This is a genomic window from Amaricoccus tamworthensis, assembly GCF_049800875.1.
GTDB lineage: Bacteria > Pseudomonadota > Alphaproteobacteria > Rhodobacterales > Rhodobacteraceae > Amaricoccus > Amaricoccus tamworthensis.
In genome coordinates this window covers 54402-112072 of sequence record NZ_JBNAFV010000005.1, presented here as the reverse complement: position 1 = coordinate 112072, position 57671 = coordinate 54402, and the positions used below count along the sequence as shown (strand labels likewise).

The window sequence follows — 57671 nt, the reverse complement described above, 5'->3', positions numbered from 1 at the left end:
ATCACTACGGCTGGTTCGAGCGGGAGGCGCGGGGGATTTACGCGTTGACGCCGAAGGGGCGCGAGGGGCTGGAAAGCTTCGCTGACGTGCTGGCGGAGCTGGAACCGCCGAAACCGGCCGACGGAGATGTTTGACAGGCTCTTCGGCCTGTGTGACAGAGACATGGCGACAGGGGCGCGCGGCATCGGCCGGGCTGAGAAGGACCCTTTGAACCTGAACCGGATCATACCGGCGGAGGAAGTTGCATGGCGCGGGATCAGAGGACCGGATTGACGCCAGGCGCCCCTCCGTCACAGCGAGGGAGAGACATGAACACACCAGCGGAACACCTGAACCGGATGCGCGACCGCACACCGCTCGTCCAGAACATCACCAACTATGTTGCCATGAATGTCATGGCCAACATCATGCTGGCCGCCGGAGCCTCGCCCGCAATGGTTCATGCCAGCGAGGAGGGCCCGGAATTTGCCGCAATCGCGAGTGCGGTCAGTATCAATATCGGTACGATTGACGCGGACTGGGCCGAGGCGATGGCGGCGACGGCTGAGGGTGCGCAGAAGGCCGGCACACCCTGGGTGCTGGACCCGGTTGCGGTGGGCGCAACGGCGTTTCGGCAGGAGCAGGGTGCCCGGCTGCTGGGGTTTAAGCCAACCGTCATCCGGGGCAATGCGTCCGAGATTCTGGCGCTGGGCGGAACGGCTGCTGCGGGTCGTGGCGCTGACGCGGCAGATCCGGTTGCGGCCGCGGAGGCTGTCGCGCGGGACCTGGCCAAACGGACCGGTGCGGTCGTCGCCGTGACCGGTGAGGTGGATTACGTGACCGATGGCGAGCGCGCGGCGCGCGTCTCGAACGGTCACAGCCTGATGCCGCTCGTGACCGCGCTGGGCTGTTCACTGACCGGCTACGTTGCGGCCTTTATTGTGGATGAGGACCCGTTTGATGCGACCGTGGCGGCTCTGGCGTGTTTTGCGGTGGCCGGTGAGATTGCCGCGGATGGGGCAACCGGGCCAGGAAGCTTCCAGGTGCGGTTCATTGACGCTCTGCACAGCCTGACCGCGGACGTGGTCGCGGAGCGTGCCAGGGTGTCGGCCGCGTGATCCCGCCGCTGTGTTTTGTCACCGACGCGGACGCGCCTCTGTCCATCGTGGAGCAGGCCGAGGCGGCGGCGCGCGGGGGCGCGGGCTGGATCCAGCTGCGCCACAAAACCCTGCCGGACGCGGATTTCGCCGGGCTGGCGCGGGAGGTCATGGCCGCTATCGGAGGGTTTGGTGCGTCGCTGATCATCAATGATCGGGTCGACGTGGCCAGGTCGGTGAATGCCGCCGGTCTGCATGTGGGGCAGTCGGACGGGGATGTCGGCAAAATCCGCGAGGCGATTGGGCCCGACATGGTGCTGGGCCTGTCGATTGAGGCGGAGGATCAGCTTGCCGCCATTCCGCCCGGCGCGGTGACCTATCTTGGCGTTGGCCCGGTGCGTGCGACCGCGTCGAAGCCGGATCACGCGCAACCCATCGGGTTCGATGGCCTCGCCAGGATCGCGGCCGCCGCGAAGGAGCCATGCATGGCAATCGGCGGTCTGGATGCCGATGACATGGTGGAGGTGCGGCGCGCCGGTTGCGTCTCCGTCGCTGTGGTCTCCGCAATTTCGCGGGCTGAGGACCCGCAGGCCGCCACGCGGCGCATCGTTACGGAATGGAGCAGGACATGATCCCGAACGTGCTTTCCATTGCTGGTTCCGATCCTTCGGGCGGGGCCGGTATTCAGGCGGATATCAAGTCGATTTCGGCCAATGGTGGCTACGCCATGGCGGTGCTCACCGGCCTGACGGCGCAGAACACTGATGGCGTGAAGGGCGTGAGCCTCGTTGATCCGGCCTTTGTGACCGCACAGATCAGGGCCATTCGCGACGACATCCGGATCGATGCCATTAAGATCGGAATGCTCGGCGATGCCACGGTGATCGAGGCGGTCGCGGGGGCTTTGGAAGGTGTGGACGCGCCCATAGTTCTTGATCCCGTGATGGTTGCGCGGAGCGGTGACCGGCTGCTGGCCGACAGGGCGGTGTCGGCATTGCGGGACCTGCTCGTGCCTCGCGCGACGGTGATCACGCCTAACCTGCCGGAGGCCGCCGATCTGCTTGGGGTTCCTGAGGCCGCGGATGTGGACGGCATGCGGCACCAGGCGCGGGCTCTGCTGGAGCTTGGCTGCGGTGCGGTTCTGATCAAGGGTGGTCATCTGGGGCAGGGGGATGCCACGGATCTTCTGCTCTCCGGTGGTGACGAGACGGTGCTTTCCGCACCGCGCAGCGGGACGCGCAACACCCATGGCACCGGCTGCACGCTGTCCTCCGCTCTGGCGACACGGATCGCGCTGGGCGCGGAGCTCGCGCAGGCGGTGCGCGAGGCGAAATCCTACATCTCAGCGGCCATCGCGGCGGCGGACACGCTGTCGGTTGGTGGTGGGCATGGCCCGGTGCATCATTTCCACAGCCTGTGGGGTGGGGGCGCATAAACCCTTTGGGTTGTGAAACCTTTCGCCTGAGGGTTAGAGTGCCCTGAAAACATATCCGGGGGATGGAATGAGAATTCTATCGCGTATTGCGGCCTGCACTTTTACCGCCCTGTTTGCGGTCTCCGTGCAGGCGGAGGAGTTCGTCTACGAAACGCGCGGCGCGAACCTGTTCAGTTTCGATGTGCCGGATGGCTGGGAGGTTCTGGAAGGCGTCGAGGTGCCCGAAGCCCAGGCCGCCGACGGTACGCCGCTCAGCCCGAAGGTCGTGTCCATCCGTCCGCCGGATGAGGAGGGTGTAATGTGGACCGGGTTCTGGTCGCCGGTCAGGCTGTCGAGTATTTCCGGGGCCAAATCCTGGATGGAACGGGTGATCCCCTATCTCCTGGCCGAGCCGGAAAACCTCTACTACGACCGGCGTACCGTTGGTGGTAAACCCACGCGGTTTTACAGCGGTCAGGGTGTGCGCGACGGTCGCGATTTCGACTATGCCTTCGCCATCATCCAGATCTCACCGGATCACGTGGCCGTGGCCGCTTTCATCGGCGAGCCGGATGCCTATGACCGGCATGAGCAGGAACTGATCGGGGTACTCCGGTCCATTGCCGCGACGGAGGCGATGTGATGTGGAAGCCATATCTTGCGTGTGGGCTGGCCGGAACCATGCTGTTGGCGTCCTGCGATTCGACCTATTACGGGGCGAGTGTCGGGTACAATGTCGATCCGTATTACGGTTTTGACTACGGGTTCCGCTATGGCATCTATGACCACCATTACGACGTGGATATAGATATCGACCGGCCGGACCGTCCTGAGAGACCCGACCGCCCGGACAGGCCCAACCGTCCCGACAGACCCAAGCCTCCGTCGGGGCATCCTGATCGCCCCCCCGGAGGCTTCCACCCACCGGCTGGTGGACGCCCGGGCGGCGGTGGCGGGAGACGCGGTGGCGGCGGCCGGAGAATGCGGTAAGCCTGACCGGGATCAGGTGTGCGGCTGTTTCCGCCGCGTTCGAAGCCAGGCGATCATGCAGCCCATGACGGCAAGGGAGCCAAGCCCGGCGCCCACGTCTATTTCAGGCACATTGGCGGAAGCCGAGGCTTCCGTCACGGAAATCGCGTTGATGTCGAACCCATCGCCAGACCGGTTGGAAGACGTGTCCACAAACAGAAGATGCGTGAACGGCCCGCCCGCGACGTGGAAATCCGATCTGTCTTCGGCGTTGTCGACCGTACTCCAGGACGCGCCATAGTTCGCGGTATCGAAGAGGTCATCGGGCAGACCGCTGCTGAAGTCGCCGGCATGAATGGTGGCTGATTCAGGATACCGGCTGCGGTCACCCCAGGTCACCTCAAATACCGACGCTTCGCCCTGAAACGGCGTGCCAAATGTAAACCACGCGCGCCCGCCAAGCCCGAGGCTGAAGAACGCCTCATGCCGCCACGGAGGCGTGGCCGAGGGCGAACCAAACGCCGACGCAATATTGTCCCGCCCCGCCCAACGCCAGGTGTCATCCGCACCGCCGTCCGACGCCCAGGTGACGGCCGAGGCAATGCCAGTGGTCGCAAACACGATTCCGGTGGCAAGGCTGAGGGACAGGATTGATTTGGGCACGAGAAATTCCTTTCAGTCTGAGGCGGGAATTTTTGCGAAAACGGTAAACATACGGTTTCGGACTCCGGTTTGGGGTTGTGGCTTCGAGGGTTTTTGCCGGATTTCCGGATTTTGGCTGCGTTTCTGTCATCCCCGCGCCACGCCGCCGAAAATACCTCCGTCCCTTCCACACAGGTATTTGCAACCGTGGTAACCTGCCGGTAATGCTCATGCGTCAGGGAAGAGAGGTGATTGTCGTGGCGGTTGTTTTGGTAATTCTCGATGGCTGGGGGCTTGATCCGAACACGGAGGCGAATGCCGTGGCTCTGGGCAATACCCCGAATTTTGACCGGATCTGGGCCAAAGGCCCGCGAAGCCAACTGGCCGCGCATGGTCAGGATGTCGGCCTGCCGGACGGGCAGATGGGCAATTCCGAGGTCGGTCATACGAATATTGGCGCGGGACGTGTGGTGTGGATGGACCTGCCGCGCATCGACCGGGCGATTGAGGACGGCAGTTTTGCGACCAATGACGAGCTGCAGGGTTTTATCGACAGTCTGAAGAAATCCGGCGGTACCGCGCATCTGGCGGGGCTCGCTTCTCCGGGTGGGGTTCATTCGCATCAGAGGCATCTGGTCGCGATGGCGAAGGCCGTAACGGATGCCGGGGTCCCGGTTGTCATGCACCTGTTCCTTGACGGACGTGACGTGGCGCCCAAATCAGCGCAGGCCCAGGTGGCTGAGCTGGAGGCGAACCTGCCGGACGCGGCCCGGGTCGGCACGGTTTCGGGGAGGTTTTACGCCATGGACCGTGACAACCGCTGGGAGAGGGTCGGTCAGGCGGTCGATGCGATCCTCAATGCAAAGGGCGAAAAGGCCGCGACGGCGGGGGATGCGATTGCGACGGCCTACGCCCGTGAGGAGACGGATGAATTTGCCACGCCAACGGTAATTGGCGATTATGCCGGTGCGAACGATGGCGACGGTCTGTTCTTCGCCAACTTCCGGGCGGATCGGGCACGACAAATTCTCGAGGCCCTGGTGAATCCGGACTTTGACGGTTACGAGGTGGGGCCGCGCCCCGACTGGGCCGGCAAGCTCGGCATGGTGGAGTATTCCGACAGCCTCAACCGTTTCATGCCGGCGGTTTTTCCATCCCAGGATATCCCCAACACCCTTGGCGCATGGGTGTCGCAGAAGGGCTTCAAGCAGTTCCGCATCGCGGAGACCGAGAAGTACCCGCATGTGACATTCTTCCTCAATGGTGGTGTCGAAACCCCGGCGGAGGGCGAGGAGCGTTACATGGCGCCGAGCCCGAAGGTCCGGACCTATGACATGCAGCCGGAGATGTCGGCGGCGGAAGTGGCCGAGAACCTCGCGGCGGCTATCCGGTCCAGTGAATATGGTCTGATCGTGTGCAACTTCGCGAACCCCGATATGGTCGGGCATACCGGCGATCTCAATGCGGCGATCAAGGCGGTCGAGGCCGTTGATGCGGGGCTGGGCCAGGCGCTCGACGCGGTAGAGGAAACCGGGAGCGCCATGCTCGTCACCGCCGATCATGGCAACTGCGAGATCATGGTTGACCCGGAAAGCGGCGGGCCGCATACGGCGCATACACTCAACCCCGTGCCCCTGGTCCTCGTGGGTGGTCCGGATGGGGCTAAATTGCGGGACGGGGGACGGCTTGCCGACCTCGCGCCCAGTCTCCTTTACCTGATGGATATTGAAAAACCGGAAGAGATGACCGGAGAGAACCTGATCGTTAGCTGATGACCCGTTCCGCCAGAATTTTGGCCCCCGGCGCGTTTGCCGTGACCCTGGGCGTGGGGCTTGCCGTTGCCTCCACCGATCTCGACACCGATCCTGGTGCGTCCGCAGCCCTGACGGAGGCGGCTGCCGATAACGCGGCGCCCGAACGCGGGCTGGCTCCCCGGATTGACGGTATCCGGTTTCAGGAGCGTGAAGTGGCGCGGCTGCGTACCGAGGCGGTCACGGCGGCCAACCGGGCGCGGGATCTGTCCTGGGAGCTGGTTCGGGACGGTGATGAAATTTCCGATTTTCTGACGGCGGCCCAGACCCTGGGCGCGTCGAAGGCGGATCATTCGGTGATGCATCCGGACGGTCCGCTGGCGGCGGTACGGGCGGCGGCGATGGTTCGGGCCCTGCGTGCGGAAGCGGAGAGCCGCGCGGATCGTCTGACGGCCCGCATGGCGGCGATCCACGCGGCGGAGCGCAAGCGGGATGAATTGCTGGAACGGCTGGCCGAGGGGCTGGAGAGGCTCGATCATGACAGGCGTGAACTGGCTGGTGAGATGCGGTTCGTGAGTGGTGCCGCACCCGCCCCGGACCGGGTTCTGTCGGAGGCGCTGGCGACGGCCGGAACCATTGATGAACTGATCTCGGAAATTGCCCGGCGCGGCAACGCAAGCTGGTCCGAAACGGCCACCAACCAAAATTTGATCTGGCCCGCACCGGCCAGTGTTGTTCAGGATTTTGGCACCTCCGTGATGGGCGGGGCGCATCGCCATGGGATTGAGTTGAGCGCCTGGCCGATGTCCCCGGTGGTCTCGCCGGCAAAGGGCGGGGTTCGCTATGCCGGGCCATTTCTCGATTACGGAAATATCGTGATCATTGAGGATGATAGCGGTTTGATGGCCGTGCTGGCCGGCCTCAGCCGTGTGACGGTTGAAAACGGGACGGAGATTGCGCAGGGCGATGTGATCGGTATACTCGGCGGACGATCGCCCGAAGTTCAGGATTATGTGAGATATAGGGATCAGGAAACCGTTTCGGGACTTCGCGAGACACTGTACATGGAAATCAGGCATGGACAGAGACCCGTTGATCCGGTTCCATTGCTCTCTGGCGAAAACGGATAGGAAGACGCCCAATGAAAAATGTATGGCTGGCAGGAATCGCGGGAGCGGCCGCAGGGCTTGTGTTCAGCACCCAGTTCGCGGGACCGCTGGTGGCCCAGGAAGCCTCCGGAGAGCGTGATGTCTACGAGCAGCTCGACCTGTTTGGTGACATTTTCGAACGCATCCGGTCCACCTATGTTGAGGAGGTGGATGAAAAGGAACTGATCCAGAGTGCCATCAACGGCATGCTGTCCTCCCTTGATCCCCATTCCAGCTATCTGCCGCCCGATGATTTCGACGACATGCGCGTACAGACCCGCGGCGAGTTTGGCGGTCTCGGCATCGAGGTCACCCAGGAAGACGGTTTCGTCAAGGTGGTCTCGCCCATGGACGACACGCCTGCGGATCGCGCCGGCATTCAGCCAGGTGATCTGATTTCCCATGTGGATGGCGACAGCATTCTGGGCCTCAATCTCAATGAGGCCGTGGACCTTATGCGTGGTCTGGTGGGCTCAGACATCACCATTACCCTGATCCGGGAAGGTGAGGCCGAGCCGTTTGACGTGACCCTGACCAGGGAAACCATCACAATTTCCGCCGTTCGGTCCCGGCTTGAGGACGGTGTCGTCGTTCTTCGTGTCACGACCTTCAACGAGCAGACCTATCCCAATCTTGAGGAACAGCTGAAGGAAAAGGTCGAGGAAGCCGGCGGCATGGATGCCGTGACGGGTTTTGTCATCGACCTGCGCAACAACCCTGGTGGCCTGCTTAATCAGGCGATTTCGGTTGTGGATGCCTTCATCGACTCCGGTGAGATCGTCTCAACCCGTGGCCGCGATCCCCGCGACAGCGAGCGTTACAACGCGAAGCAGGGTGACCTGGCCGAGGGCAAGCCCATTGTGGTCGTGATCAACGGCGGTTCGGCCAGTGCGTCGGAGATTGTGGCCGGTGCCCTGAAGGACCACCGTCGCGCGGTCATCGTGGGAACCCAGAGCTTTGGCAAGGGCTCGGTCCAGACCATCATGCCGGTCCAGGGCGATGGCGCGATGCGCCTGACCACCGCGCGCTACTACACTCCGTCGGGCCGTTCGATCCAGGCGCTAGGCGTTGCCCCCGACATCATCGTCGAGCAGCAGCCGCCCGCCGAGGAAGAGGAGGATGGCGAGGAGCAGACCGGTTTCCGCACCGAGGCCGATCTGCGCGGATCGCTGGAAAACGACAGCCTGACCGAGGATGAGCAGAAAATTCTCGAGGAGGACCGTGCCCGCAAGGAGGAAACGGCCCGCCTGCGCAATGAGGATTACCAGCTGTCCTATGCCATCGACATCCTTCGTGGCCTGTCCGTTCTGGGATCCGACGGATGACGCCTGAGGAGATTGCGAAACTGCCCTACCGGCCCTGTGTCGGCGTGGTTTTGATGAACCGCGAGGGGCTGGTTTTTGCCGGGCAGCGCATCGACAACCCCGGTAACGCCTGGCAGATGCCCCAGGGGGGCATCGACCCGGACGAGAAGCCGCGCAAGGCGGCTTTTCGCGAGCTGAAAGAGGAAACCGGCGTTCCCCGGAAAGCCGTCGAGCTGGTCACGAAAACAAAGGGCTGGCTGAAATACGACCTGCCCCATGAGCTTGTGCCGAACCTCTGGAAGGGAAAATACCGGGGCCAGAAACAGCGCTGGTTCCTGATGCGCTTTACCGGTGACGACAGCAAGGTGAACATCGCCACCGAAATCCCGGAATTTAGCACATGGGCCTGGAAATCCCCGGACGAGCTCATCGACCTGATCGTGCCGTTCAAGCGTGAGATCTACGCGGCCGTGTTCAGGGATTTTTCGGAGCATTTGGCGAAGGCCTGACCGACTGCGACGCCGCGGTGCGGTCAGTTTTGCTTCACGTCCCCTGCCAGCAGACTGTCGATAAGGACACTGAGAAGCTCGCCGCGATTGCGAGTGTCGGATTTACGGTAAATTGCGTTTAAATGGGCTTTTACCGTTCCTTCCGCACATCCCCGTACCCATGCGATTTCCGGGATGCCAAGGCCCTTGACGAGGAAGGTCGCGACCTCGGTTTCGGACGGCGAGAGTTTCCAGTCTGCGAAATGGGCGTCAATCACCTCGTGCACCGCGGTGCGCGCGACCTCCAGGCTTTTTTCGAGCTGTGCCTTGCGGCGAACAAGGCTGATCAGATACCGGGCCTCGAAAATAATGGCCGCAACCAGGCTGATGGTCGCGACGCTCTCAAAGCTGATGTGAAACGGAAACCCGGCCCCAGGCGGCTGTTCCCGATAGTCCACGAATACATCCGTGATAAAGAAAACGACGCAGAAAAACTGCACCGTCATGACGGTGAGGAGGCCCGCCGGAAGCCTTGTATCTTGTTTCAGGGACATGTTCATTTCCCGGTTTTACTAGCGGTCCGGGATCTCCTTGTAACCCCCAATCATGGCCCGGGGCAGATTGACGCCCGTTCTCCTGCTCTCATGGATCACTGCGGCAATGTGAAGCAGGACCGAAACTTCCGTCCAGCTCACCGCCGTCTCATGCACCGTTTCGGGCCATTCCACGCCCCAGAACATGTCCGTGGTCATAAGGTGTCCCGAAAGCCCAACGATCAGCAGGGCCGCCAGAAGGTTGTAGATCATCAGTGCGCCAAGAGGCGTGTGGCCGACATGGATCCGGTTGCGGTGGGTCGCGATGTCAATGATCTGCTCACGGGAACCGTTCACGCTCGGTGGAAAGCTTGAGAACCGGGCATATCCACGGCCAATAAAGCCCCAAAGGATGCGAACCGCGACGAGCGCAACGACTACGTAACCAATCCATTGATGGAGTTTTCCGTCATCATCAATGACAAGTGCGTTGGCTCCGAACGCCAGCACCAGGGACCAGTGAAACGTCCGGACCAGTGGGTCCCAGACCCTAACCTTTGTCATGTCGGTTTTCCTGAAAGTGGGTGTGATACCGGGGCGGACCACGGTCCGCCCCGGTAGGGTCTTCGGTCAGTCGTCCATCTCGGTGCGGACGACGGCAAAATCGCCATCAAGGAACACCTCGTATTTGTGCCCATCCTTGCGGGCGTACGCCTCGTAAAGCCCATCCTCGATCTTGATTTTGCCGACCTCATAGCCCTGGTCCGTCAGCATTTCCCGAATTCGGCCCGTGTTTTCGTCATTAAGCTCCACCGGTCCGGCGGCCAGTGCGATGGCTGATACGGAAGCCAGAAGGGTGGCAGCGACAAACATGTTTTTGGTCATTTTGATAATCCTGAGATTAGGTTTCAGAAAGGCGTGGTTCTGACGCCGTACGAAGCCTCATTTCAGGATTTTTTACCGTTCGGGAATTGACCCAGGGTTGCAGTTCCACGTCTTCCGACCCCGAGCCAGGGGGGCTCCAACTCCGGTTTAGGCCAATTAACCGCTCAGGCCTTTTGGATGGCTCAACACATTCACCAGCCGACCCGCCGGGTCGCGGAGGTAGAAGCGGCGTACGCCCCAGGGCTCGTCGGTTGGTTGGTATTCCACGGTCACACCCATGCCTTTGGCCCGTTGGTACACCGCGTCCACGTCATCGACCTCAATGGACAGGTCCGGCACCGGACTGCCGGAGCCGCCTTCGCTTGCGAAGCTGATCTGGGCCGGTGCGGCCTCACTGGAGGCTAGGGTTGCGATCCAGCCGTGGTCCATGACGGTGTCGAGGTCGAAGAGGCGGGCATAAAATCCCCGGACCTCATCCACACTGTCCGTAGCGATATTGGCGACGATCCGTCTGACCGTCACCATTCTCAGCGGTCCTGAAGTTCGGGCAGGTCGGCCGCCGGGATGAAGGGGAAGAACACGCCGCCCGACCAGATCCCGAACTGCGCGTCGCCATCGACCACATGTTCGGTGGCAATTTCAACCAGGCGGTAAAAACTCTTGCGGTCGATCAGGGCTTCGAGGCCGGCGCGTACCATAACGTAGGGCGCGGGCTCACCGGTTTCCGCGTCCATCGTGACGCGTAGGGGATGGTCCGGCCCGGCGGTGACCTCATCGTCCACATGGGTGATGAGGGTCACGGACTGGTCTGATCCAGGGTTGTCCACATGGAAGTCGATGGCCACGAAGGGTGCGTCCTCCACCGTGATGCCGCATTTTTCCACCGGTGTGACGAGGAAATAGTCGTCGCCCTCCCGTTTGAGGATCGACGAAAACAGTTTGACCAGCGGTTTCCGACCGATGGGGGAGCCAAGGTAAAACCATGTTCCATCCCGCGCGATCCGCATGTCCAGATCACCACTGAAGGGCGGATTCCACAAATGCACGGGCGGAGGGCCTTTTTTTGAGGCAGTCCGCGCCGCGGCGGCCAGCCGGTCGGCACCCGGGGGTGAACTGTCTTTAATGTGATCGTCTTTGCCCATTGTCCCAGGCGTCCTGCCGGTTATGCTCAGTGTGACAGTATTGTTTTGTGCGCCGTTGGGCAACGTCGGCATGGCGGAAGGAAATCCGGATATGAGTGGCACTGATGACTTGATGGGTGAGATCGACGAGACCGGCAAACGCCTGGTCGCCGCCCGCGAGATGATCGCAAGGCGAATAGTCGGTCAGGCGGATGTGGTGGAACAGACGCTCACAGCCATCCTCTGCGGCGGTCACGCACTGCTCGTCGGTGCGCCAGGCCTTGCAAAAACCCGTCTGGTCGAGACGCTCGGAACGGTTCTGGGTTTGGGTGCGAACCGCATTCAGTTCACGCCGGACCTGATGCCCGCCGATATTCTGGGAGCCGAGGTTCTGGAAACCGGCGCCGATGGCACGCGGGAGTTTCGTTTTATTGACGGCCCGATTTTCTGCCAGCTTCTGATGGCCGATGAGATCAACCGCGCATCGCCACGCACCCAGTCCGCACTTCTTCAGGCCATGCAGGAGAAAGAGGTCTCGGTAGCGGGCCAGCGCCGCGGTCTGCCCGAGCCGTTTCACGTTCTGGCGACGCAAAACCCGATCGAGCAGGAGGGTACCTATCCGTTGCCCGAGGCGCAGCTGGACAGGTTTCTTCTTCAGGTTGATCTGAGCTATCCCAGCCGCGACAACGAACGCGAAATCGTTCTGTCTACGACCGGCGTGAGTGATACGGAGATCGAGTCGGTTTTTGACGCCCAAAGCCTGATGGCCGCACAGCAGCTGATCCGCCGTCTTCCCGTCGGCGAGGCGGTTGTGGAGCGCATCCTCGACCTCGTCCGCGCCGCGAGACCGGACACGGAGGAGGCCCATCCGCTGGTCAACTCCTCCGTCAGCTGGGGGCCGGGGCCGCGCGCCGCACAGGCCCTGATGCTGGCCGTTCGTGCGCGGGCGCTGATCCAGGGGCGGCTGGTGCCGGATACGGGCGACGTGGCCGCTCTGGCCCATCCGGTCCTGGTGCATCGCATGGCGCTCGGTTTTGCGGCCCGCGCCGAGGGTCGCACGCTGGGTGGCCTGATCGAAACGCTGGTCGGGGATGTCCTGAAAACGGAGGCTGCGGCGTGATGATGGCCGCGCCCTGCCAGTCGGGAAGCGCTTCGGTGCATGCGCATGGCTGACGCCGCGCCTCTTCGCGGCCCGGACAAGCCCCAGGGTCCGGTCGGTCTGCGCCGGGATGCCGAGAAAATCGGCGGGGCGCTCCCGCCTTTGCTGGCGGAGGCGGAGATCCTCGCGGCATCGGTAGCCATGGGGGAACATGGTCGCAGACGCGCGGGTCCAGGCGAAAACTTCTGGCAGTACCGGCAGGCCGTGCCAGGTGATCCGCGCTCCGGCGTTGACTGGCGCCGCTCCGGCCGTTCCGATTACCAGTTTATCCGCGAAATGGAGTGGGAGACCTCCCAGACCGTCAGCCTCTGGGTAGATCATGCCCGTTCCATGGATTTCCGCTCGGACAACAGCCCACGCACGAAATGGCAGCGGGCGGCTCTGCTGGCACTGGCACTCGTTGTGCTGCTGACCAAAGCCGGTGAGCGCACGTCCCTGATGGGGACCGAAGCAACCCAGCCCCGGTCCGGTACAAAACAGCTCAACCGCGTTGCAATGGCTCTTGGCGAGGACCCGAGTGGGGACCGGCCTGAATATGGCACGCCGCCCTCCGACCGCATGGTGCGGGGCAGCCGCGCGGTGTTTTTCTCCGATTTTCTTGGCGATCCGGAGCCCATGGTGCCCGTGCTGGCCCATGCCGCCGACCGGGGCGTGAAGGGCTGCTTCGTGCAGGTGCTCGACGATATTGAGGAAACCTTCCCCTTCGACGGGCGTCTGATTTTCGAGAGCATGGGCGGCGGAACCGAATTTGAGACTCTGCGTGCCCGCTCTCTGCAACAGGATTACCGCGAGAAACTGGCAGAACGGCGGGCGCGCCTCGATGAACTGGCGCGACAACTGGGCTGGCTCGTGCTGCATCACCGCACCGGTCAAAGCCCGCGGGCCGCACTCCTTTGGCTCTATATGGCGACGGGGGCGCGGCAGTTGTGACGATTGGGCCCATCGCCTTTCTGGTTCCCTGGATTTTGGCGGCGCTGGTCGTTTTGCCGGTCCTGTGGTGGCTCCTGCGGGCCATTCCCCCGTCGCCGCTGCGCCGGGTGTTTCCAGGCGTGCGTCTGCTGCTTGGTCTCCAGCAGAAGGAGGTCATGCCGGCCCGCACGCCATGGTGGCTGCTCGCCCTGCGGATCGGGGCGCTGGCCGCGGCGATTCTTGCGTTTGCCCAGCCGGTGCTGAATCCACGGGAGGAGACCGGGTCCGGGCCGCTTCTGGTGCTGCTCGACGGTGGCTGGGGCGACGCGCCCGACTGGTCGGCACGCATGTCGCATGTGGCCGGTGCGCTAAACCTTGCGCGTCAGGATTCGCGTCCGGCAGCACTCCTGCAGCTTTCCGACACCCCGCCCGCTGAGCCGGTTCTGGAAATGCGCAGCGCCGCGGACTGGGCGGACCGGCTGCAGGGCCTGACGCCCGCACCATGGGGACCCGACCGGGAAAGCTGGGCCGCGTGGTTCGAGGAGCTCGATGCCGGTTTCGAAACCCTGTGGCTGACGGACGGCGTTTCCGACGATGGGGAGGCGCGTCTTGCCGACGCGCTGCTGTCCCACGGGCCCGTTACGGTTGTGCCGCCCGCCGGTGGGGTTCGGGCCCTGACACCGCCGAGGCTGGAGGAAGGCGTCTTGCGCGTGTCGGCCCTCCAGGCGGAAGCCCTGCCTGGTCCGGTGTCGGTGGCTGCGATTGGCCCGGATCCAAACGGCATTGAACGGGTCCTGGGCCGGGGTGAATCCGAATTTGCGAGCGGGTCCAACCGCGTGGACATTTCGATCCCGATGCCCGTGGAGCTGCGCAACCGTGTCAGCCGCATTCAGCTTGAGACCGGACTTTCCGCCGCGGGCGTCGTGCTGGCCGATGATGCCGTACGTCGCCGCAAGGTGGGGCTCCTGTCCGGTCAGGCAAGCAATGAGGCGCAGGACCTGACCGACCCGCTGAACTATCTGCGCAAGGCTCTGGAGCCGTTTGCGGAGGTGGTTGAGGCCCCGCTGAACGACATGCTCAACACCGCGCCGGATGTGCTGATCCTGGCTGATGTGGGCAGTGTCAGCGCCCAGGAGGAGCAGGACCTGCTCGACTGGCTTGGCGAGGGCGGTGTTCTGATCCGCTTCGCCGGTCCGCGGCTGGCCCGGTCGGGAGAGGGCCAGCTTGAACGCGATCCGCTGCTGCCCGTACGTCTGCGCGCCGGTGGCCGCTCCGTGGGGGGTGCGATGTCATGGGGTGCGCCGCGCAAGCTGCGCCCCTTCCCGGAGGACGGTGTTTTCGCGGGCCTGCCCATTCCAGGTGACGTGGATATTTCCGCCCAGGTCATGGCCCAGCCCGACCCGGACCTGTCACAGCGGGTGCTGGCCGCACTTGAGGACGGAACGCCGCTCGTCACCGGGCGCGAGGAAGGAGATGGGCTCGTGGTTCTGTTTCACGTCACCGCAAGTGCCGACTGGTCAAACCTTCCGCTGTCGGGGCTTTTCGTTCAGATGCTCGAGCGCCTGACCCAAAGCGCGGGCAGCCGCAGCATTGACGAGGGCGCGGTCGAGGGGCTCACATGGACCCCCGCCCAGGTTCTGGACGGCTTTGGCCGCCTGCAACAGCCGACCCTTGTTGCTGGTGTGCCCGGTGAGGACCTGATCGGGCGAAACCTGTCTGCTGAGGTGCCTCCCGGCATTTACGCCAGCGGCGACCAGCGCGTTGTTTTGAATGTGATGGGTCCGGACGCCGAACTGGCACCGCTTGCCGGTCTTCCCGATGGCGTGACCTTTGCCGCGATGGAGCAGGAGGGGGAAACCCGTCTGGCGCCGTGGTTCCTCGCGGCGGCCGTGCTGATGCTTGCGATTGATGTTTTGGCGACGCTGATGGTTTCGGGTCGTTTCCGAAACGTCCTGCGCACCGGTCGCCGTGCGGCGGCGGGTATTGCCGTTCTGGCGCTGTTGGCCGTGTCCGTGCCTGCCGAGGCGCAGGAGGTCCTGAAGGATCCCGCACCCACCGATCCGGAGGTGCTGTACGCGGCCAATGAGACCGTCCTGGCCTATGTTCTGACCGGAAATGACCGCATCGACCGCATCAGCGAGGCCGGTTTGCGTGGGCTGTCGCGCGCGCTTTTCACGCGCACCGCCATTGAGCCGGCCGATCCCGTTGGTGTGGATCTTGAGACAAGTGAACTCTCCGTTCTGCCCATGCTCTACTGGCCGGTGACCGAGTATCAGCCGGACCTGTCCGACGAAGCCTATGTCAAACTCAACGACTACCTGCGCTATGGCGGGCTGATCCTCTTTGACACGATGGACAGCGACCTAGCCCGCAACTTCAATGGAGAGACACCAAATGGCCGCGCGCTTCAGCGCATCGCGCTGAAACTCGACATTCCGCCGCTGGCGCCCATCCCGGAGGATCACGTCCTGACCCGGACATTCTATCTGATCCAGGATTTCCCTGGCCGCTGGTACAACACACCGGTCTGGGCCGAGGCCGCGCATGACGTGTCCGAGGTCGAGGGGCTGCCCTTCCGGAATCTGAACGACGGCGTAACGCCGGTGGTCATCGGCGGCAACGACTGGGCGTCGGCCTGGGCCGAGGCGGAGGACGGGCGGCCGCTCTTTCCCATCGGGCGTGGCACCAGCGGCGCGCGCCAGCGTGAGATGGCGATGCGCTTTGGCGTGAACCTGGTCATGCATGTGATGACCGGCAACTACAAATCCGACCAGGTGCATGTTCCCGCCCTGCTCGACCGGCTGGGGCAGTAATCCATGCAGACAATGGTGTTCGAGCCGCTATTGCCCATTGCCCTGATTGCGGGGTTGGGTGTTATTGCGGCGCTGGCCGTGGCTCTTGCGATCTTTCGCGGACTGAAAGGCTGGTGGCTGCGTGCGCTTGCCGCGATGGTTCTGATCCTGGGGCTTCTGGGACCGTCCATCCGCGAGGAGGACCGCGAACCCATTGCCAACATCGCCCTCGTGATCATCGATGAGAGCGCCAGCAACCGCATCGATGGTCGCGACGCGCAGCTGGATGCGGCCCTTGAGGATCTTGAGGCCGGGCTGGCGGATGCCCGTGCCGAGGGCCGCCTGGAGGTCATCGAACGCCGTGTGACTGATACGGGCGATGAGGGCACCAATCTTCTGACAGCATTGACCGAGGCCGCGGCCGAGGTGCCGGCCGACCGCATTGCCGGCGCGATCCTCGTCACCGACGGGCAGGTGCATGACGCCGATATGCTCGACGCGTTCCCGGCACCGGTACAGGTGCTTCTGACGGGCAGCGCCGCCGACTGGGATCGCCGTGTCCGGATCGAGACCGCCCCGGCCTTTGCGATTGTGGGGGAGCCGGTCAGCATTGTGCTCGAGGTCGAGGACATGGGCGCGGCCCCGGATGCTCCGGCAAGCGTGCCGCTGGTAATTTCACTCGATGGCAACGAGCCAATCCCGTTCGACGTACCCCTGAACGAGCCCGTGACCCTGCCGGTGACGCTCCAGGCCGGTGGAATCAACGTGCTTCAGATCAGCACGCCCGCCGTCGAAGGCGAACTGACCGACCGCAACAATGCCGCCGTGGTGTCGATTAATGGCGTGCGCGACCGTTTGCGTGTGCTTCTGGTCTCCGGCGAGCCCTATCCGGGCGAGCGCACCTGGCGGAACCTGCTGAAATCCGACAGTTCCGTGGATCTCGTCCACTTCACCATCCTGCGCCCGCCCAACAAGCAGGATTTTGTGCCGGTTAACGAGCTTTCCCTGATCGCGTTCCCCACCCAGGAACTGTTCATGGAGAAGATCGACGAGTTCGACCTCATCATCTTCGACCGCTACCGCAGGCGCGGCATCCTGCCCAATCTCTATTTTGAGAACATTGCCCGCTACGTGCGCGACGGGGGGGCTCTGCTGGTGGCGACGGGATCGGATTTTGCGGGCGCTGAAAGCCTCTACCGGTCATCCCTAGCCGATGTTCTTCCGGTTGCGCCGACGGCCCGCGTGATGGAGGAGGGCTTTGTCCCGCGCATCTCGGAAGTGGGTGAGCGTCATCCGGTGACCGCCGGTCTGCTGGCCTCGACGCCCGTTGCGGCCGATGGCGGAGTGACGCCGGACTGGGGCCGGTGGTTCCGGCATGTGGATGTGGATGCGACGGCCGGGGAAACCGTGATGACCGGCGTCAACGACCGCCCGCTTCTGGTGCTGGACCGTCAGGGGCGGGGGCGTATCGCCGTGATGGCTTCCGACCAGGCCTGGCTCTGGAGTCGGGGCTATGAGGGCGGGGGGCCGCAGATGGAACTGCTCCGTCGCCTTGCGCACTGGATGATGCGCGAGCCGGAACTGGAGGAGGAGGTGCTGCGAGGCACCGGCGACAACGGCCGCGTCAGCATCCTGCGCCGTACACTGTCGGACAGCGTACCGCCCGTCACCGTCACCAGCCCGTCCGCTGAGGCGTCGGAGATCGAGTTGACCCGCACCGCCCCTGGCGTCTGGGAGGGAGACGTGGAAGCGGCCGAAAATGGCGTCTGGAAGCTTGAAAACGGCGACCTGTCGTCCGTGGCCGTGGTTGGCCCATCCTCGCCACGTGAATTCTCAAACGCCGTTTCCACCGGCGATCTGCTTGGCCCGCTGTCTACGGCAACACTTGGCGGGGTCAAACGCCTCGAGGACGGTACGCCGGAGATCCGTTTCGTCCGCACGGACCGGGTGGCGTCCGGGCGCGGATGGATTGGACTGGTGGACAGGGAAGCCTACCGTCTGCGCGACATTCGCCAGCGGGAGTTTCCACCGGGATGGCTGCTCATGCTCGCGGCCGGCATTTTCTCCTTTGTCGCGTGGCGTGTAGAAGGGCGGTAAAAAGGTATTCGGGATCGAGGGGGAAGCTCCAGCCACAAGCTGACGGCCATTTTCTTCGCCCCTTTCCCGCAGTATAATCCGTTGCAACAAGAAACACAGGGGAGCCGAAACGATGCGGATGCCGGAACCCGATGCGGCCATAATTGCCCGTAAGGATCAGATCGTGGCGCGGCTTTCGGCCGTGCTGCCCGATGAGGCGGTAATCTTCGACGAGACCGAACTACGGGCGTATGAATGCGATGCGCTTACCGCCTATCGCTGTCCGCCGCTCTGCGCCGTCCTTCCGGCCTCCACGGAGGAGGTCGTGGAGATCCTGAAAATCTGCCATGCAGAGGGCGTCCCCGTGGTCCCGCGCGGATCCGGCACCAGCCTCGCGGGCGGAGCGCTGCCTACGGCGGACTGCGTCATACTCGGCGTTGCGCGCATGAACCAGGTTCTGGAGACCGACTACGACAACCGCATCATCCGGGTGCAGACCGGACGAACCAATCTCAGCGTGACCGGAGAGGTCGAGGGCGATGGGTTCTTCTACGCCCCGGACCCGTCAAGCCAGCTTGCCTGTGCCATTGCGGGCAACATCGCCATGAACTCCGGCGGCGCGCACTGCCTGAAATACGGCGTGACCACGAACAATCTGCTCGGCGTCAAAATGGTGCTGATGGATGGCACGGTGGTCGAGCTTGGCGGCGCGCATCTGGACGCGCCGGGCTACGACCTGCTGGGGCTCATCTGCGGCTCCGAGGGACAGCTCGGTGTCGTCACCGAGGCCACCCTGCGCATCCTGAAAAAACCCGAGGGCGCACGCCCCGTGCTGATCGGATACGACAGCAACGAGGTCGCGGGTGCCTGCGTGAGCGACATCATCCGCGCGGGGGTTCTGCCTGTCGCCATTGAGTTCATGGACCGTCCCTGCATCCGTGCCTGCGAGTCCTTCGCCAAAGCGGGATACCCGGATGTTGAGGCGCTTCTGATCGTAGAAGTCGAGGGCTCCGAGGCGGAAATCCAGGAACAGCTCGAAAAGATCGTCGGGATTGCCCAGCGTCACAATCCGGTCGAACTGCGAGAGAGCAGCTCGGAAATGGAATCCGCCCTGATCTGGAAGGGCCGCAAGGCCGCGTTCGGCGCCATGGGTCAGATTGCCGACTACATTTGCCTCGACGGAACCATCCCGGTCAACGAACTGCCCCATGTGCTGAAACGCATCACGGAGCTGACCAATTCCTACGGCCTGCGCGTTGCGAACGTGTTCCACGCGGGTGACGGCAACATGCACCCGCTGATCCTCTACAATGCCAACGAACCCGGCGAACTTGAGAAAGCGGAATCCCTCGGCGCCGACATCCTGCGCCTGTGTGTCGAGGTTGGCGGCTGCCTGACCGGAGAGCACGGCGTCGGGGTGGAAAAGCGCGACCTCATGCACGATCAGTACGGTCCCAATGACCTCGAGGCACAGATCGACGTGAAAGACGTGTTCGACCCGTCCTGGCTCCTGAACCCGGCCAAGGTGTTCCCGCTTAACGTTTCCGAGAACAGGCGGGTTGCCTGATGGCCGTGTTTGAGCCCAACGACGAGAATGCCGTTGCCGAAGTGATCCGCACGGCCCAGGCGGAGGCCCGTCCTCTTGCCATTCGCGGCGGCGGCACTCGTGTCGTTGGCGGAGAGGGCGACGGCGACGTACTGACCACCCGCAACCTCACCGGTATCACGCTCTATGAGCCAGGCGCGCTAACCATCGTGGCGCGCGCCGGCACTCCGCTGGACGAGATCCGCAGAACGCTGGCGGCTGAAGGCCAGCACCTGGCGTTCGAGCCCATGGACGCCCGCGGCCTGACCGGGCGCGACGGCACACCCACCGTGGGCGGCATGGTCGCCGCCAATGTCTCCGGCCCGCGCCGTCTTCAGGCCGGTGCCTGCCGCGACTGCATGATCGGGGTGCGCTTTGTCGATGGCACGGGTCGCGTGATCCGCAACGGTGGCCGCGTGATGAAAAATGTTACCGGCCTCGACCTCGTCCGCATGATGGCCGGAAGCCACGGCACGCTCGGCGTCATCACCGAGGTCGGTTTCAAGGTCCTGCCGGCACCCGCCGCCACCGCCACGGTTCAGCTCACCGGACTTGATGTCACCACGGCGGTTGCCGCCATGACCGCTGCCATGGGCACACCGTTTGACGTGACCGGTGCCGCACATCAGCCAGGCGGTGCAACCATGCTGCGCCTTGAGGGTTTTGAGGGCTCCGTCGTCTACCGCGCCGGCGCTCTCGCCAAATCGCTCAAAAAATTTGGTCAGGCGGAAATCATCGATGGCGCGGATGCCTGGACTGACATCCGTGACGTGACCGCTTTTGCCGGGAAAGACGGCGCGGTCTGGCGCATCTCCGTCAAGCCGACCGACGGCCCCCGCGTCGTGGAAGCCCTGGGCGGTGCCGACTGCCTGCTCGACTGGTCCGGTGGTCTGGTCTGGGCGCTCACCGACCCTGATTTCGATCTGCGGGCGGCTCTGACCGGGATACCCGGCCATGCGACCCTGATGCGCGCGCCGGTCGATGCCGCACCCAAATGGCCGGTCTTCCATCCCGAGCCCGCGCCGGTCGCAGCACTGTCCCGCGGGCTAAAGGCAAAATTTGACCCGAAGGGCATTCTCAATCCGGGCCTGATGGACCGGCCGGTGCCGGAACCGGCCTGATACGGAGCTTACATGCAGACGAATTTCACTCCCGAGCAGCTCCAGGACCCCGGTATCCAGCGTTCCAACGAGATCCTGCGCTCCTGCGTGCATTGCGGGTTCTGCACGGCCACCTGCCCAACCTACCAGGTTCTGGGCGATGAGTTGGACAGTCCGCGGGGACGGATCTACCTGATCAAGGACATGCTGGAAAATGATCGCCCGGCGGATGAGAAGACGGTCAAGCATATCGACCGGTGTCTGTCCTGCCTCGCGTGCATGTCCACGTGTCCCTCGGGTGTGCACTACATGCATCTGGTCGACCATGCCCGCGAACATATCGAGAAGACGTATAAACGCCCCGCTTTCGACCGGTTCATGCGCTGGACCCTGTCAAAGATCCTGCCCTATCCCAACCGGTTCCGGCTGGCGATTTTCGGTGCCTGGATGGGCAAACCGTTTGCGCGGTTCATGCCTGGCCTGATCCGTGAGATGATCGCCTTCGCCCCGTCCAGTCTGCCATCCCCCAGCCGCTACGACGACCCGCAGGTAGTGCCTGCCACGGCTGGCGCAAAAACACGCGTGGCACTTCTGACCGGCTGTGCTCAGAAGGCGCTCGATACAAATATCAACGAGGCGACCATTCGTATTCTCACCCGTCACGGCTGTGACGTGGTGATTGCCGACGGTATGGGCTGCTGCGGTGCGCTGACCCATCACATGGGAAAAACCGATGAGAGCGACGCCGCCGCGACGCGCAACATCAACGCATGGATGGAGGAGGTCCGGGGCAGTGGCCTTGACGCCATCGTCATCAACACCTCCGGTTGCGGCACCACGGTCAAGGATTACGGCCACATGCTGCGCAACGGTCCACTGGCCGAGGATGCGGCCACGGTGTCCGGTCTGGCAAAGGACATCTCCGAAGTGCTGGCCGATCTGGACCTGAAATTCGTGGACCGCCCTGAGTTGCGCGTGGCCTACCATTCCGCCTGTTCGCTTCAGCACGGGCAGCAGATCAAAACCCTGCCGCGCGACCTCCTGAAGCGGGCCGGTTTTGATGTGGTGGAACCGCGTGACAGTCACCTGTGCTGTGGCTCCGCCGGGACCTACAACCTGATGCAGCCCAAAATTTCGAAGGAACTGAAAAAGCGCAAGGTCGCGACCCTTGAGGAGAAACAGCCCGAGGTGATAGCGGCTGGCAATATCGGCTGCATGATGCAGATCGGATCGGGCACGCCCGTCCCGGTTGTTCATACCGTCGAGTTGCTCGACTGGGCCACCGGCGGACCAAAACCCGAAGGTCTCAGGAACCTGGCACTGGCGTCCTGACCCCCATGGTCTGGTCCCGCCTCACGCTGGCCGCAATTGGGCTGCTCCTCGCCCTGTTTGAGCCGGTGGTGGGCCACGCCGACAGCGAGCCCCGCCGCATGTCAGCGGCGGAAGCGCGAAACTGGCAGGCGGTGGGACGGCTCAATGTGTCCGGCACGCGGTTCTGCACGGCGACCCTCATCGCGCCCGACATTGTGCTGACCGCCGCGCATTGCGTATTTCATCCAAAAACCGGGAAAAAAGTCCCAGTCTCCGAATTTCGGTTCGTGGCGGGATGGCGCAAGGGGGACTATGCCGCCCGCCGTCGTGTCGCCGACGCCCAGAGCCTGCCTGGATTCGTTCCAGGTGTTCCGGCACTCGACGGTGTGGAGCATGACCTGGCCGTGTTGCGGCTGAGATCACCCATCCCGGACAACCGCGCGAAACCCCTCGGCGTCACGCTCCCGTCCCGACGCGGGAGCAGCATGACGCTGGTCAGCTACGATCATCACCGCGCCAACGCGCCGTCCATCAGGGATACCTGCCTCCTGATGCGGGTGGAACGCGCAAAGGCCGTCACCGACTGCACCATCATTGAGGGCGCTTCCGGAGCACCGGTCCTGGTTCAGCGCGACGGAAACTGGCTGGTCGCGGGTGTGGCCTCCGCCATGGGCCGCATCTTTACCGGGCGCGAGGTGACACTGCTCGCCACCGCCGGGTCACGCGTGCCTGATCTGATCGCGGAAATGGACCGGAGCAACTGGCCTCGGAAGTAGCGTCGCGGACCAGGCCACAAACTATTGCGGCGATGCCTCGCCCTGGCTCTCGGCCAGGACCTGTTCATAGGCGTCGCGCATTTCCCGCATCCGGTCATGCGCCTGCGCCAGTTCGGTTTCAAGTTCCGTGACACGTGCCGAATGGGCCTGCCGTTCCCCGGCCAGCGTCGCCTCGGCCTGAAACAGGGCTTCTTCCGCGTCGTGCAGCCGTGTGGCCAGGTCCGCGGTCTTCTTGATGCTTTTCGGCCCGGTGTTCTGGCCCATCAGCCTCCAGAGCCAGTGCAGTACCCAACCGAGGCAGACCGCTCCAACCAATGCGCCGGCAAAGGCAATGCGAAGGCCGTTCTCATCCATTGTCAGCCTCCACCGCGTCCTCTTCGCCGCTGGCGCTGTCATCCTCAGCCGCGACCGGTTCGTCCGACGCCTCTGCGGCCTCTTCCTCCGGTTCCGGCCCGCCGGTGCGCCGAATCTCGATCCGCCGGTTCTGCGCGCGACCTTCCGGCGTGTCATTGTCCGCCACCGGGTCTTCCTCGCCGTAGCCCCTCGCGGTCAGCACCACCTCCGGCACCAGTTCCTGAAGTTCCGAGAGGACCGATTCCGCACGCGCCTGGCTCAGGCGCAGATTGCCCTCCGCCGATCCCCGGTTGTCCGTGTAGCCGGCGATCTCAAACTCGGTGCCTTCCGGGCATTTGGCCATCTCAGCCCCAAGCGCGTCGAGAAAGACCTGACTTTCCGGAGACACCCTCGAGGATCCAAGCTGGAACACAAAAGTATCCAGCTCCAGAAGTTCGGTCACCGCCGCCTCGCAGCCGGCACCACCGGCGGCCTGCTCCGTTTCTTCCGCGCCCTCCGCGTCCTCGTCCGGCTCAGGGGGTTCCGTCTCCAGCATTTTGAACTCAATACGCCGGTTCAGACTGCGGCCCTCACGCGTGCCGTTATCCGCAATCGGATTTTCCTCGCCATAGCCTTGTGCGGTCAGTTCCACATCCTCAACGCCCTGGGAGCGCAGGGCACTCACCACCGCCTCGGCCCGTTCCTGACTGATGCGCTGGTTGACCGTTTCGCTGCCCTGGCTGTCCGTGTGCCCACCAATCTCAAACGCGAGCCCGGGACAGCTGCGCAGAATGCCCGAAATGGACTCCAGCACCGGCATGCTGTCCGGCGTGATCGAGCTTGAGCCCGCATTAAACTGGATCGTGGCATCCGCCAGAATGGACGTAACCTCCGTGGCGCAAATCTCCGGATCGAGTATGCGCGGCTCCTCATCCGGCGTCGGGGTCTCACCGGTATAAAGCGACAGCTCGATACGCCGGTTCTGGCTCCGTCCCTCTTCCGTCGAGTTGTCCGCAATCGGGAAAGCCGCGCCATAGCCGCGCGCCCGAAACGCGATGAGCGGCAGGTCCTGGTCCTCCAGCGCAAACCGCACGGCCAGCGCCCTTTGTTCGCTCAGGCGCAGATTGCCCTCCTGGCTGCCCTGGTTGTCGGTATGACCGGCAACCTCAAACTCCGCTCCGGGGCATTCGCGCAGAACATCGGCAATCGCCGCGATAATTCCGGAACTCTGCGGCGTGATCTCAGCCGAACTGGGCCGGAACCCAATGGAATCGTTCTCCAAAATAGCCGCGATCTGGGAGACGCAGCTCTCTGGGCTTCTACCCGCCGCGCGCGCTTCCGCCAGAGCCTCCGCCGCCGCGGCTTCCGCATTGTAGCGGATGTTAACGGTGGATTTCTGGACACGGTCGCGGAGCATTTCCTCAACATCGGCATCGGCATCCTCCGACATGCCCCAGCCTTCAATCACCAGGTCGTTGTTGGTGACCTTCAGAATCCCCTCGGTCGTGCCTTTCAGCGCGTCGAGCCCCGCCAGTACCCGCACCGGCCAGCCTTCTGGAAGTTCGGGGTCGAGCACCGTGGCATCCGTCACCATGTCGTGGCCAAACAGGGCCGCGGCATAGCTGTGAATGGCCGCGCGCGAGGTCTCGTCGCGCACCGCACCCGCGATCCGGACCTGACCTTCCTGCAGCAGGACCGCGTCAAACTGCGGCGAATAGACCTGCACCCCATCGGCATTGGCTTCCATATTCGGCGGCGCAATGGTCTTGAGGATCACACCTGCGGGCAGGGCGGCGGCGAGCGTTTCGCCCGTCCGCGTCAGCGTTTCCGCATCCACGCCCTCCGGCCCGGACAGCAGAGCATCGGTGTCCGTGATGCTGAACGTGCCGCCGCCGAGCGCGCGCAGCGCGGACAGACCCTCAACCACCGCCTCGGCCCAGTGCTCGTTGGGTGCGCCAATGCCAATGGCACACTCCGCCTCGCTCTCCAGCCCGGTTTCCTGCGCCGCGGCCTCAATCGTGGCGGCGTCCTCAAGCGATTCCGCGTTGCAGCTTGTGAAACGTCCGGTCGTGCCATCATACCTGTAGGATACCCGGAACGGTGCGATCACCGGGCGCGGAGAGGACAGGTTCAGGACCAGTTCCACGTTCTCCGGTGCCCGGTCCAGCAGCGCGGTTTCAAGCGACTGTCGTGCCTCCGGGCTGTCGGCCACGGCCGTCACCTGGACCTCGCCAGGCGTCACCGAGATTTTCGCGCGCGGCAGTTCGGTCAAAATCTCCAGCCCAAACCCCATGCTTGCGGCCCACGCGTCCGGTGCCGGGTGATCCGCCATTTCCAGCATGTCCGAAATGTTCCCGGCCAGCCCGTCCTCGGCCAGCGTGTCGTGGATCTCGCTCGACGTGGCTTTGTCACCGTCACTTATGGTCGGCACCAGCCCGATCAGCGAGATTTCCGCCTCATTGCGCAGAAGCTCCAAAGCGAAGGACGGCGGCGCAACCGGGTCGGGGTTTTCGATGGTCGTCAGGTCCACAATCCGGCGCGGATCGACAATCTGCCGAACCAGTTCCAAAGCGCCAAAGCGCGTGGCCTCATTTTCCGCCTCTCCGCGCACGGTGACGTTCAGCCCGTCGACCTCGATGGAGGCCCAGGTCTCGCCCGCCGCTTCCAGCGCTTCGGTCAGCTCCGCGTGGGTCCGGTCCTCGACAATCTCGGTCCCCCGGTCGGCAATAAACCATGACCCGACACCACTGCCAACAATGGCAATCAGCGCGAAGATGAAAGCACCGGAACGCATAAACGACCCCCAACATTCGTGTGCTGGAGTCCTTATTCCCTTCGCCTGGGGGTATCAAGCGCGTGGCGTGCCGCGATCAAACGAGAGCGGCGAGGAAAAAGCCCAGCATGGCAATCAGTCCTGGATCACGGTTCGCCCGAAACAGCATCAGACAGTTGTCGGGATTGTCCATGTCCAGCGTGCGCAACTGCCATGAAAGATGGAGGAAAAACCCTGCCACACCGATGAGCGCAATCCCCATCGACAGGGGCGTCGTCCCGGTCAGAAACACGGCCAGGGTCAGCATGGCCGTCGCCAAAATTTGAAAGCCCAGTAGCCAGGCCTTTGTTTTCTCCGCAAACAGCCGCGCGGTGGATTTGACACCGATCAGGGCGTCATCCTCCTTGTCCTGATGCGCATAAACCGTGTCATAAAACAGGGTCCAGGCAATCCCCGCCAGATAGAGCGCGGGCGCCGGCCAACCGAGCGTTCCGTCATGGGCGGCATAGGCCAGAAACGCCCCCCAGTTGAACGCGAGGCCGAGGAAAATCTGCGGCCACCAGGTAAACCGCTTCGCAAACGGATAGATCGCCACCAGCCCCAGGGACAAAACCCCAAGCCAGATGGCAGCGGCCGGAAAAGTCAGCAGGATACAGAACGCGATCAGCGACTGAATGCACATCCAGGCAAACGCCTGTTTCGGGGACACCTGACCCGAGGGCAGGGGCCGTGACCGCGTCCGCGCCACCTTCGCGTCAAAATCCTGGTCGGTCAGGTCATTCCAGGTACACCCCGCACCGCGCATCAAAAACGCACCGATGCCGCAGCCCAGGAACAGCCAGGCGTCCCACAGGCCCAGACCATCGGGGTCCGCCATCGCCGCCACAAATATCGCCCACCAGCACGGAATAAGCAAAAGCCACGTCCCGATCGGCCGGTCGGCCCGGGAAAGCCGCAGATAGGGTCTTGAAAATTCCGGCGCCAGGCGGTCAACCCAGTTGCCCGTTGTGGCATCGGCTACCCTTCCGTCGGAAGGCTGACTATGTATGCTGTCTGAGTTCATAAGGAGTGGTCCATGGCGCATCCAGGCGGAAAGATCAGGCTCTACGTCTCGTCCGACCTTTACGCCGGGGGCGGGGTGCCTCTCAACCCCGACCAGGCACATTATCTGTTTCGTGTCATGCGGCAGTCCGCAGGCGGCATGCTCACCGTGTTTAATGGACGCGATGGCGCATGGGCGGCGGAAATCACCGAGGCGGGCAAAAAAACCGGCCTTCTGACCGCCCGCGAGCAGACCGCACCCCAGGTCAGCCCGCCGGATCTGACCCTTCTGTTTGCCCCGATCAAAAAGGCCCGCACCGATTTCATCGTGGAAAAGGCCACGGAGCTTGGCGCGCGCAGGGTTCAGCCGGTGATGACCCGCTACACCAATTCCGAACGCCTGCGCATCGACCGGCTTCAGGCCCATGCCGTTGAGGCGGCGGAACAGTGCGGCGGTACCTTCGTTCCGGAGGTTCGCGAACCGGTGAAACTCGACGCGGTTCTCGACAGCTGGGACGCCGACCGGCGGCTGATGTTCTGTGACGAGGCCCGCCATGCCGGCCCCGCGCAGACCGTGCTTGACGGATACGTACCCGGCCCCTGGGCCATCCTGACCGGACCCGAGGGTGGTTTCGCGCCCGAAGAGGCGGAGCGTCTGCGCAAACAGGATTACGTCGTGCCGGTCACGCTCGGCCCGCGGATCCTGCGCGCCGATACCGCCGTGGCGGCGGCAATTTCCGTGTGGCAGACCGTTCTGGGGGACTGGCAATGAGTTTCGTACGCCCGGAGGTGGGTACCTTCCTCAAACGCTGGAGCGAGGCAATTGTCTGGGGGCTTCTGACCCTGCTCGGCCTCCATGCCCTTTGGCTTGGCCTTTCGGAAATGGCCTGGGTTCTCATTCTGGTCGGCGCCACCCTCACGACACTTGGGGCGGCATACACGGTGGGTGCCGTGCTGCGCATCCGTCTGGCCGACCCGGTGCCGGCGGAGGGCGTGGTCCAGGTTGATGAGGCCCGCGTGGCCTATTTTGGCCCTCTGGGTGGCGCCTTCATCGACATGGACGACCTGAACCGTGTGGAGATCACCGACCGTTTCTGGCGCCTCACGGCGAGCGACGGCACCCAGCTGAACATCCCCCGCGGTGCATCCGGCGTCGACGCCCTGCCCGACGCGTTTACGGCACTGCCTGGCTACTCGATTGCGTCCAGTGACTGGCAGAGATCGGAGGAACCAACCGTTCCTGCCGACAACGTCCGGACACTTACCCGCGATACCATGCCCGACAGGCCCAACTGATCTCTGGATCGTCGGGTCAGCTACAGGACCGGCCCAACCGTCGCGATCACGTTGTGCCAAATCCGCTGCACCCACGGCCAGGCCCGGACCGTGGACAGTAAAACCTCGTCCGACCGGGCGATGTAATCCTGCTGCCGCTGATAAATCGCCTGGGTCAGGTCGAAATCCTCAAACAGGATGTTGTTCTCGTAGTTCAAATCGAAACTGCGCAGATCGAGGTTCGAGGACCCCACCACACTGACCTCCCCGTCCATCGTCAGGGTCTTCGCGTGCAACAGGCCGTCCCGAAACTCGTGGATGATGCACCCCGCTTCCAGCAACTGGCGATAGTAACTGCGGCTCGCCGCGGCCACGATCCAGCTGTCATTGACCTTTGGCACGATCAGCGTCACCCGAACGCCACGATGGGCCGCGGCGCAGAGCGCATCGATCAGCGTCGTGTCCGGAACGAAATATGGCGTGGAGACGGTAATCTCGCGCTGCGTGCAGGCGATGAGGTTGCCGAAAAACTGTGGCGTTGCCCCATGCCGTTCGGTCGGTCCAACACCAATCACCTGGGCCGGGAAACCGCCTTCGCCTGGTTCGGCCACTATGTTGAAACCATCGAGCCCCTCCCCGGTGGCCTGCATCCAGTCACAGGCAAACAGAAGCTGGTTCTGCGCCACAACGGGTCCGGTGAAGCGCAGCATGATGTCGACCCAGGGACCGTATTTCGCCTTGGAGAGGAACTCCGGATCGGCTGAATTCCGGCTGCCGCAATAGGTGATCCGTCCGTCGATAACCGTGATCTTGCGGTGGTTGCGCAGGTCGATCCGGCTGCTGAGCAGGGTGCGGATAAATCTCCTCAGCGAAAGCGTCACGGCCACCTGCACCCCCGCCGCCTCCATGCGGCGCCACAGCTCCGACCGGATCAGTTTCCGCGACCCAAGCCCGTCCGCCATGGCACGACAGGTCACGCCACGTTGCGCCGCGCGGATCAGGGCCTCGGCAATCTCCGTGCCCATGTTGTCGTTGAGCCAGATGTAGTAGAGCGCGTGAACGTGGTCGGTCGCCGCGTCAATATCCGCCACCATGCGCGCACGCGTCTCGTCGCCATCCTCCATCAGTTCGGCCCTGTTGCCCGCCACCGGATGAAAGCCGTTGATTGACGCCGCGTATCGAAACGCCGGGCGGTACACCATGGCGATCAACCGGTCGACCGCACCCTGTTTCCCCATGAAGCCGGACGCCTTTTGGTGGATCTCCTTCAGGACTTCCGCATGGCGTTTCTTGACGGCGGTTCCGATATCGATCTCACCAAAGAGAAAATAGACCGCCGTCCCGAAATACGGCACCAGCATCAGAATGATGAACCAGGCCAGCCGCGCCGGTGGCGACAGATCGTCCCGCAGCAGAATGCGGAGCGTAAAGGTGATCACCAGCAGCGCATGCAGATACAGAAATGGTGTCATCGTTGCCACGGCGGAAGTCCAATACCATCACTTGAAACAATGGTTCCGGGGTAACGAAATATCGCCAGCGGATCGAGTCGCAATTTGCGCCGTACAGGCGCCCCATCAGGGCAGGGGGCAACCTAAAGTGTCAGTCTCCGGCGGGTCCGGACCCGTCCGGCCCGGTCATACGTGACCCCCAGCGGTCCACCATCAGAAGCAGGGTTTCCGGCCGGAACGGCTTGGTCAGGTAGTCGTCCATCCCGGCATCGAGACACTCCTCCCGGTCGCCGCTCATGGCGTTTGCCGTCATGGCGATAATGGGAATGGCATTGCCACGTCTGTCGCCATCCCGGATGCGGCGGGTGACCTCCAGACCGCTCATGCCCGGCATCTGCACGTCCATGAGCACCATGTCGATGTTTCGCTCCGCAGACATGATTTTCAGGGCATCCGGACCGTTCTCGGCCGTGACGATCTCATGTCCGGCCCGTTTGATAACGGTCTCAACGATCATCCGGTTGACCGCATTATCCTCCACAAGGAGGATCCTTTGCGGCCGCCGCTCGAACGCCTCGGTTTCGTCCCTGCCATCGTCTTCCGGCACGTGGTCGGCATTGTCGAAGGGCAGATCAAACCAGAAATGGCTGCCATTGCCGGGGCTGCTTTCGACATGAATTTCACCGCCCATCAGCTCGATCAGCCCGCGCGTGATCGCAAGCCCAAGTCCCGTGCCGCCGAACCGGCGGGTGGTCGACGAATCCGCCTGGGTGAACCGTTGGAACAGTTTCTCCTGTTCCGCCGGGGTCATCCCAATGCCGCTGTCGCGAACGGAAAAGCGCAGACGGATATGCGGTCCATCCAGCCCGATGGGCTCAACCGTCACCCGAACACCGCCGTTTTCGGTAAACTTGATCGCGTTGCCCAGAATATTGCCCAAACACTGGCGCAGCCGCCCCGGATCACCGATCACCCGCGAGGGCATGTCGTGGTAAATGTCGAGCCCGAGCGTAATGCCCTTTTCCGCCACACGCGGCCGTTCCAGTTCGATCACCCGCCGGGTGACCTCACTGGGATCAAAAGGAACGGCCTCAATCTCGATCTGCTCCGCCTCGATCTTCGAGTGGTCCAGAATGTCGTTCAAAATCGTCAGTAGCGATTCGCCGCAGCCCAGAATGGCCTCCGCATGACGGCGCTGCTCCGCGTCCAGTTCGCTCCCGAGCAGCAGACCGGCCATCCCCAGAACGCCGTTCATAGGCGTGCGGATCTCATGGCTCATGTTGGCAAGAAACTGCGATTTTGCCTCGTTCGCCGCCTTCGCTTTCTCAAGGCTCTCCGCCTGTTCCGCCGTTCGCAGCCTGACCCGCTCCTCAAGGATCTCGTTGGTCCGCTGCAGTGCACGGTTGGCTCTGAAAAGCTCGCGGCTCTTTTCCTCAAGCAGCCGTTCGGCCTCCTCACGGGCCTGGCACTCCCGCTCATATCTCGCCCGTGAGACGAAATCCCCGGTCGCGAACTCAGTCCTCCTGGGATCCCCGTACATGGCTCAGGCCGCTCTCGTCAGCGTGAACCGGGTCGCATTGCCGCCATCCTCCGGCAGTGGCTCTTTCAGGATCGTCACGTTGTCGCCGAAATGCCTCACCGAGCCTTCCAGAAGCCCAAGGCACAGATCGCCAAGCGGACGGCAGGAGCGGTAAACAATCTCAAACCGGTCCGAATTTCCAGAGGCATATTCAAATTTGGGCAGTTCCGCATCCGGATAGAGCTTCGCCACCTCCACATGAATTTTGTTCTCAACGTCCCGCAGAAACCCGAACAGCGGCTGGTCGTCCTCGAAGAAATCCGGATAGGCGGTCACGAGCCGGTCGAACAGGTAATTGCCGAACTGCTGCAAAAGATCCGCCATGGGAATACCGGTGCGTTCTGAAAGCGCGGTCACGAGCGTCGCCATCTCGTGATAATCGTAGGTCCCGACAGTCGTGTAGGCGCCGCCGGAAGGCAGGTCACAGCTCGAGATCAGGGCGTCGCTTTCAGCCTCACCGAACACGGAATCGACCATGTTGATGAATTCCCTAAACACAAAACCCTTCATGCCGTACCTCAATAAACCCAACCGGGCAGTCATTCCCCCCGGTCGAAAAAAACCGGTCGCATGAACGACATAGCCTTCAAACCATAAAGAAAAACTGAATTTGCCCGTCGGGGCAGGGCACCCCCGCTTGCCTGGACGGTCTCGCCGGACTAAATGCAAAAGACTTTTGCAGGCAAGGGAACACCGCAGATATGTCGATACCCCAGTCAGGCGGTGGCCTTATCGAGGACCGCAACCAGCTCGCCCAGTACCTCTCAGACGGCTGCAAGCCCCAGGAAAACTGGGCTATCGGCACCGAACACGAGAAGTTCGGCTACTGCATGAAGGCTCATATGCCGCTGCCCTACGAGGGCGAGTGTTCCATCCGCATGATGCTGGAAGGCCTGCGCGACCGCTTCAACTGGGAGCCGGTGGAGGAAGGCGGCAACATCATCGGGCTCACCCGCGACGGCGCCAATGTCAGTCTCGAACCGGGCGGACAGCTTGAGCTTTCGGGCGCACCGCTGAAGACCATTCACGAGACCTGCGACGAGGTGAACGAGCACCTGCGCGAGGTCAAATCCGTGGCCGACAAATGCGGCATGGCCTTCATCGGTCTGGGCGCGGCGCCCGAATGGTCCCATGACGACATGCCGCTCATGCCCAAGGGCCGCTACCGCCTGATGGACGGCTACATGCAGAAGGTCGGCTCGTTCGGTACCCAGATGATGCGCCGCACCTGCACGGTTCAGGTCAATCTCGACTGGTCGACCGAAGCCGACATGGTCAAGAAGTTCCGGGTTGCGCTCGCCCTGCAGCCCATCGCCACCGCACTTTTCGCCAACTCGCCGTTCTTTGAGGGCAAGCCCAATGGCTGGCAGTCCTGGCGCGCCCGCATCTGGCAGGATCTCGACGCCGACCGGACCGGCATGCTGCCCTTCGTTTTCGAGGACGGCATGGGTTTTGAGCGCTATGTGGACTACGCCCTCGATGTGCCCATGTATTTCGTCTACCGCGACGGCAAATACATCGATGCGCTGGGCATGTCCTTCCGGGATTTCCTCGACGGAAAGCTGCCCGCCCTGCCAGGTGAGAAACCCACGCTCTCCGACTGGGCCGATCACCTGACCACGATCTTCCCCGAGGCCCGCATCAAAAAATTCATGGAAATGCGCGGTGCCGACGGTGGCCCCTGGCGGCGCATCTGCGCCCTCCCGGCCTTCTGGGTCGGCCTGCTCTACGACACCACCGCCCTCGACGCCGCCTGGGATGTGGCCAAAGACTGGACGGCGGAAGAGCGCGACGCCCTGCGCCACGACGCCGCCAAATATGGATTCAAGGCCGAAATCGGCGGCCGCACCCTGCGCGACGTGGCCCGCGAACTTCTTGAGATCGGAGAAAACGGCCTGAAGTCCCGCGCCCGTCCCGGGGCCGGCGGCCTCATCGCCGACGAAACCCATTTCCTCAACGCCCTGCACGAAAGCGTCGAGGCCGGCATGTCCCCCTCCGACGAACTGCTCGCCAAATACCACGGCGAGTGGAATGGCGACCTGAGCCGTATTTACGACGAATACAGCTACTGACACCCAAAGTTTACGATTGCGACCCTAGAACCGCTCCGAACCAGTTTCGGAGCGGCCCATGTCCCTGCGTCTTCTGACGAGCCTTCTTGTCCTTTTGCCAACGGTCGCACTGGCCTTTTCCGAACCGGAACGGGGCTCGAAAAAACGGCAGAAAATCCTAGACTCGGCCCGCGCCGTTGCGGAATGGAGCCTCGGCGAAGATATTGAATTTGTGGTCGAACACCTGCGCATCTCCGGCCGGGTGGCCTATGCCAGCCTCCAGCCGCAAAGACCCGGTGGCGGCGTGATCCAGCCCGCCGAAACCCCTCTTGGAGATCGCGATCCCTGGTTTGCCGAGGAGGCATACGCACCGATTGACATGGACGTACTCTTCCGCCGCTCCGGCGCCATGTGGGTGCCAATCGAGTACAGCTTCGGCGCGACCGAGGCCTGGTGGGACGACCCGCTTTACTGCTCCGAATGGGGTCGCGTTCTCCCTGAATGGTGCGCACCCCAGTAACGCGGCCCGCTCACGCCTCCTGAAGCCCCGTCCGGGCCAGTGCCGCGATCAGGTCGGTCCGCGTCACAATGCCCGCCAGCACCCCATCTTTCAGCACCGGCACCGCATCCACCTCGCCATCGGACAGAAGCGGGAGCAGCGCGGCAACCGGCGTGCCCGTCGTGGCCCGCGGGACCGCCACGGACATGATGTCTCGGGCATGGATCGGCCTGTCGCGCTCTCCGTCCAGCAGCCGCTTCATCGCCGCGCCAAACCCCCGCCGCAGCCGCAGCGCGTCCTCCCGCGCCCGGGAAATCAGGTGGATCTGGAAAATGATGCCAACAAACCTGCCGTTGGTCTCCATGACCGGCAGTGACGTGAACCCGTGCTGCTGAAACATATCGGCAATCTCTGAAGCCCGCGTTTCCGGCTTCACGACAACCAGGCTCTCCGACATGATGTCACCGGCGGTCAGTGGCCCTGTCCGGTGTGTCGCGGCCTGCACCTCCGCCGCCCCGATCAGCCGCGCGAGGTCCTCAACGCCGAGGTTGAACGACTGCCGATAGCGTTCCAGGATCCCGGTCAGCTCCTCCTCCGTCAGCCCTATCCGCTCCATCGGTTCCGGGTCGGCGGTGCCATGCCGGTTCGGCTCGTCAAACTGCCTGAAGGGATACCGCCGCCCGGTCATCCGCGCGTAAATTGCGGCCAGAACCACCAGAGCCGCCGTCCCGGTTGCCACCGGGGTCAGCGCGAACCGGAACCCCAGCGTCTCGACCACCTCCGGGTTCATCGCCACCGTCATCGCCACGGCCCCCGCCGGCGGATGCACGGCCCGAAACAGTATCGTTCCGGCAATCGCCAGTCCGACCGCCAGCCCCGTCCGCAAGACCGGATCGTCTACCACGAGGCACACCGCGACCGCCAGCACCGCCGCCAGGGTGTTGCCCACAATCGCCGACCACGGCTGCGCCAGCGGACTGTTCGGCACCGCAAAGAGCAGAACCGACGTCGCCCCAAACGGCGCAATCAAAAAAAGCCCCGTGGTCAGATTCACTGCCGGCGACAGAACAAACAGCCCCACCAGCCCCAGCCCCGCGAGCGCACCAAAGGCCGCCCGTAAAATCTCAACCGGCGGGGTCGGGGGAAGGACCGGACCCAGCGAACGCAATATCTGCCGCATGTGACCTCAACACCAAGGAACCGGCAAAAATAACCGGTCCCGGCACCTGACAGGCCGCACGTGTGAAGTCAAATCGGCGGGCCGGATCACGTCACTCCGCGATCATCTCCGCCTGCTTCACGATCACATGGGCCTGGCGGATTGAGGCCAGATCAACCAGCCGCCCCTTATAGACCGCAGCCCCCTGACCGGTCTTCTCGGCCTCTTCCATTGCGGCCAGGATCTCCCGCGCCTCGGTGATCTGCGCCTCGGAGGGCGTGAATACCTCATTGGCCAGGGCCACCTGCTTGGGATGAATGGCCCACTTGCCCACCATGCCCAAAGTGGCCGAGCGCCTTGCCTGGGCGGTAAACCCGTCATCGTCCGAGAAATCCCCGAACGGCCCGTCCACCGGCAACAGCCCATGCGTCCGGCAGGCCGCGACAATCGCCACGGTCGGCGCATGCCACGGATCGCCCCAGTGCGTCTCGCCGCCCATGCCCCGCATGTAATAGTTCTCCTGGGTGCCACCGATCCCGGTCGTCTGCATCCCCATTGAGGCCGCATAATCCGCAGCCCCAAGGCTCATCGCCTGCATCCGCGGGCTTGCGGCCGCTATTTCCTCTACATGGGCGAGCCCCGCGGCCGTCTCGATGATAACCTCAAAAGCAATCGGTTTTTTGCGCTGCTTCGCCATCTCGATCGAAGTCACCAGTGCATCGACCGCATAGATGTCCCCCGCATTGCCAACCTTCGGAATCATGATCTGGTCAATCCGGTCGCCCGCCTGTTCCAGCACGTCCACCACGTCGCGATACCAGAATTCCGTGTCGAGCCCATTGATCCGCACCGCCAGCGTTTTCGCGCCCCAGTCCACATCATTGATCGCCTCAATAATGTTCTTCCGCGCCTCCGCCTTGTCGCCCGGCGATACGCTGTCCTCCAGATCGAGGTTGATCACGTCCGCTTTCGACGCCGCCATCTTCTCAAACAGGGCAGGGCGCGAACCAGGGCCAAACAGCTGGCAGCGGTTGGGGCGGGCAGGCGGAGAGGGCTGGACCTTAAAACTCATGTCAGGGGAACCTGTCAGTTTGGAAATTGCGTTTCACGACTTCATTGTGGTATAATATTGCGTCCGCACAGGTCAACGCCTGTTTTTCGCATGCGCAGCATTTCATCAGATTTCACCCATACCGGAGTGGGAACAATCTTTGCGCGGGTTAAACCCTGACCGCTAGTGCCATCGAAAATTCTAAAAAATCCTCGCGCCCGTAGTCCCCGAAACCACCACCTCAACTCCACCCGACGTTTACCATTAACACTCTGAGTTGTGTAAAAATTGAACCAACCGTGAAATAAACCTGGCAAAACAGGAGTGGGTGTTTTGTCCAATAGTTTGAAGAGCCCTCGGGCTGCATTTTCCGGTACGCGACTGTTATTTGTCACGCTTGGCCTATTCAGTTGTTTCGTTAACATTCTCATGCTCACGGGGCCACTATACATGCTCCAGGTCTATGACCGGGTCCTGGCGAGCCGGTCCGAGGAAACGCTCCTCGCCCTGACCATTCTGATTGCCTGTCTCTACGGCACGATGGGCGTTCTCGATTATGCCCGCGGCCGTATCGGCGCACGTCTCGGCTCGCTCTTCCAGGCCCGCCTGGATACGCGGGTCTTCGATGCGGGCCTGTCCCGCGCTGTCATGTCCGGCGAGCGGGGCCGTCCCTGGTCCGGTCTGCGCGATCTTGAGGCGGTGCAGAAGTTTCTGGGCTCGCCAGTGCTCTTTGCGCTCTTCGACATGCCCTGGACACCGCTCTTTATTGCGGCCATATTCACCTTCCACACTTGGCTCGGCTGGCTTGCCGTTGCGGGATCGGCCCTCCTGATCACGATTTCCATTCTCAACCGGATGCTGTCCCAGCGCCCGGAGGCCGAGGCAACCGCAACCGCGATGGTCTCCGATGCTTTCGCGGAAACCGTGCGTCAACAGGCCGAGGCGGTTCACGGGCTTGGCATGGGGGCTGCCGTCCGGGACCGCTGGCGCATCAACCGCACCCGCGCAATGATGGCGAACCTCGCTTCCAACGACGTGGTCAACCAGTTCACTACCATGTCGAAAACCCTGCGCTTCTTCCTGCAGTCCGCCATGCTCGGTCTTGGTGCGTTTGTGGTGCTGAAGGGCGAAATGACCGCCGGAGCCATGATCGCGGGCTCCATCCTGATGGGTCGTGCCCTTGCGCCGGTCGAACAGGCCATCGGCGGCTGGGCGCTTGTCAGCCGCGCCAGCGCCGGCTGGAAGCAGCTCAAGGGCGTTCTGGCCTCAATTCCCGGTCAGGAGGAGCGCACCCCGCTCCCGGATCCGAAACCGGTTCTGACCGTCAACAACGTCACAGCCCTGCCGCCCGAGCAGCAGGTGCCGACCCTGCGCGGCGTCAAGTTCCGGCTTGAGCCCGGCCAGGCGCTCGGCGTGATCGGTCCCAGCGCTTCGGGTAAATCCACGCTCGCCCGTGTTCTGACCGGCATCTGGCCCGCAGCCAACGGCGCCGTGCGTCTCGATGGCGCGGAAATCAGCCAATACGGAGAGGATCTGGGCCGTCATATCGGCTATCTGCCGCAGGACGTCTCCCTGTTTGACGGCACGGTTGCGGAAAACATTGCCCGTATGGCCCTCCGCCCCGATCCGAAAGCGGTGGTCGAGGCCGCCAAAAAGGCCGGCGCGCACGAGATGATCCTGGCACTGCCCCAGGGCTATGACACCCAGATTATGGTCGGCGGTGCGCGTCTGTCCGGCGGACAGCGCCAGCGTCTCGCCCTGGCCCGCGCGCTCTATGGCGAGCCGGTCATGCTGGTGCTCGACGAGCCGAACTCCAACCTCGACGGCGCTGGCGCCGAGGCACTCGCCAGCGCCATCCGCAGCTTCCGTGAGGAGGGCAAACTGGTCGTCATTATGGCCCACCGTCCGGCCGCGATCAGCGAATGCGACATGCTGCTAGTGCTTGGCAACGGCGTGGTCCAGGCCTTCGGTCCGCGTGAGGAAATCCTGCGCGAACAGGGCCGCAGCCACGCGGGCGTCGCCGCCATCCATCCCAAAACCAGCACCGCAGGAGCCCGGCCATGAACATTCAGCAGACACCCGTCATCCGGTTCAGGCTGTTCGTCCTGATCGGCTTCACAGCTCTCTGCTTCCTCGTGGTCGCCCTGGGCGGCTGGAGCGTCAACGCCCGCATCGCCGGTGCCGTGATCTCCAGCGGAACCGTCGAGGTCAGCGGCAACCGCCAGGTTGTGCAGCATCCCACAGGCGGCGTCGTGGAGGATATCCTCGTCCGCGACGGCGACACTGTGGAGCAGGGCGACGTTCTCCTGCGTCTTGAGGGCGACACGCTGCTTGCCGAGCTCGAAATTGTCGAAGGGCAGTATTTCGAACTCATCGCCCGCAAGGACCGTCTCGCGGCCCAGCGGGACGAGCGGGAGGAGATCGAATTCCACCCGGAACTGATCGAACGGGCTAAAACCACCCCCGATCTTGCCGACCTGATGCAGGCCCAGGTGAGCCAGTACGCTACCCGTCGCGGTGCCATCCGGCAGGAACTCGACCAGCTTGAGGAGCGTCACGGCCAGATCCTGAGCCAGCTTGACGGCCTTGAGGGTCAGCGGGTCGCCACCGACGAGCAGATCGGCTTCATGGAAGAAGACCTTGCCTCGATGGAGGCGCTGCTGAAACAGGGTCTGACCCAGTCGAGCCGCGTCCTGACCGCCCGCCGAGAGCTGTCGCAGCTGCGCGGGGCCCGGGCCCAGATCCTGTCCGAGGTTGCCGAAATGCGCGGGGCACTCGCGGAAACCGAGATCGAAAAGCTCAAACTCAGCACTCTCCAGCGCGAGGAAGCCATCGATGAGTTGCGCGACGTGGAATACCGCGAGATCGAACTTCGCGCCCGCCGCCGCACCCTGAAAGACGACATCGCCCGCCTTGAGGTCCGTGCACCGGTCGCAGGCATCGTCTACAATAGCGCCGCTGATACGATCCGCGAGGTCATGAAGCCGGCGGAACCGATCCTCTACATCGTCCCCCAGGACGTCGAGCTGATCGTGCGCACCCGCATTGAGGCCGCCGCCATCGACCAGGTCCGCCAGGGCCAGTCCGCGATCCTGCGTTTCGCCGCCTTCGACGCCCGCACCACGCCGGACATGACCGGCCATGTGGAGCACGTCTCGGCGGATGTTTTCCTCGACGAAGTCACGGGTCAGCCGTTCTACCGGACCGACCTGACCATCGACGCGGAAAGCATGGAAAAGCTCGATGACCGCCGCCTTTTACCCGGGATGCCGGTGGAGGCCTTCATCAGCACCGAGGACCGCACGCCGCTGAGCTACTTTACCCAGCCGCTGGCGGACTACTTCTACCGGGCCTTCCGCGAGAGGTAGGTCTTTCCGAAGGAAGGAATCAGCAACATCGCTCTGGAGGCCGTACCCGTTCCGGCCTCCACTTCTTTTTGAACACATTTATTTAAGTAACAAAATGAGTCACAAATAATCATTGAAAAAAAACAAAATTAACCAGTTAACCCTGACTAAAATCAACCTAACAAATCGTTTTATTGAGTAAAAATTTGTCTAAAGTGTAATCCAACGTTCGGCAGAAGTCGAACCGGGAGGGCACAGGCTGCACGATCAGGGGTTCCAGCGTATTTTGGAACAGCGGGTATTCGATCACGCAGCCAAACGGACGGTTCAATCGACCGGTTTTTCCTAAAGCGAATGCAATACGAAGCTCATCGACCGAAGAAACACTTCGGGAGGTGCTGGTGTAGTTGGCCTTTTAAAGGGTGTTTTCCGCGTTTTTTGCGGAATTTGAGTACTAGGGGAATATATCATGGCTGTTACCGACAATTTTTCGGCAAGCGTTCTCGACCTCAACGGTTTTGGATTGAATTCACCAAGCGCGCTGGTCTGGGGATCCGACGGCAGGCTCTACGTGACGGAAGTGACCGGCGACGTTCACGTCATGACGGTTGAGTTCGGCGACAGCCCCAGCGACGCCAACCCGGAAGCCAAGTTCTTCGTCACCGACATGACGACGATCTCCGATGTCAAAAACATCCCCAACTTCAACGACGACGGCTCCCCGAATGGCGGCACCACGCGCCAGGTGACCGGCATCGACGTCACCAACCAGTATGACGACAGCGGCAACCGCCTCTACATCGATACAAACGGCCAGCTGACGACAACACCCACGGACACCCCCGCCGTGACCATGTACGTCACCTCGACCGACCAGCGCATCGGCGCCGGTACCGGCGGCGGCGACGTCAATCTCGACACCAACTCCGGCGTTATCACCAAGCTGGTGCAGACCGGCCCGGACAGCTGGGATCCCATCGACATCGTTCGTGGTCTGGCCCGGTCCGAGGAAAACCACGCGCTGAACGGTCTTGAGATCATTCAGGAGGTCGACGCCAACGGCATCCTCGTCTCCGAACGCCTTCTGGTTGCAAACGGCGGTAACGCCAACACCGGCGCGCCGTCCAACAACTTCGCCGGTCAGCAGGAACAGCCCTACAGCGCCGCGATCCTTGAGGTTGACCTCGACGCGATCAACGCAATGGACATCCTGACCGATGCCAGCAGTGGCCGGTCCTATGTCTACGACATGCCGACCCTCGACGACCCGACCCGTGCGGGTGAGGAAGACAACAACGACCCCCAGGGCGGTAATGACGGCCTGAACAGTGCAAAAATCGTAGCAGGCAGCCCGGTGCAGATCTATTCGCCGGGCTATCGCAATTCCTATGACGTGGAAGTCACCGAGGACGGCCGCGTCTGGACCTACGACAACGGTGCGAACAACTCCTGGGGTGGCCGCCCCATCGGTGAGGCCGGCGAAAATGGCGCGGTCGATCTGGCTCAGGCATTCAACTACATCTCCACCAACCTCAACAACGGTGACGGCGACGCGGATGATGACATCAACCTCGTCAACTGGAACCCGTCCAACAAGGACAACTTCCACGAGGTCACCCGGTCCGACGACCTTGACGGGCGGGACCTGTCGCAGGGCAACACCGGCCCGGTCACGTACGAATCCAACGGACTGACCTATGTCTATGGTGGTCACCCGAACCCGACCCGCGCCGAAGGTGCGCTTGCCGGACTTCTGTTCTCGCCCGGTAACGGTACGGATGACGCCTTCCTGCTGATTTCCAACCAGGCCAGCTATGACGATACGCCCGGCGCCCCGACCGATTACGACCAGGTCATCGCTTTCCTCGAAAGCCTTGAGAACAATGACGCGCTCTATCCCACAACCGGCGTTTACGGCGCCGACGCGGGTGAGCTGACCAGCCGCGTTTTAGCTGTCCAGCCTGGTATCGAATACAACATCTACAAACTCGAGGACGGCACCGGCGTTGCCCTTCCCGTTGGTGAGGATGCTCCGGCCAACTCCACGCTGCTCGGCCAGTCCGGACTGCCCGCCGATATCGCGGATATCGTCGCTGAACCCAACAAGATCGAAGGCGATTACAAGGAAGCCGGCAAATACGACGGCGCCGTCGACACCGGCAACGGTTCGGTCAACGGCCTCGCCGAATACACCTCGACCATTCTGGACGAGGGCAATATCGACATGTCCGGCGCGATCCTGACCACTGACTACAATGGTGAGTTGATCATTATCGGTCGTGAGGCTGACGGAACCGTCGGCACCACCACCAACGGTCAGGGCTTCACGGTTGCGGCTGACCGCGAGGTGATCGGTCTTGGCGGCGGCAACCCGCTGGGCATCGCCACCCTTGGTGACGAGTATTTCAACCAGGGCCTGTCCCAGCCCTTCCAGGGCTCCATCTGGATCGCCAAACTCGGCCAGAACTCCATTCAAATTCTGCAGCCCGCGAACGGTGCCGTTCCTCTCGCAGGCCAGGAAATTGTTGACCCGACCGACAATGACTTCGACGGCGTCGACAATATCCACGACCCGTTCGAATACAGCTCCAGCAACGGCTACGACATCGCGCCGGGCCAGAAGCTGTCCCTGGAATTCGAGGCCCTGTCCACCGACTTCCCCGGCACCCTGTCCAACACCGGCCTGCTTGGCGCGGCCCTGGACGGCGAAACGCCCAACAAGGACGCGACCTCCATCGCCGATGGTGCGGAGCCCGGCGCGGTCGTTGACGGCCTGTTCGACAACGGCGGCAACATCATCCCCGGCGCCAACGCACCCCGCCTTCAGATCAAGGCGGTCGTTCCCGGCAGCGTCGTCGGCTCCGACAACGACGCCCGTGACGTTCTGCACACCGGCATCAAACCGTCCAGCGACACCGACCGTGTCGAGGCCGTGTTCAACATCAAAAACTGGGTGCCGTCCGTGGATGGCGGTCTCCAGCCCGGCCAGCTCGTCGGCATGATGTTTGGCGACGGCACCCAGGCAAACTTCGTCCGCTTCGTCTTCGGCTCGGTTGGCGGCGTTCCAGGCTTTGAGGTTGGCATCGAGACCGGCGACAGCGGCTACCAGATACTTGGCACCGCAGCCGTACCTTCGCTCACCTCGTCGGCCATCGGCACCGTTGAGCTCAAGTTCGAGGTCAACATCAACACCTTCGAGATCGAAACATCCTACCACCTCGAAGGCGACGCCGGCTTCACCTCCATTCCGCTCAGCGACAGCACACTGCCCGTGGGCGTCCTGCGCGACGTTTTGACCGGCAACCACACCATCACCGATGGCGACGGCCCGGTTCTGTCCTCGGGTGCCGCAATCGGTGTTCTTGCGGAAACCTCCGAAGGCAATCCGCTGGAAGCCATCGACTTCAACAGCATCGAGATCGAGGCCTTCGGCAACGAGCTCTACGCCACCAACGCCGACGAGGTTGACCAGAACGGCTCCGCCGGCACCGACACGCTGATCTACACCGGCACCGACACGGATCTCGATCCGATGGCAGCCAATGTGGAGCGTTTCGACGGCACCGGCTCCTCCGCCGACTTCACGGTCGAGGCCAACGACCTCGACAACCTGATCCGCGTGGGCTCCGGCAACAACACCGTCATCACCCGCGAAGGTGCCGACAGTGTGCGCGGTACTCTTGAGGACCTGGGCGGCGACGAAATCACCGATTTCTCCTTCCAGGATGAGGTCATCATTGAGGGCGAAACCCTCAACACCATCGGCACGCCGACCTTCGGCGGCTCGGCCGGCTCCGCTGAGATCACCATCGGCGGCCAGACCATCACCCTGACCGGTCCCGACCTTGCCGATTACGACCCGGCCGATGGTGTCGCGTCCATTTCGATCACCCAGGCCTCCGACGGCGTGCGGATCGCGGTTGAACCGGCCCTGGCGCCCGTCATCGCCATCAACGCCGGCGGTCCGGCCGTCACCGGCGTGACCATGCGCGACATGGTCATAGACTTTAAGTCCAACACGTCCGGCGGCCAGGGCGATGGCTACACGTCGACGGGTGACTTCAAAACCCACTCGAACGCGTCATCGAACTCCCACGACTTCCCGAACACGGAACTGGACGCGATCCACGCGGTCGAGCGTTCGTCCGCTCCGGCGGCCAAATGGGGCTACTCCATTCCGGTCGAAAACGGCACCTACCTCGTCGATCTGCTGTTTGCGGAAATCTATCACGGTCTCCATACCAGCTCCGATCCCGACAACATGCGTGTCTTCGACATCTTCGTTGAGGATCAGCTGGTTGAGGACAATTACGACATCATCGACGATGCCGGTGGTGCGGGCATCGAGGTCATCAAGACCTACGAGGTCGTGGTCACCGACGGCCAGCTGAATGTCGAGTTCAGCCTCGAGGTCGACCAGGCCAAACTGAGCGGCCTGGCGGTCTGGAAACTCGGCGGCACCTACACGCCGCCAGCGGACGAAACCGCGCCTGAAATCGTCTCGATCACGGTCGAGAACGAACAGAGCATCCAGGACGGAGAGCGCACCGCAACCGTGGTTCTCTCCGATGAGACCGGCTTTGACGCGGACGACTTCACCGGACTGGACGGCGGTGAGCTTCAGTTCACCGGCATCGTGCCCGACACCATCTCGGCACCCGACGTGGACATCAGCGCCGACGGCAAAACCGCCACGTTGACCTACACCCTGGCCCGCGACGACAACGCCTGGCCGAATGGCGAGGGTCAGATCTCCATCGCGGCCGGCGCCTATTCCGACGCCGCTGACAACACTACGGAAGCTGCAAGTGCCGCCTTCATCCTTGAGGCCAACCTCGCGGCACTCGTTCGCGGCAACATCGTCCGCGCGATCAATGTCGGCACCACCGACACCACGGCAGGCAACCTCGGCGCGGACCCGATCGACGGTATCACCGACAACAACCGTTACGGCGGCGCCATCACCGGCGACACGCTCATCACGGATGCGGCCGGAAACCCGATCGACTTTGAGGCCGACAACAACGACTGGTACACGGGTGCCAAAACCAACGCGCAGCTCAACAGCAACGTTGACGGCCAGTTCCCGACAAGCAACAGCGGCGGTGTCGATCTCGACGGATCGGCCTACCACACCTACCGCGACTCCGGATCGAACACCTGGACGGCAACCTACTCGGGCTTCGCCAATGGCAGCTACGTGGTCGAACTGCACTTCGCGGAACTCTACCACTCCTCGGCCAATGCCCGCGTCGGTGACTTCTACGTCCAGGGTGACCTGGTTCTGAACGACTTCGACGTCTTTGCCGAAGCCGGTGGCGCCGACAAGCCGATCTCCCGCACCCACAACGTGCTGGTAACCGACGGCACCATCACCGTCACGGTAGACAGCTCCCAGGGCGAGGCCGGTTACAGCGCCATCGCGGTCTACGAGGCGGTACCGTCCGACCTGCCCGCAACCATCTCCGTTGCCGACGCCACGGCGGTCGAGGGCGGCGACGCAACCGTCACCTTCACCCGCATCGGCGACCTCACCGAGGCCGTCACGGTCGACTACCAGATCAACCCCGGTTCGGCTGACGCGTCGGACATCAGCGCCGCCCTCACTGGCAGCGTCGTGATCCCGGCAAACAGCGGCTCGGTGACCCTGCCCATCGCCATTACCGACGACAGTGACGAGGAACCGGCCGAGATTTTCACCGTCTCCATCACCGGCGTCTCCGGCGACGCGGTCATCGCGGACGCCACCGGCACCGTCACTATCGGCGCCAGCGACTCCGACCTCCAGATCCCGGCGGGCGGCACCATCCTTGAACTCGACTTCGAAACGAACGGCGACCCGCTCAACGAAGGCGGCTTCGACGGTGTCCTCGGCGGCAGCGGCGCACTCGATGCCGCCGTTCAGACCACGGTTTCCGGCGGCAAACTGATCGTTGAAACCTCCGATGGCGACCTCTCCGAAGCGCCACAGACGGCGAGCAAGAACGACTTCGTCAAGTCCGTCGACCTGACGGATCAGGCCCTGACCGAGATCTACCTGACCACCCGGTTCGACAATCCGTTCACGGCGGATGTCCTCGCGGCAAACGGCGTGACCAATGGTGTCATTCCGAACTACGCCCAGCAGGGTATCCTGATCTCGACCACTGCGGCGAACGCCCAGGATGAGGACCAGTTCGTCAAGACCGTCTTCGGCGGCAATGGCGGCAACGCCATCCAGATGTGGTCGCAGGGCGAGATCGACCAGAAGATCCTGATCTCCGACATCTCCGCAGCCGCGGCCGCGCCGTTTGGCCTCGCGGATATCGCCTCGGTGGAAATGAGCCTTGCGGTTGACCGCAGCGCCGCATCCCCGACCGTGGCACAGATCGTGACCTTCTTCGACGCGCAGGGTGCCATCCTCGGCGGCGTACGCCCCGAGGCAACGCCCGGCTTCCTCACGGCTCCGGCCCTGGCCATGCCAGCGGATGTTGTCGCAGCCGTGAATGGCGGCACCAGCGTGGTGGGTGTCACCTCCACCGACTACCAGGACCTGGGCAGCTTTGAGGCCAGCTGGGACTTCCTCAGCGTCACCTCGCCACAGCAGGCGGCGGATCCCGGTGACACGGCCTTCGGCACGACGTTCGGCGACCTGTCCGACGACCGCCTGGACCCGACCGATGGTGGTACGCTCTCGCTTGGCGACAACCTCCTGACCGCAACCCAGCAGGGCGACGGCGCGGAGGGAGGCCGTGACCGTGACTACATCACCTTCACGGTTCCCACCGGCCACGTGCTCTCGGCCCTTGAGCTTGACGGCTACGAGACGACGGAGATCGCACCGTTCGGGTTCCTCGGCCTCCAGGAAGGCACGGCCCTCACGGTCGATCCGGTAACGGGTCAGCCCGATCCGGACGGCACGCCGCTGCTCGGCGGCCTGGTCTACAGCCCAGGCGAGATCGGCGACAACATCCTGCCCGACATCGGGGCATTCACCCAGGAAGGTGTGCCGATCACCGGCTTCACCGGTCCTCTCGGCGAGGGCACCTACACACTTTGGCTGAACCAGGGCGGCAACCCGACGACAGCCTCATTCAATTTCATCGTAACGGAGGCACCAGTGGCCGATATCACTCTATCAATTTCCGACGCTCCAACCCTTGTGGAAGCGGGCGACACCGATAACACCACTCTTGAATTTGCAGTCACCACGTCGGATGCGGGCTTCAACGGAGACGTCGACGTCACCTTTAACGCTACCGGCGCTCTGGGCCAGACTGAAACACTTACCTTCGTGGACGGTTCTGCCTCCCTGACCATCGACGTTGCCAATGACGACGACGACAATGGCGACGACGTAATCGACGTGACCCTGACTGGTGGTTCCAACGCCGCAGCCGACACGTTCCTCATCTCCGCCACCAACGGCACCGCTTCCGGCACCGTCACCGAGGATGACGCGGACGCCCCGACCCTCATTCGCGGCGACGTGGTCCTTGCGTACAACGCGGGTGGAGACGGTCTCACAATGGATGGTATCGCGTTTGCGGGCGCTGATAACCCGACAGACGGGAACCCGTTCTCCGGCGGTCAGCAGTACACGGATGGCGGGGGAGGCAACTCCAATGGCGTCCAGCCGGACTTCAATGACACGGTTTACAAAACCGAAATCAATGACAGTGGTGACGGCAACTTTACGTTCTCCTCGGGCGATCTTGACCCGACCAAATCCTACTTCGTCGACCTGTATTTTGCCGAGATTTATGCAAGCAATTCCGGCGTCCGCATCTTCAACGTCTCTGCGGAAGATGGCGCGGAACCCGTTCTGGCCAACTTCGATGTTCTTGCCGTAAACGGCGGTGACATTAACGCTCCGGTGATCATCGAACTGTCTGACCCAATTTCGCCCGGCGCGAACGGAAAAATTGACCTTTCGTTCGACGTTGCGCTCGACGGCGAGGGCGAACCCTATGACCGCGCCAAGGTCTCCGCAATCGTCATCCGCGAAGCGGTTGAGCCGGTTGTTGAAACCGCAGCCGTTTCCGTGGCCGACGCCTCCTTCGACGAGGAAACCGGTCTCGGTACGGTCGAATTCACCCGTACCGGCCCGACCGAAGAGGCCATCACGATCACTTACAGCCTGGCTGACGTGACCGCGACCACGGGCGATGACTACACCGCCCCCACGGGCTCGGTTGTTATCCTGGCCGGTGAAACCACCGCGACCGTCGACATCCCGCTCATCAATGACGAGCTGGACGAGGGCGCGGAAACCTTCACCGTCACCATCACGGGTGCCACCGACGCCAACGGCGCGGTCGACTTCTCGGCCACTCCGGCTACCGTCACCATCACCGATGACGACGCCGCACCTCTACCGGTCGGTTTCGCACCGGGCGACGACCTCGACCAGGACGGCACCGCCAACAGCGAGGACGACGACATCGACGGCGACACGCTGCTTAACGGCGACGAGACCTTCGTCTACGACGCCACCAACGCAGGCACCGCCCTGACCGCCGGTCAGACCGTCCGCCTCGAGTTCGACACCGACGGCACCCCGTTCGAAAACGGCCTCACCGGCGCTCTGGTCAGCAACAAGCCGGAAGTGGAGGAGATCAAATTGGCTGACGCCTCCGTCTCCGGCGGCAAGCTGAACATCACTGCGACCAGCGGCGACCATCACAACAACGCCAATGGTCAGCAAAACGCTCTCGTGGCGGCCTATTCGGCAGCGGAAGGTCTGCGTGTCACCACCCGGTTCGACATGCCGGATTTCATCTCCACTACTGCGGAGTTGGATGCGCCTACGAACTTCCAGTCGGCAGGTGTCGTTATCGGTACCGACCAGGACAACCTGATGAAGATTGTATTCGGCCGAACCGGTTTTGAGTTTGAACTGGCTCAGGACAATGTCGGCGGGAACGCTGCGGTTGCAGCGCCGGTGTACCTTGAAAGCTTTGGAAATGCTGACGCGGCTTCTGTTGAAGTCACTCTGGAAGCCTATATCGAGGACGACAATGGTACCCCCGTGCCGATGTTCCGTGCACTTGGAACCCTGTTCAACGCGAACGACGAAGCCATCTCGGAAACAGCACCGCTTCTGAGTAACGGACTGGAAATTCTTGGAACTCTCGGCGCCGCCATTCTGGCTGGTGATCCGGTCGGTGCAGGTGTCATCCAGACTTCCACACCGACAGGCAACAGCCGTGACACCTTCAGCGTCTCCTACGACTTCCTCGAGGTCCAGTCGCTCGGCACACCGCCGGCAAATGAGGCCCCGACCGTGGACCAAGCCATCGGCGCCCAGACCGCCGACGAGGACGCGGCCTTCACCTTCGCGGTTCCTGCTGACGCCTTCGCCGACGACGCCGATCCGGCTGGACTGACGCTGACCGCAACGCTGACGGACGGATCGGACCTGCCCGCATGGCTCTCCTTCGACGGCACGACCTTCACCGGCACGCCGCTGGACGCAGATGTTGCGACCCTTTCGGTTCGCGTCACGGCCACGGATGAGGGCGGTCTCTCGGTCTCCCAGGACTTCGACCTCGAGGTGAACAACACCAACGATGCGCCGACCCTCGAAATCCCGAACGCCGACACGATCGGCACGGTGGGCGAGGTCTTCTCGCTGGCTCTCCCGGATGGCATGTTCGCCGACGACGATCTCGACAGTGGCGACACGCTGACGGTCAACGTCACCGGTCTGCCCGATGGCGTCACCTTCTCGGACGGCACCATCTCCGGAACGCCGACCACCGCCGGCACCTACACGGTGACCGTGACGGCAACGGACGGCGCCTTTGAGGTCGCAACCGACAGCTTCGACATCGTCGTCGAGGGCCTGGAAAACGCGGCCCCGACAGTGGACCAGGCCATTGCGGCACAGCAAATCGACGAGGACGCGGCCCTTACCTTCACCGTACCGTCCGACGCTTTCGCCGACGACGCCGGTGCGGAAAACCTGACGCTGACGGCAACGCTGGCGGACGGGTCCGACCTGCCCGCATGGCTCTCCTTCGACGGCACGACCTTCACCGGCACGCCGCTGGACGCCGATGTTGCGACCCTTACGGTCCGTGTCACGGCCACGGATGGCGAAGGTCTCTCGGTCTCCCAGGACTTCGATCTCGACGTGCTCAACACCAATGAGGCACCGACGCTCGAAATCCCGACCGACGACACCACCGGCACGGTAGGCGAGGCCTTCTCGCTCACGCTGCCTGCGGACATGTTCGCGGATGACGACATCGACAGCGGCGACAGCCTATCCATTGAGGTCACCGACCTGCCGGATGGCGTCACTTACTCGGACGGCGTCATCTCCGGAACACCGACCACGCCTGGCACCTACACGGTGACCGTAACGGCCACTGACCAGGCGCTGGAAGTCGCGACCGACAGCTTCGATATCGTCGTGGGCGACGGCACCGTCACACCGCCCTCGGATCCGGTCCGGATCCAGGGTGAGGATGCCGACACCATGTCCGGCTACCAGGTTCAGAACAACAACGCCTCTGACGGCAATGCCCTGATCTACGTGCCGCTCGGCCAGTCCGCCGGTACCGCGACCTTCAACATCGGTGAGCAGCTCGCTCCGGGCACCTACCGCATGGCGATTGCCTACTTTGACGAGAACGACGGCGAAAGCACGCTCGACATCTCCGTCACCGGCGACAGCGGCACCACCACGGCAAGCCTCGTGATGGATGACGACGCCACCAGCGGCAATGCGGCCCAGGCCTCCAGCCTGCGCACCAAGGTCCTGACCACCGTCACGGTGGACGCAAACTCCGTTCTCACCCTGAACGGCACCCGCGACCAGGCCGAGCATGTCCGCGTCGACTACTTCGAGTTCACCCCGGTCGAGCCGGTCGTGGATCCGGAGAACGAATCCCCCGAAGCGCCCTTCGGCCTTCAGGACCAGTCCGTCACCGAACGCGACGCCTTCGAGTACGACGTGGCCGCCGAGTTCTACGATCCGGAAGAGGATCCAATGACCTTCGAGGTCTCCGGACCCGAATGGCTGACCATCACGGACGGTGTTCTCTCCGGTACGCCGGAAGCGGGCGACATCGGCACCTTCACGGTGACCGTCACCGCCAGCGACGGCAACAGCACCACGGTCGAGACCTTCGACATCACGGTTGAGGACAAAAACGACGCGCCGGAAACAACGGGCATCCCCCGTCAGGCCGTCTCCGTGGGTTCCGCGGTGTCCCTCGACGTCAATGCGTACTTCTCCGATCAGGATGTGGGTGACGTGCTCGAATTCCGGGTCGAGGGCGCACTGCCCGCCGGCCTGACCTTCGAGAACGGTGTCTTCTCCGGCTCGCCGCTCGCGGCAGGCTCCGTCCCGGTCACCGTGATCGCCTCCGACGGCGAATTTGAGGTCAGCTCGACCTTCATCTTCGACGTTCTCGGCGAGCAGCGGGAAACCATCCGGATCGAGGCCGAGGACATGGACCTCGCCCCGCAGGGCTTCTTCACCCGCCAGACCTCGGACGGCCCGGAGATCATCCAGATGCTCCGCAACCGTGACGGTGAGGCAACCATCGATCTCGGCGCCAACTTCGACGCCCGTGGATCCTACGATGTCCGCGTCGCCTTCTACGACGAGAATGACGGGGTTTCCTCGGCATCGCTCGCCTACCAGACCGGCGGTGAGGAATTCGTGACCTTCGCGGAATGGGAGTTCGACCAGGACGGCGGCGGAAACGGCGCCCAGATCCAGAACCGCCGCACCCTGACCTTCACCGGTCTCGAGATTGGCGACGACACGGTTCTGCGTCTGCAGGCCAGCTCGAAGGAATTTGAGCACGCCCGGTTCGACTACATCGAACTGATCCCGGCAGCAGGTGACGTGAACCTCGCTCCGGCGGCCTCGCCCATCGACAACATCGAGCAGGCCATCGCAGGCCCGATCGAACTGGACCTGATGGCAATCGGCGCGTTCAACGACCCCGAGGAGGATGCACTGACATACTCCCTCATCTCCGGCCCGGCGTGGCTGACGATGGAAAACGGGGTTCTGACGGGCACACCGACCGAGGCGGGCACCTTCCAGGTGACCGTAGGGGCCACCGATGGACCGGCAAACTCCGGCGTCATCGTGCCCAACACCTTCACCATCACGGTTGACGCCGTACCGGTGAACGCGGCACCGACGGTCGCCCTGACACCGGTTCTGACGGAACTGTCCGAACTGGCCGATGTCACTGCCGCCATCAAGGTGGCCGACATCACCGTCACGGACGACCTCGACGGCACCAACGTGCTGACCCTGTCGGGCGCCGATGCCGATCTCTTCGAGATTGTTGGCGAGGAACTGTTCCTGAAAGCGAACGCGGCTCTCGACTTCGAGACCCTGGCCGAGCTGAACGTAACGGTGGAGGTGGACGACGCGACCGTGGGTGTCACCCCGGACGCAACCGCCGACCTGGTCCTTGCGATCACTGACGGCAACGAGGCTCCGACCGTGGCTCTGACGCCCATCGTCACCAGCCTCGCCGAGGATGCGGACACCTCGCTCGGTATCCGCGTGGCTGATATCGCCATCACCGACGACGCACTGGGCACCAATGCCCTGGCTCTCGACGGAGCCGACGCGGCCTCCTTCGAGATCATCGGAGACGGACTGTTCCTGAAGGCCGACGCGGCTCTCGATTACGAGACGCAGACAGCCCTCAACGTGACGGTCACCGTCGACGACGAAACCGTGGGTCTCACACCCGATGCCACGGCTGACTTCCAGCTGGCGGTGACGGATGTGGATGATGGCGAGGTCGATCCATACGCTCCGCAGGGAGACCTGGACGATGACAACACCATCAACTCCGCCGACGGCGACATCGACGGTGACGGTATCGACAACGTCGACGACGCCTTCGCCTGGGATGCCCAGAACGGCCAGGTTCTCCTGGACGGCCAGAGCATCCACCTGGAGTTCGACACCGACGGCACGCCTTACCAGAACGGCCTGACCGGTCTGTTGCAGAGCCCGGCTGCGGGATACAACGAGGAAGTGGCTGAAAACGCCAGCGTCTCGGACGGTGCCCTGCGTGTCCTGACCTCCAACGGCGACAACGGTGGCGCGAATACCGGCCAGAACAACTTCATGGTCGGCATCAGGCGCGGCGACGACTTCACTGTCGAAACCCGCATCGCCAACCCGTTCAAGGACGCGGCTCCAACAAACTACCAGCAGATCGGACTGGCCCTCGGCCTCGATCAGGACAACTTCCTGAAACTGGTCTACGGCTCCGGCGCCAATACCTTTGAACTGACCAAGGACATTGGCGGCTCGGAAGGCAAGGTGTCCACCGGACTGCCTGGCGGCGTGGCCTTCGCCGATATCGACGAACTGGTTCTCAACATCTCCGTTGAGATTGAGGGCGGCGTGTCGACAGTCAACGGAACCGTGACGCTCATCGGCGCCACCGGCCAGATCGGCGCACCGATCGAGCTTGGCCCGCAGACCCTCGATGGCGATCTCGGAACGGCGCTTGCCGACCCGGCTGCCACCGTGGGCGTGGGGGTCACCCAGAGCCACTACAACAACAAGCCGCAGTTCGAGGCGACATATGAGTACCTTCATGTGGATGCCGGCGGTGTTGCGGTGGTCGACGAGCAGGCACCGACCGCGACCTTCGAGATCGTCAATCCCGAAGACGCAAATGGTGACCTGACCATCCTGGTGACCTTCGCGGATGCCAGCGGCATCGACGCGGCAACCCTGGGCGCGGAGGACCTCGTCCTCGTGGCCGCCGGTTTCGAGACCGGAAGCCAGGCAACCCTGGTCGGCTTCGACGCCGGAACCGGTGTGGCGGAGTTCTCCTTCGCGGCCCCGAACGGCGGCTGGAGCGAAAGCACCACCTTCGCGGTCCGTATCCCGGACGGTGCGGTGGCGGATGCCTCGCCGGCGGCAAATGCCATCGCCGAGACAACCTCGAACGGCTTCACCATCGACATCGGTGCGACCAACGAGGATCCGTTCGCTCCGGATGGTGACCTCGACAATGACGACATCGCCAATGCCGTGGATACGGACATTGACGGCGACGGCATTGACAACATCAACGACCACTTCGCCTGGGATGCAGAGAACGGCACCCTGCTGGAAACCGGCGCCTCCATCGAACTCAACTTCGATACGGACGGCACCGTCTACCAGAACGGCTTCACCGGTCTGCTTCAGGGCGGCACGCCAGGAAGCTCGGCCCTCGCCAACTTCGACGAGGAAACCGGCACGGCGACGGTCTCGGGTGGCAAGCTGAACGTGACCGCCTCCAACGGCGACACGGGTGGCACCAACAACCCCGATGACGACTACCAGCTTGGTATCAAAAACAGCGACTTCACGGTTGAGGCCCGGGTGGACAACCCGTTCCTCTCCTCCGGAGCCGCCAACTTTGACCAGGTGGGTATCCATGTGGGTGTCGACAGCACGGACTTCGCCAAACTGGTGTTCGGTTTCACCGGGGAAACCTTCGAGTTCTCCAGCCGCACCAACGACGTGGAGGACAAGCTGGGTGGTGCTCTCCCGGTCGGTCTCGACGGGTTCAGCGCGGTAGACCTGAAAATGGTGGTCCAGGCCGGTTCGGCCAGCTCCGCCAGCCTCCAGGGCTTCGCCACCTTCCTTGACGCCGGCGGCAACCCGATTGCGGGCGCCACCAATGTCAGCTTCGGTACGCTGAACGTCACCGGCGCACTCGCCGCGGCGATCTTCGACACCGACACCGGTGTGGGCGCGGGCTTCACCCAGACCCAGTACAGCGGTGTGGACGCTCCGTTCCAGACGGCGATGGACAGCTTCAAGGTCACGGCCAACGGCGGCTCCGCCCCGGTCGATCCGACAGGCGCACTCGAAGCCTTCGACGGTGAAAGCGACCTCAAGACCGACGCCACATATGGCGGCAACGCCGTAGGCTCCGCGGTTCTTGAGATCATGACCGGCGAAAGCAACGTCCAGTCGTCGAACTACGGCAATAACTCCTTTGAGGTCACCAACACCGGCGACAAGAAGATCTCCGCGATCTTCATCGACGTCAGCGGCGCCCTCTACCAGGACAGCGTGTTCGATCCCGATGGCCTCGGAGGCGACAACGCCGCCAAATCCTGGGCGGTCAACAGCGACGGCAACACCGGCGCCTACGTGTCCGGATCGGGCTACTACCTGCCCGGTCAGGCTCCCATCGCGGGCTCACTGCCCTCAAATGGCGGCTTCAAGGGAGCGATGGTCAAGTTCTCCGACAGCAGTGACGGCGGCTTCCAGAATGGTGAGACCGTTGGCTTCTCCGGCGACATGGACCCCAACTCGATCGCGGGTCTGGCCAAGAACGGCACCGACGGTGTCGACACCGGAGCGACCCAGGGCTGGGATGTGGGCGGAATTTCCGGTCACGAACTGATCGGATCGCTGTTCACCGTCCTCTTCGACGACGGCACCACGGCGAGCGGCCAGCTTGGCAGCGACAAGAGCAACGCGGGTTCGCACGCTCTTGCCACCCAGGCACCGGCAGGCAACGATGTGTCCATCGCGGTCAACGGCACCGCTCAGGGCAGCATCGGAACTTACGGCCAGACCCTGCCAACGGTCATCGTGACCGGCGAGCCGGGGGACACCGTCCGCATCACCATGTCGCGTGGTCTCGACCCCGTGACCAACACCAGCAGCGGTATCGACGGTCTGGTGGAAAGCCGCCTTGCCCGCTACGACTTCAAGGTGAACAACGCCTTTGATGAGCAGTCGGTCGATGTGGTGATCGGTGCGAACGGCACGTTCGACGCCTCGTCCATGTTTAACTACGGGTCGGCAAACGGCACCGGAAAGGGCAGCTTCGACGGTGACACCACGGCTCCGATCGCCTTCGTGGCATCGGTCATCGAGCCAGGCTCCGGCCTGCCGGTGGGTGCGGTGACGTCACCGGTCTACCTGAACAACGTGGGCGGCCCGGTTGAGGGCGGCGGAGGCCACACGCCGGTTGATGGTTACTACCAGATCATCAACAGCGGTGCGTCCAATGCACGCTTCAAGGTCCAGTTCGAGGACGAAAACGGTCCTGGTGGCCAGAACCCGGGCGGCAACTGGAGCTTCCTCGACAGTGCGGATGGCGATGGCAACCAGAACGGTTTCCAGGGCGACGGCTACTACCTCTGGGGAGACGAGGAAAGCGAAAGCCTCAACAACCCGCAGGCCAACAGCTTCCTGGAGTACACGATCTACATCCCGGAGGGAGACGAGGGCAACTACACCATGCGGGTCCGTGCATCGCGCGATCCGGGTGGCGCGGGTGACCAGCAGAACGACGTCTGGCTCAAAATTGACGATGACGCCGAGGCGCTGCAAACCAACCAGTCGCCAACCGTCTCCAACAGTGGCTTCGTGAAGGTCTACGGAACCGGAACCAGCAACTGGGGCTTTGGTCAGAACCTGGACGGAGAACCCGATCCCAACTTCCAGGCAACCTTCACGCTCGACGCCGGTGTTCACACGATCACCTTCGCCGGACGCTCGCAGGGTTACCACCTCGACTACTGGGAGCTGATGAAAGGCACCGGCCAGGGCATCAACGCCGCAAACTCCACCTTCGTTGAGGGCGATCCCAACGACGGCGGCAACGGCGGCGGTGGCGGCGAGCCGACCCCGGGTACGATCGTCTCCTCGATCGCGGCCGGATCGGATGACCGCGAGGAGTTCGGTGGCATCGGAAGCTCCGATATCGAACTTGGCCTGAATGGTCCGAACGAGCAGTATGCCGACCTTCGCTTCACCGGTATCACCCTGTCCGACACGGCGGACATCGAAAGCGCCTATTTCGAGTTCAACGCCTTCGAGGACAGCAGCGGTTCCGCGAACTTCGTGATCCAGATCGAGGACACGCTGGACAACCCGACCTTCACCAACGGTGACGGCAACAGCCGGTCCTACCTGAACGAGGAGGTCGAGTGGAACAATGTCGAGCAGTGGACCGAGAACCAGAACTACCAGTCCGCCGACATTACCACGCTGATCGAGGCCCTGATCGAGGATGGCGGCATCGATGCCCTCGACGCCCTGTCCTTCCGGATCACCGGTTCCGGTGGCCGCGCAGCCCACGCGTTCAACTCGGACGGTGAAGCCGCGAAGCTGATCATCAACTACGATGATTTCGGGTAACATCCCGGAACCGTCACCCTCCGGTCTCCGGGGGGTGGCGTAACCCCACTCAAAAGCCCGGTGTCCGCACCGGGCTCTTTTTTGCCTGGATTTCAGACGTCTAGGCGCTCAGCCGGTGAATTCCCGCCGTCGCGCCGCTCAGGGCCAGGCTCTCCTCCACATGCCGACCCAGCGCCTTGGCCGCGGGCCCGGTGTCGCGGGCCTCCACCAGCCGCAGATGGAACGGCCCAAAGGCCGGCAGCCCCTCACGCTCATCTAAAATCCGAAACTCCGGCCCGACAAGACCCGCGGGCAGGGGGGCAATCGCCAGGTCCGCCCGCACCGCCGCCAGCTGCCCTGCGCCGGTCTCCGAGGTATAGGCAATCCGGTAGGATTTTCCCCGGCCGTTCAGATCCGCCAAAGCCGCCGATCGCCACGCGCACCCCTGGGAGGCAAGCGCCAGGGGCAGGGGGGTGCGCCGGTGCGCCCGTCCGTCCCGCGCGCCGACCCAAACCAGTTTCTCACTGTGCAAAAGCCGCCCCGGCGCGTCCGCCACGTTCTCGGACGTGGTCAGCGCCAGGTCGATCGCTCCACTGTCCACATCCGCCAAAATCCGCTTCGTGGTCGAGAGCACCACATCCACCTCCACCAGCGGATGGGTCGAGGCAAACCGGCGCAGAATGTCCGGCAGATGCGTGATCCCAAAATCATCCGGCGCCCCAAACCGCACATGCCCCTCCAGGGGCGGAATACGAAACCGCGACAGGGCCTGTTCCTGAATGCGCAGCATCTCGTGGCAATGCACCAGAAACGCCTCGCCATCCGGGTTCAGCGTCACATGCCGCGGATGCCGCACGATCACGGGCCGCCCCAGCAGATCCTCGAGCTTCTTCATCTGCATGCTGATGGCCGATGGCGTGCGCCCGACCCGCTTCGCGGCGGCGGTGAAACTTC

The 57671-nt window shown here is 63.2% G+C and carries 40 protein-coding genes and 1 riboswitch (2 of these 41 cut by a window edge); of the genes, 25 read left to right on the top strand and 15 right to left on the bottom strand.

Going from position 1 to position 57671, the window contains the following annotated elements; all coding sequences use genetic code 11:
* The 6 genes from ACP15P_RS10935 to ACP15P_RS10910 all read left to right on the top strand — a co-directional run.
* Positions 1-134: the final stretch of a DUF2161 domain-containing phosphodiesterase gene (locus tag ACP15P_RS10935; protein ID WP_424928495.1), read on the top strand. 571 nt of this gene lie to the left of the window's left edge; 134 of the gene's 705 nt are visible here — the last part of the coding sequence; the start codon falls outside the window, past its left edge; it ends in the stop codon at positions 132-134.
* A 26-nt stretch (positions 135-160) separates the two neighbouring features.
* Positions 161-257, top strand: a riboswitch (TPP riboswitch).
* Between the two features lie 51 nt (positions 258-308).
* Positions 309-1097, top strand: coding sequence for a hydroxyethylthiazole kinase (thiM, locus tag ACP15P_RS10930; protein WP_424928494.1), 789 nt, complete (start codon positions 309-311; stop codon positions 1095-1097).
* Positions 1094-1708, top strand: a complete 615-nt coding sequence (thiE, locus tag ACP15P_RS10925) for a thiamine phosphate synthase (RefSeq protein WP_424928493.1) — start codon at positions 1094-1096, stop codon at positions 1706-1708. Before thiM ends, thiE begins: the two co-directional genes overlap by 4 nt.
* Complete coding sequence (gene thiD / locus ACP15P_RS10920) at positions 1705-2511, top strand: bifunctional hydroxymethylpyrimidine kinase/phosphomethylpyrimidine kinase (RefSeq protein ID WP_424928492.1); 807 nt, start codon at positions 1705-1707, stop codon at positions 2509-2511. The genes thiE and thiD overlap by 4 nt, the downstream gene beginning before the upstream one ends.
* A gap of 67 nt (positions 2512-2578) precedes the next feature.
* The gene (locus ACP15P_RS10915) at positions 2579-3133 is read left to right on the top strand and encodes a hypothetical protein (RefSeq protein ID WP_424928491.1); all 555 of its coding nucleotides are present in this window, start codon (positions 2579-2581) and stop codon (positions 3131-3133) included.
* The gene (locus ACP15P_RS10910; RefSeq protein WP_424928490.1) at positions 3133-3480 is read left to right on the top strand and encodes a hypothetical protein; all 348 of its coding nucleotides are present in this window, start codon (positions 3133-3135) and stop codon (positions 3478-3480) included. Before ACP15P_RS10915 ends, ACP15P_RS10910 begins: the two co-directional genes overlap by 1 nt.
* A 12-nt stretch (positions 3481-3492) precedes the next feature.
* Here the strand turns inward: ACP15P_RS10910 and ACP15P_RS10905 are convergent, their stop codons facing one another.
* Positions 3493-4122, bottom strand: coding sequence for a hypothetical protein (locus tag ACP15P_RS10905; RefSeq protein WP_424928489.1), 630 nt, complete (start codon positions 4120-4122; stop codon positions 3493-3495).
* Positions 4123-4331: 209 nt separating this feature from the next.
* Here ACP15P_RS10905 and gpmI point away from each other — a divergent pair, with 209 nt between their 5' ends.
* Genes gpmI through ACP15P_RS10885 form a run of 4 tightly spaced genes read left to right on the top strand, consistent with a single transcriptional unit; the run spans position 4332 to position 8813 of the window.
* A complete protein-coding gene (gpmI, locus tag ACP15P_RS10900; RefSeq protein WP_424928488.1) occupies positions 4332-5873 on the top strand; it encodes a 2,3-bisphosphoglycerate-independent phosphoglycerate mutase in 1542 nt (513 codons plus the stop codon).
* Positions 5873-6982 (top strand): murein hydrolase activator EnvC family protein, encoded by a 1110-nt coding sequence (locus ACP15P_RS10895; protein WP_424928487.1) that lies wholly within the window; start codon positions 5873-5875, stop codon positions 6980-6982. Before gpmI ends, ACP15P_RS10895 begins: the two co-directional genes overlap by 1 nt.
* 11 nt (positions 6983-6993) lie before the next feature.
* Positions 6994-8325: a S41 family peptidase gene (locus tag ACP15P_RS10890; RefSeq protein ID WP_424928486.1), complete on the top strand. Its 1332-nt coding sequence runs from the start codon at positions 6994-6996 to the stop codon at positions 8323-8325.
* On the top strand, positions 8322-8813 hold the full coding sequence (locus ACP15P_RS10885) for an RNA pyrophosphohydrolase (protein ID WP_424928485.1): 492 nt from the start codon (positions 8322-8324) through the stop codon (positions 8811-8813). The genes ACP15P_RS10890 and ACP15P_RS10885 overlap by 4 nt, the downstream gene beginning before the upstream one ends.
* A gap of 23 nt (positions 8814-8836) precedes the next feature.
* Here the strand turns inward: ACP15P_RS10885 and ACP15P_RS10880 are convergent, their stop codons facing one another.
* From ACP15P_RS10880 to ACP15P_RS10860, 5 genes are all read right to left on the bottom strand, one after another.
* Positions 8837-9346: a helix-turn-helix transcriptional regulator gene (locus tag ACP15P_RS10880; protein ID WP_424928484.1), complete on the bottom strand. Its 510-nt coding sequence runs from the start codon at positions 9344-9346 to the stop codon at positions 8837-8839.
* An 18-nt stretch (positions 9347-9364) separates the two neighbouring features.
* Positions 9365-9889: a cytochrome b/b6 domain-containing protein gene (locus tag ACP15P_RS10875; protein WP_424928483.1), complete on the bottom strand. Its 525-nt coding sequence runs from the start codon at positions 9887-9889 to the stop codon at positions 9365-9367.
* 66 nt (positions 9890-9955) lie between these two features.
* Positions 9956-10210, bottom strand: a complete 255-nt coding sequence (locus ACP15P_RS10870; RefSeq protein ID WP_424928482.1) for a PepSY domain-containing protein — start codon at positions 10208-10210, stop codon at positions 9956-9958.
* Positions 10211-10366: 156 nt separating this feature from the next.
* Positions 10367-10735, bottom strand: coding sequence for a VOC family protein (locus tag ACP15P_RS10865; RefSeq protein WP_424928481.1), 369 nt, complete (start codon positions 10733-10735; stop codon positions 10367-10369).
* 2 nt (positions 10736-10737) lie between these two features.
* On the bottom strand, positions 10738-11352 hold the full coding sequence (locus ACP15P_RS10860; RefSeq protein WP_424928480.1) for a DUF1285 domain-containing protein: 615 nt from the start codon (positions 11350-11352) through the stop codon (positions 10738-10740).
* A 91-nt stretch (positions 11353-11443) separates the two neighbouring features.
* On the opposite strand from ACP15P_RS10860, the gene ACP15P_RS10855 reads away from it, so the two are divergent.
* The 8 genes from ACP15P_RS10855 to ACP15P_RS10820 all read left to right on the top strand — a co-directional run bounded on the left by ACP15P_RS10855 (position 11444) and on the right by ACP15P_RS10820 (position 23039).
* The gene (locus tag ACP15P_RS10855; RefSeq protein ID WP_424928479.1) at positions 11444-12451 is read left to right on the top strand and encodes an AAA family ATPase; all 1008 of its coding nucleotides are present in this window, start codon (positions 11444-11446) and stop codon (positions 12449-12451) included.
* A gap of 39 nt (positions 12452-12490) precedes the next feature.
* The gene (locus ACP15P_RS10850) at positions 12491-13420 is read left to right on the top strand and encodes a DUF58 domain-containing protein (RefSeq protein ID WP_424928478.1); all 930 of its coding nucleotides are present in this window, start codon (positions 12491-12493) and stop codon (positions 13418-13420) included.
* Complete coding sequence (locus ACP15P_RS10845; RefSeq protein ID WP_424928477.1) at positions 13417-16212, top strand: DUF4159 domain-containing protein; 2796 nt, start codon at positions 13417-13419, stop codon at positions 16210-16212. The genes ACP15P_RS10850 and ACP15P_RS10845 overlap by 4 nt, the downstream gene beginning before the upstream one ends.
* A gap of 3 nt (positions 16213-16215) precedes the next feature.
* Complete coding sequence (locus ACP15P_RS10840) at positions 16216-18288, top strand: hypothetical protein (protein WP_424928476.1); 2073 nt, start codon at positions 16216-16218, stop codon at positions 18286-18288.
* A gap of 112 nt (positions 18289-18400) precedes the next feature.
* Positions 18401-19834, top strand: a complete 1434-nt coding sequence (locus tag ACP15P_RS10835; protein WP_424928475.1) for an FAD-linked oxidase C-terminal domain-containing protein — start codon at positions 18401-18403, stop codon at positions 19832-19834.
* Positions 19834-20973 (top strand): glycolate oxidase subunit GlcE, encoded by a 1140-nt coding sequence (glcE, locus tag ACP15P_RS10830; protein ID WP_424928474.1) that lies wholly within the window; start codon positions 19834-19836, stop codon positions 20971-20973. The genes ACP15P_RS10835 and glcE overlap by 1 nt, the downstream gene beginning before the upstream one ends.
* Positions 20974-20985: 12 nt before the next feature.
* Positions 20986-22284, top strand: coding sequence for a glycolate oxidase subunit GlcF (gene glcF / locus ACP15P_RS10825; RefSeq protein WP_424928473.1), 1299 nt, complete (start codon positions 20986-20988; stop codon positions 22282-22284).
* A 5-nt stretch (positions 22285-22289) separates the two neighbouring features.
* Positions 22290-23039, top strand: coding sequence for a trypsin-like serine peptidase (locus ACP15P_RS10820; protein WP_424928472.1), 750 nt, complete (start codon positions 22290-22292; stop codon positions 23037-23039).
* A 21-nt stretch (positions 23040-23060) separates the two neighbouring features.
* Here ACP15P_RS10820 and ACP15P_RS10815 read toward each other — a convergent pair whose 3' ends face one another.
* The 3 genes from ACP15P_RS10815 to ubiA form a co-directional block, all read right to left on the bottom strand.
* Positions 23061-23393, bottom strand: a complete 333-nt coding sequence (locus ACP15P_RS10815; protein WP_424928471.1) for a hypothetical protein — start codon at positions 23391-23393, stop codon at positions 23061-23063.
* Entirely contained in the window at positions 23386-26166 is a 2781-nt protein-coding gene (locus tag ACP15P_RS10810; protein WP_424928470.1) for an OmpA family protein, read from the bottom strand. The genes ACP15P_RS10815 and ACP15P_RS10810 overlap by 8 nt, the downstream gene beginning before the upstream one ends.
* 76 nt (positions 26167-26242) lie before the next feature.
* Positions 26243-27208: a 4-hydroxybenzoate octaprenyltransferase gene (ubiA, locus tag ACP15P_RS10805; protein WP_424928469.1), complete on the bottom strand. Its 966-nt coding sequence runs from the start codon at positions 27206-27208 to the stop codon at positions 26243-26245.
* Between the two features lie 12 nt (positions 27209-27220).
* Between ubiA and ACP15P_RS10800 the strand changes: the two genes are divergently transcribed.
* Together ACP15P_RS10800 and ACP15P_RS10795 are read left to right on the top strand one after the other, a co-directional pair.
* The gene (locus tag ACP15P_RS10800) at positions 27221-27958 is read left to right on the top strand and encodes a 16S rRNA (uracil(1498)-N(3))-methyltransferase (RefSeq protein ID WP_424928468.1); all 738 of its coding nucleotides are present in this window, start codon (positions 27221-27223) and stop codon (positions 27956-27958) included.
* Positions 27955-28482: a hypothetical protein gene (locus ACP15P_RS10795; protein WP_424928467.1), complete on the top strand. Its 528-nt coding sequence runs from the start codon at positions 27955-27957 to the stop codon at positions 28480-28482. The genes ACP15P_RS10800 and ACP15P_RS10795 overlap by 4 nt, the downstream gene beginning before the upstream one ends.
* A 20-nt stretch (positions 28483-28502) precedes the next feature.
* Here the strand turns inward: ACP15P_RS10795 and cls are convergent, their stop codons facing one another.
* The 3 genes from cls to ACP15P_RS10780 all read right to left on the bottom strand — a co-directional run bounded on the left by cls (position 28503) and on the right by ACP15P_RS10780 (position 32001).
* The gene (cls, locus tag ACP15P_RS10790; RefSeq protein WP_424928466.1) at positions 28503-29933 is read right to left on the bottom strand and encodes a cardiolipin synthase; all 1431 of its coding nucleotides are present in this window, start codon (positions 29931-29933) and stop codon (positions 28503-28505) included.
* Between the two features lie 130 nt (positions 29934-30063).
* The gene (locus ACP15P_RS10785; RefSeq protein ID WP_424928465.1) at positions 30064-31452 is read right to left on the bottom strand and encodes an ATP-binding protein; all 1389 of its coding nucleotides are present in this window, start codon (positions 31450-31452) and stop codon (positions 30064-30066) included.
* A 3-nt stretch (positions 31453-31455) separates the two neighbouring features.
* Complete coding sequence (locus ACP15P_RS10780; protein ID WP_424928464.1) at positions 31456-32001, bottom strand: heme NO-binding domain-containing protein; 546 nt, start codon at positions 31999-32001, stop codon at positions 31456-31458.
* Positions 32002-32192: 191 nt separating this feature from the next.
* On the opposite strand from ACP15P_RS10780, the gene ACP15P_RS10775 reads away from it, so the two are divergent.
* The gene (locus tag ACP15P_RS10775) at positions 32193-33563 is read left to right on the top strand and encodes a glutamate--cysteine ligase (protein ID WP_424928463.1); all 1371 of its coding nucleotides are present in this window, start codon (positions 32193-32195) and stop codon (positions 33561-33563) included.
* Positions 33564-33621: 58 nt separating this feature from the next.
* Positions 33622-34062 (top strand): hypothetical protein, encoded by a 441-nt coding sequence (locus ACP15P_RS10770; protein ID WP_424928462.1) that lies wholly within the window; start codon positions 33622-33624, stop codon positions 34060-34062.
* 10 nt (positions 34063-34072) lie between these two features.
* Here the strand turns inward: ACP15P_RS10770 and ACP15P_RS10765 are convergent, their stop codons facing one another.
* Positions 34073-35221: an HPP family protein gene (locus ACP15P_RS10765; RefSeq protein WP_424928461.1), complete on the bottom strand. Its 1149-nt coding sequence runs from the start codon at positions 35219-35221 to the stop codon at positions 34073-34075.
* Positions 35222-35312: 91 nt separating this feature from the next.
* Entirely contained in the window at positions 35313-36272 is a 960-nt protein-coding gene (locus ACP15P_RS10760; protein WP_424928460.1) for an L-malyl-CoA/beta-methylmalyl-CoA lyase, read from the bottom strand.
* Positions 36273-36575: 303 nt separating this feature from the next.
* Here ACP15P_RS10760 and ACP15P_RS10755 point away from each other — a divergent pair, with 303 nt between their 5' ends.
* The 3 genes from ACP15P_RS10755 to ACP15P_RS10745 all read left to right on the top strand — a co-directional run bounded on the left by ACP15P_RS10755 (position 36576) and on the right by ACP15P_RS10745 (position 56738).
* Complete coding sequence (locus ACP15P_RS10755; protein ID WP_424928459.1) at positions 36576-38315, top strand: type I secretion system permease/ATPase; 1740 nt, start codon at positions 36576-36578, stop codon at positions 38313-38315.
* Entirely contained in the window at positions 38312-39619 is a 1308-nt protein-coding gene (locus ACP15P_RS10750) for an HlyD family type I secretion periplasmic adaptor subunit (RefSeq protein ID WP_424928458.1), read from the top strand. The genes ACP15P_RS10755 and ACP15P_RS10750 overlap by 4 nt, the downstream gene beginning before the upstream one ends.
* A 448-nt stretch (positions 39620-40067) precedes the next feature.
* A complete protein-coding gene (locus ACP15P_RS10745; RefSeq protein WP_424928457.1) occupies positions 40068-56738 on the top strand; it encodes a putative Ig domain-containing protein in 16671 nt (5556 codons plus the stop codon).
* Between the two features lie 100 nt (positions 56739-56838).
* Here ACP15P_RS10745 and ACP15P_RS10740 read toward each other — a convergent pair whose 3' ends face one another.
* A protein-coding gene (locus ACP15P_RS10740; RefSeq protein ID WP_424928456.1) for a LysR substrate-binding domain-containing protein crosses the window boundary here: on the bottom strand, positions 56839-57671 show its 3' portion. It continues 70 nt past the right edge of the window; only the last 833 of its 903 coding nucleotides appear in the window; its start codon lies beyond the right edge, outside the window — the gene reads right to left on this strand; its stop codon occupies positions 56839-56841.

Excerpts from the sequence above, each read along its gene's own strand:
- ACP15P_RS10910 (WP_424928490.1), top strand. The coding sequence starts at position 3,133 with ATGTGGAAGCCATATCTTGCGTGTGGGCTGGCCGGAACCATGCTGTTG.
- ACP15P_RS10850 (WP_424928478.1), top strand. The coding sequence starts at position 12,491 with ATGCGCATGGCTGACGCCGCGCCTCTTCGCGGCCCGGACAAGCCCCAG.
- ACP15P_RS10870 (WP_424928482.1), bottom strand. The coding sequence starts at position 10,210 with ATGACCAAAAACATGTTTGTCGCTGCCACCCTTCTGGCTTCCGTATCA.
- ACP15P_RS10770 (WP_424928462.1), top strand. The coding sequence starts at position 33,622 with ATGTCCCTGCGTCTTCTGACGAGCCTTCTTGTCCTTTTGCCAACGGTC.
- ubiA (WP_424928469.1), bottom strand. The coding sequence starts at position 27,208 with ATGAACTCAGACAGCATACATAGTCAGCCTTCCGACGGAAGGGTAGCC.
- ACP15P_RS10840 (WP_424928476.1), top strand. The coding sequence starts at position 16,216 with ATGCAGACAATGGTGTTCGAGCCGCTATTGCCCATTGCCCTGATTGCG.
- ACP15P_RS10800 (WP_424928468.1), top strand. The coding sequence starts at position 27,221 with ATGGCGCATCCAGGCGGAAAGATCAGGCTCTACGTCTCGTCCGACCTT.
- glcF (WP_424928473.1), top strand. The coding sequence starts at position 20,986 with ATGCAGACGAATTTCACTCCCGAGCAGCTCCAGGACCCCGGTATCCAG.
- ACP15P_RS10895 (WP_424928487.1), top strand. The coding sequence starts at position 5,873 with ATGACCCGTTCCGCCAGAATTTTGGCCCCCGGCGCGTTTGCCGTGACC.
- ACP15P_RS10885 (WP_424928485.1), top strand. The coding sequence starts at position 8,322 with ATGACGCCTGAGGAGATTGCGAAACTGCCCTACCGGCCCTGTGTCGGC.
- ACP15P_RS10855 (WP_424928479.1), top strand. The coding sequence starts at position 11,444 with ATGAGTGGCACTGATGACTTGATGGGTGAGATCGACGAGACCGGCAAA.
- gpmI (WP_424928488.1), top strand. The coding sequence starts at position 4,332 with ATGCGTCAGGGAAGAGAGGTGATTGTCGTGGCGGTTGTTTTGGTAATT.
- ACP15P_RS10750 (WP_424928458.1), top strand. The coding sequence starts at position 38,312 with ATGAACATTCAGCAGACACCCGTCATCCGGTTCAGGCTGTTCGTCCTG.
- ACP15P_RS10810 (WP_424928470.1), bottom strand. The coding sequence starts at position 26,166 with ATGCGTTCCGGTGCTTTCATCTTCGCGCTGATTGCCATTGTTGGCAGT.
- ACP15P_RS10795 (WP_424928467.1), top strand. The coding sequence starts at position 27,955 with ATGAGTTTCGTACGCCCGGAGGTGGGTACCTTCCTCAAACGCTGGAGC.
- glcE (WP_424928474.1), top strand. The coding sequence starts at position 19,834 with ATGGCCGTGTTTGAGCCCAACGACGAGAATGCCGTTGCCGAAGTGATC.
- ACP15P_RS10780 (WP_424928464.1), bottom strand. The coding sequence starts at position 32,001 with ATGAAGGGTTTTGTGTTTAGGGAATTCATCAACATGGTCGATTCCGTG.
- ACP15P_RS10775 (WP_424928463.1), top strand. The coding sequence starts at position 32,193 with ATGTCGATACCCCAGTCAGGCGGTGGCCTTATCGAGGACCGCAACCAG.
- ACP15P_RS10860 (WP_424928480.1), bottom strand. The coding sequence starts at position 11,352 with ATGGGCAAAGACGATCACATTAAAGACAGTTCACCCCCGGGTGCCGAC.
- ACP15P_RS10765 (WP_424928461.1), bottom strand. The coding sequence starts at position 35,221 with ATGCGGCAGATATTGCGTTCGCTGGGTCCGGTCCTTCCCCCGACCCCG.
- ACP15P_RS10880 (WP_424928484.1), bottom strand. The coding sequence starts at position 9,346 with ATGTCCCTGAAACAAGATACAAGGCTTCCGGCGGGCCTCCTCACCGTC.
- ACP15P_RS10760 (WP_424928460.1), bottom strand. The coding sequence starts at position 36,272 with ATGAGTTTTAAGGTCCAGCCCTCTCCGCCTGCCCGCCCCAACCGCTGC.
- cls (WP_424928466.1), bottom strand. The coding sequence starts at position 29,933 with ATGACACCATTTCTGTATCTGCATGCGCTGCTGGTGATCACCTTTACG.
- ACP15P_RS10820 (WP_424928472.1), top strand. The coding sequence starts at position 22,290 with ATGGTCTGGTCCCGCCTCACGCTGGCCGCAATTGGGCTGCTCCTCGCC.
- thiM (WP_424928494.1), top strand. The coding sequence starts at position 309 with ATGAACACACCAGCGGAACACCTGAACCGGATGCGCGACCGCACACCG.
- ACP15P_RS10890 (WP_424928486.1), top strand. The coding sequence starts at position 6,994 with ATGAAAAATGTATGGCTGGCAGGAATCGCGGGAGCGGCCGCAGGGCTT.
- ACP15P_RS10815 (WP_424928471.1), bottom strand. The coding sequence starts at position 23,393 with ATGGATGAGAACGGCCTTCGCATTGCCTTTGCCGGCGCATTGGTTGGA.
- ACP15P_RS10745 (WP_424928457.1), top strand. The coding sequence starts at position 40,068 with ATGGCTGTTACCGACAATTTTTCGGCAAGCGTTCTCGACCTCAACGGT.
- ACP15P_RS10785 (WP_424928465.1), bottom strand. The coding sequence starts at position 31,452 with ATGTACGGGGATCCCAGGAGGACTGAGTTCGCGACCGGGGATTTCGTC.
- ACP15P_RS10875 (WP_424928483.1), bottom strand. The coding sequence starts at position 9,889 with ATGACAAAGGTTAGGGTCTGGGACCCACTGGTCCGGACGTTTCACTGG.
- ACP15P_RS10835 (WP_424928475.1), top strand. The coding sequence starts at position 18,401 with ATGCGGATGCCGGAACCCGATGCGGCCATAATTGCCCGTAAGGATCAG.
- ACP15P_RS10915 (WP_424928491.1), top strand. The coding sequence starts at position 2,579 with ATGAGAATTCTATCGCGTATTGCGGCCTGCACTTTTACCGCCCTGTTT.
- ACP15P_RS10865 (WP_424928481.1), bottom strand. The coding sequence starts at position 10,735 with ATGGTGACGGTCAGACGGATCGTCGCCAATATCGCTACGGACAGTGTG.
- thiD (WP_424928492.1), top strand. The coding sequence starts at position 1,705 with ATGATCCCGAACGTGCTTTCCATTGCTGGTTCCGATCCTTCGGGCGGG.